Genomic DNA, 53,732 nt, shown 5'->3' on the forward strand with positions numbered 1-53,732 from the left:
CAAGGCCGCGGCTCCCGCGGCTGCGCCGACTCCCGCTGCGGCGCCCGCAGCTCCGCCGGCCGCCAAGGCCCCGCCGTCCGATGCGCCGCAGGCGCCGTCGGTGCGCCGGCTGTCCGCCGAGAGCGGCGTCGATGCCTCGACCGTGCCGGGCTCCGGCAAGGACGGCCGCGTCACCAAGGGCGACATGCTGGCGGCGATCGAGAAGGCCGCCTCCGCCCCGACCCCGGTCAATCAGCCCGCCGCCGCCGTGCAGGTTCGCGCCCCGTCGCCGGCCGACGACGCGGCCCGTGAAGAGCGCGTCAAGATGACCCGTCTGCGCCAGACCATCGCGCGCCGGCTCAAGGAAGTTCAGAATACTGCCGCGATGCTGACGACCTTCAACGAGGTCGACATGACCAACGTCATGGCGCTGCGTTCGCAGTACAAGGACGTGTTCGAGAAGAAGCACGGCGCCAAGCTCGGCTTCATGGGCTTCTTCACCAAGGCCTGCGTGCAGGCGCTGAAGGACATTCCGGCCGTCAACGCCGAGATCGACGGCACCGACCTGATCTACAAGAACTACTATCACGTCGGCGTCGCGGTCGGCACCGACAAGGGTCTCGTTGTCCCGGTGGTGCGCGACTGTGATACCAAGTCGATCGCCGACATCGAGAAGAGCATCGTCGACTACGGCAAGCGCGCGCGTGACGGCCAGCTCAAGATCGAGGAGATGCAGGGCGGCACCTTCACGATCACCAATGGCGGCATCTACGGCTCGCTGATGTCGACCCCGATCCTGAACGCGCCGCAGTCCGGCATCCTCGGCATGCACAAGATCCAGGAGCGTCCGGTGGTGGTCGGCGGCAAGATCGAGATCCGCCCGATGATGTATCTGGCGCTGAGCTACGATCACCGCGTGATCGACGGCAAGGAAGCGGTGACGTTCCTGGTCCGCGTCAAGGAGAGCCTGGAAGATCCGGCGCGGCTGGTGCTGGATCTGTAAGACCGGAGTAAGTGCCGGCGGCGCGGCGCCGCGCCGCCGCTGACCTTGGGGGAAACGATGCCGCCGATGCCGACCGAGATCACGGTGCTGGGCTGGAGCGTGGTGCTGCTGATCGTGCAGATGTTCCTCGCCTCGATCCCGACCACGATGGAGCTCGGCGGCGATTACCAGGCCGGCCCGCGCGACGAGCCGCGCACGCCGAAGGGGCGTTTCGCCGGCCGCGCGTCGCGCGCTTTCCGCAATCTGCTGGAAACCTACCCGGCTTTTGTGGGTCTCGCTTTGGCGCTGGTTGTCACCGGCAAGACCGGAGGCTACGCGGCGACGGCCTCGGTGGTCTGGCTGGTTGCCCGTGCCCTGTACGCACCGCTCTATCTCGTCCAGATCCCGTTCGCCCGCAGCATCGTCTGGTTCGTGGCGTTGCTGGCGCTGATTGCCATGTTGATCCGGTTGCTGAGCTGATGAGGTGCGCATGACCGATCGCGTCGTCATCATCACCGGCGGCAGCCGCGGCATCGGCCGCGCCACCGCGCTCGGCTGCGCGCAGCGCGGCTTCAAGGTCGTCATCGGCTACGCCAGCAACGAAGCAGCGGCGCGCGAGGTCGTGACGGAGATCGAAGCCAGCAACGGCAAGGCCATCGCGGTGAAATGCGACGTCGGCCACGAGACCGACATCCTGGCGCTGTTCGCGGCGGCCGATCAGTTCGGCCCGCTCGGTGCGCTGGTCAACAATGCCGGCATCGTCGGTCCGACCGCGCGCGTCGACGAGATGTCGGCCGAGCGCATCCAGCGCATCATGGCGGTGAACGTCACCGGCAGCATCCTGTGCGCCCGCGAGGCGGTGAAGCGGATGTCGACTCGTCACGGCGGAAAGGGCGGCGTCATCGTCAATCTGTCGTCGGTCGCCGCCAAACTCGGCTCGCCGAACACCTATGTGGACTACGCCGCGTCGAAAGGCGCGGTCGATTCCTTCACGGTCGGGCTTGGCCACGAAGTCGCCGGCGAAGGCATCCGGGTCGCCGCGATCCGGCCCGGCCTGATCGACACCGAAATCCACGCCTCCGGCGGAGATCCGGAACGCGCGCATCGGCTCAGCGTCAACGTGCCGATGAAGCGCGTCGGCCGCGCCGACGAAATCGCCAACGCCGTCGTCTGGCTGCTGTCGGACGAGGCCTCCTACGTCACCAGCGCCATCTTGGATGTTTCCGGCGGCCGCTAGCCGCCCTCGCACCAACTACTTGCGCCAACTACAGGATTACTCAATGGCCTCCTACGATCTCGTCGTCATCGGCACCGGCCCCGGCGGTTACGTCTGCGCCATCCGCGCCGCTCAGCTCGGCCTCAAGGTCGCGGTGGTCGAGAAGAACGCCACGCTCGGCGGCACCTGCCTGAACGTCGGCTGCATGCCGTCGAAGGCCCTGCTGCACGCCTCGGAGCTGTTCGAAGAGGCCGGGCACTCGTTTGCCAAGATGGGCATCTCGGTGCCGGCGCCGAAGCTCGATCTGCCGGCGATGATGAACTTCAAGCAGCAGGGCATCGACGGCAACGTCAAAGGCGTCGAGTACCTGATGAAGAAGAACAAGATCGACGTGCTGGCCGGCAAGGGCAAGATCGTCGGCACCGGCAAGCTCGAAGTCACCGGCCAGGACGGCAAGACCCAAACCGTCGAAGCCAAGTCGATCGTCATCGCCACCGGCTCGGATATCGCGCGCCTCAAGGGCATCGACATTGATGAAAAGCGCGTGGTGTCATCGACCGGCGCGCTGTCGCTCGACAAGGTGCCGGGCAAGATGATCGTCGTTGGCGCGGGCGTCATCGGCCTCGAACTCGGCTCGGTCTGGCGCCGGCTCGGCGCCCAGGTCACCGTGGTCGAATTCCTCGATCGCATCCTGCCCGGGATGGACGGCGAGATCTGCAAGCAGTTCCAGCGTATCCTCGAGAAGCAGGGCTTCGTCTTCAAGCTCGGCGCCAAGGTCACCGGCGTCGACAGCTCGGGCAAGCAGCTCAAGGTCAGCGTCGAGGCGGCGGCAGGCGGCAATCCCGAAACGCTCGAAGCCGATGTCGTGCTGGTGGCGATCGGCCGCGTGCCCTACACCGAGGGTCTCGGCCTGAAGGAAGCCGGCGTGGCGCTCGACGAACGTGGCCGCGTGGTGATCGACGATCACTTCGCCACCACGGTGAAGGGCGTCTACGCGATCGGCGACGTGGTGCGCGGTCCGATGCTGGCCCACAAGGCCGAAGACGAAGGCGTTGCGGTCGCCGAACTGATCGCCGGTAAGGCCGGCCATGTGAACTACGAGGTGATCCCGGGCGTGGTGTACACCACGCCGGAAGTCTCCTCGGTCGGCCGGACCGAGGAAGACCTCAAGCAGGCCGGCATCGCCTACAGCGTCGGCAAGTTCCCGTTCACCGCCAACGGCCGCTCCAAGGTCAACCAGACCACCGACGGCTTCGTGAAGATCCTGGCCGATACCAAGACCGACCGCGTGCTCGGCGTCCACATCATCGGCCGCGAGGCCGGCGAGATGATTCACGAAGCGGCGGTGTTGATGGAGTTCGGCGGCTCGGCCGAAGACCTCGCCCGCACCTGCCACGCCCATCCGACCCGCTCGGAGGCCGTCAAGGAGGCCGCGCTTGCGGTCGGCAAGCGCGCCATCCACATGTGACTCTCGTCAGTCACAGCCCGGCCTCAAGGTCGGGCTAGCGTGAGAGTCATGAAGCGTCGTCTGCTCCAGCCACTCTGGTTCATCCTCGCCGTCCTCTTCCTGGTCGAGGCGTGGCTGTGGGACCACCTCGAGCCGTGGGTGGCGCGGATCGTCGCCGCCATCCCGCTGCGCGCCATCAAGCAGTGGACGGCCGAGCGGGTGGCGCATCTGTCGCCGCCGATGGCGCTGATCGTATTCGTGGTGCCGTTGATCCCGCTGTACCCGTTCAAGCTGTTTGCGCTGTGGCTGATCGCCACTGAACATTTCATCGCCGGCATCGCGGCTTTCGCGCTGGCGCAGTTCGTCGGCCTCGGCCTGATTGCCTTCATCTTCGACGTCACCAAGCCGAAGCTGATGCAGATGCCGTGGTTCGTGCGGGTCTATGCGTTCGTGCTGCGGGTGAAGGCCAAGGCGCATGAGGTGGTGGCGCCGGTGATGGCGCGCATCCGCGCCCAACTGCGCGCATTCGTCGGTGAGGGCGACGGGCCGTTCAAGCGCCTGCTGCGTAAGGCGATGCAATTCCGCAAGCGGATCCGGGCAACGCGCTGAGCGGCGCGCCGCCCCGTTCGATCAGAACAGATGCACCGCATGCGGTGCGAACAGGCCGATCGCCGTGAAGGCGAGGCCGCCGACTGCCAGCAGGCCCGACAGCCACGCCAGCACCATCATGCCGGTGATGATCGTCGCCGATGCCAGCACGATGCCGATCTGGAAGGCGGCCGACGCCAACTCGTAGTGATGATAGCGCGCCTGGGCGAGATCCCGGTCATGCTCGGCATGTTTGGCGCGCTCGGCGAGCTGCTCGGAGCCTTCGCCGGTGTCCGGCTCGGAGCGGTAGCGCTGCGCGGTCTTCTGCCATTCCTCGATCTGCTTCTGCAGCGCGGCTTTGGCGGCTTCGTCGCCGACCGTGCTCATGCTCAGCCGCGCCTGTTCGGATACCGCCTGCACCACCGTCCGGCGAATGCTCTTGGCCTGGAAGAAAGCCCACAGATTGGATGCCTCGACGTTCTTGGCGAGCGATTCGGTCTGTGCAGCTTTGCCGAGCGTTTCGGAGAAGGCGAGGAACAGCGCGATCACCGAGATCAGCAGCGCGATGTTCTTGTTCGAGCCGGATGCATGCTCCGCGTGTTCGGCATGCTCCATGCTCTCGTGCGCGCCCATGCGTGTCTCCTGTCATCGATTCGTCATGCCCCGATGCGGGGCTGGTGATCATCAGATCAGGAACTTGTCAGTTGGAAGGCAAAGCGGGTCAAGCCCGGCGATCGGCTGCTAACAACTTCGCCCGCTTATTTCACCCGGCTGCGCTCTAGGCGCGGGGGTGGGCACTGGCATAGACGTCGAGCAGCCGCTCGGTATCGATGCCGGTATAGACCTGCGTGGTCGACAGCGAAGCGTGGCCGAGCAATTCCTGAATGGCGCGCAGGTCGCCGCCCCGCGTGAGCAGATGCGTTGCGAACGAGTGGCGCAGCGCATGCGGAGTGGCGCTGTCGGGCAGGCCGAGCGCGCCACGCAGCCGCTCCATCGCCAGTTGAATGATACGCGGACTGAGCGGCCCGCCGCGGACGCCGAGAAACATCGGGCCGTCGGGCGGCAGCGGGTGCGGGCACGCCGCCGCGTAGTCGGCGATCTGTGCCAACACGCCCGGCAGCACCGGCACCATCCGGGTCTTGTTGCCCTTGCCGAGCACGATCAGCGTATCGCCCTTGCCGGGCGCCGGCACGTCGCGGCGCTTCAGCCCGAGCGCTTCGGAGATGCGCAGGCCGGAGCCGTACAGCAGCGCCATCACGGCGGCATCGCGGATCAGCACCCAGGTTTCGCGGTCCTCGCCCGCGCGTTCATCGGCGTCGGCCAGCCGCTTGGCGGCGGCGATCTGGATCGGCTTGGGCAGGCTCTTCTTGATCTTCGGTGCGCGGACGCCGGCGAGCGCACCGACCCGGCCCTTACCCTCGCGTTCGAGAAATCGGCCGAACGAGCGCAGCCCCGCCAGCGCCCGCATCAGCGAGCGGCCGGCGATCGAATCGGCCCGTCGCGCCGCCATGAAGGCGCGAACATCGGTCGCTTCCAGCCGGGCGAAGCGGCCGAGTGTGACCTCGCCGCCCCAATGCCCCGCGAGAAATACCAGGAACTGCCGCAGGTCGCGCGCATAGGCCTCCAGCGTCTTGCCGGACAACCGCCGCTCCGCGCGCAAATGCGCCAGCCAGCGAGCGAACTCGGCGGTGAGGTCGGCTGCGGCGCAGTCGAGTTCAAGCGGGGGAGGCGTAGGCTGGGGTTTGGGCATTTATTTCTGCTGACCGGTACGGGCCTCTCCGTCATTGCGAGCGCAGCGAAGCAATCCATGCGGCGAGCACCGAACTGGATTGCTTCGTCGGCTTCGCCTCCTCGCAATGACGGGGATAGCGTCGTGTGATCATAGCCGATTTCCTTTCCCATTGATGAAAGCCGGCTTTGGCGGCACACCGGGGCGATGAACGACTCCCGAACCAGCCCGGCCTCGCCTTCGGCGATGCGCGTCGTCGACGTGCAGGTGCCGGTGGCGGTCGATCAGGCCTATTCGTACCGGGTGCCGCGCGGGCTCGTCCTGAAGCCCGGCGACGTCGTCGGCGTGCCGCTCGGCCCGCGCGAGGTGCTGGGCGTGGTGTGGGCCGAGAACCCCAATCCCGACCCGCGGCTGCACAACCGTCTCAAGGATGTCTCCGAGAAGCTCGACGTGCCGCCGCTGCGCGAGGAATTGCGCCGGATGGTCGATTGGGTCGCGACCTACACATTGTCGCCGCGTGGCCAGGTGCTGCGGATGACGCTGCGGATGGGCGAGCATCTCGGCCCCGAGCGTCAGCGTATGGGCGTGCGGTTGGTGGGGCCGCAGCCGCAACGCATGACGCCGGCACGGCGGCGGCTGATCGAGATTCTGTCGGACGGGCTGCTGCACGGTAAGTCCGACGTCGCCAAGGAGGCCGGCGTCAGTCCGGGCGTGATCGACGGGCTGGTCGACGAAGGCACGTTGAGCGTCGAGGCGATGCCGCGCGAGCCGGCGGCGCCGATTCCCGATCCGGACTTCGCGCCAGCGGACTTTTCGCCCGACCAGGCGAAGGCGGCCGAGACGATGCGAGAGCTGGTGCAGCCGGGCGGTGGCTTCCGCGCGGCATTGCTCGACGGCGTGACCGGCTCCGGCAAGACCGAAGTTTACTTCGAAGCCGTCGCAGAGGTGATCCGGCAGGGCCGGCAGACGCTGATCCTGATGCCGGAGATTGCGCTGACCGGGCAATTTCTCGATCGTTTCGCGCGTCGCTTCGGCGTTCGACCCCTCGAATGGCACTCCGAGCTGACGCCGCGCACCCGCGCGCGCAACTGGGCGGCGATTGCGGCCGGCGAGGCGCGCGTCGTGGTCGGCGCGCGCTCGGCGCTGTTTCTGCCGTATGCGGATCTCGGCCTGATCATCGTCGATGAGGAGCACGACCAAGCCTACAAGCAGGAGGACGGCGCGCATTATCACGCGCGCGACATGGCGGTGGTGCGGGCGAGCATTGCCAAAATTCCGATCGTGCTCGCCTCGGCGACGCCGTCGGTCGAGACCGAGGTCAACGCCCGCAAGGGGCGCTATCAGCGCATCCCGCTGCCGTCGCGATTCGGCGGCCAGCACATGCCGCAGATCGAGGCGATCGATCTACGCCGCGCGCCGCCGATGCGCGGGCGTTTCATTTCCCCGGTGCTGGCCGAGCAGATCGGCCACGCGATCGAGAAGCGCGAACAGGCCCTGCTGTTTCTCAACCGCCGCGGCTATGCGCCGCTGACGCTATGCCGCGCCTGCGGCCATCGCTTCGCCTGCACGATCTGTGACGCCTGGCTGGTCGATCATCGCTTCCGGCAACGCCTGGTGTGCCATCACTGCGGCTTCTCGATGCCGCGGCCGCACCAGTGCCCGCATTGCGGAGCAGAGGAAACGCTGGTGGCGGTCGGCCCCGGGGTCGAGCGGCTGCAGGAAGAAGCGGCGAGCCTGTTTCCTGACGCCCGCACCATGGTGCTGTCGAGCGACCTGATCACTTCGATCGAAACCATGCGATCGGAGCTCAACGAAATCGCCGAAGGCCGGGTCGATATCATCATCGGCACCCAGCTCGTGGCCAAGGGCCACAATTTCCCGCGGCTCAATCTCGTCGGCGTGGTCGATGCCGATCTGGGCCTCAGCAATGGCGATCCGCGCGCCGCCGAGCGCACTTTTCAATTGCTCAATCAGGTGATCGGTCGCGCCGGCCGCGAGCAGGGCCGCGGCGTCGGCTTCCTGCAGACGCATCAGCCGGAGCATCCGGTGATGAAGGCGCTGGTGGCGTGCGATCGCGAGGCCTTCTACGCCAGCGAAATCGATATCCGCGAGCGCACGCTGTATCCGCCGTTCGGCCGGCTCGCCAGCCTGATCATCTCGGCCGGCGATCGGCCGACTGCCGAAGGCTTCGCCAGAAAGCTGGCCGGCTGCGCGCCGGTCGACGAGCGCGTCCAGGTGCTCGGTCCCGCCGAGGCGCCGCTCGCGGTGATCAAGGGGCGCTATCGTTTCCGGCTGCTGGTGAAGTCGGTGCGGTCGTTCGATCTATCGAACTACTTGCGCTCGTGGCTCGCACACGGACCGAAGACCAAAGGTAACCTCAAGCTCGAAGTCGACGTCGATCCGCAAAGCTTCCTGTAGTCTTCTTCAACTTCGTTCGTCGCGACGTTCGCGAGCCGCCGCGGCAAAAAGAAAGCCTGCCGTCATCGCTGACGGCAGGCCGCAGATCGGGCGCGCGAGAGATCGCGGCCATTCGAACTCGATATGTGTTTCTTGAAAGTGGGGAAGCGAACCGCTTCTGCGGTTACATCACTTCCGCAACCACACGGCCGACTCCGCGGCTCGTGAGACCGATCGCGCGCGCGGCGCCGGTCGACAGATCGAGCACTCGGCCGCGAATGAACGGCCCACGATCATTGATGGTGACGACGACACTGCGACCGCCATGGGTGACGCGCAGCTTGGTGCCGAACGGGAGGCTGCGATGGGCTGCGGTCATCGCGCCGGCATTGAAGCGCTGCCCCGACGCGGTGCGGCTACCGGATTCGCTGCCGTAATAAGACGCCATGCCGGAGAAGGTGCGGCCGCCGGTCGAGCCGAGCGAAGCGTTGGCATCACGCCAATCGTTCTGCGCGTGGTGGCGATGGTGATGGCTGTGGCTGTGATGATGATGGCGCTTCGATCGCGCCGAAGCTTCGGTGGTGGCGGCCCCACTGAGAATAACAGTCGCGGCGATCAATGCCACCGCTGCACGCGGCCGGGTTGCCATCCCCGGCGGAGACTTTTTCGTATCAGTCATTAATGTAAGCCCTCAGTATTGCCACAAGCGCGGCAAGTGGAACCCCCGTCCCGTTTACGATGGTGGAGCGTTCGCTGCGTAATGAGGCAAGAAATTGACGAACGGTCGAATCATTCTCGCTTGAAATAACTTTTGAAGCGATGCGACGGATCAAAAAGTCCAGGATTGCGTTACGCGGAAAATCGACCTACGACTTTCTATACATTGGAATACTAAAGACGTAAGTCTTTGTTAGCGCTACCATCACGCGCAACAAGTGAAGGCGAAGATTTCGCGGGGCGAGTTGGCAGGTTTTCGTTTGCCCGCGCAGAGCGGCCGATCTTGCGTGCAGGTCGCGCCGGCTCTCCGGAACCACCGAGCGGAATTCCGCCCGGCGACGCACTTGCGCAGAAGAAATGCGACAGACCGTCCGGACTTGGTGCGTCATGTTGCGCGCGTCCGCGCGCTATGTTAGCAAAGCCGCGATTTTAAAGGCCGCCGGCTACGATCGTACCGGTCCAAAATCCAAGTCCAGCTTGAATTCCAAGGGCTTAAATCGGGGGCGCCGCGACGTGGCGACGGTTTTTTCCTTGGCGATTTGACAGCACAAAAGAGCGCGTCTGTGGCATCTGAAGATCCATCGGTTTCCGGAGTCTCTGGTCGTTACGCGACCGCCCTGTTTGAACTGGCCCGCGATGAGAAAGTCGTCGACGCGGTCAAGGCCGATCTGGACAAGTTCAGCGCCCTGCTGAAGGACAGCCCGGATCTGATCCGCCTGGTGCGCAGCCCGGTGTTCGGTGCCGAGGTCCAGACCAAGGCGCTCGGCGCGGTGCTCGACAAGGCCGGCATCACCGGCATCAGCGCCAACTTCCTGAAGCTGCTCGCCGCCAACCGCCGGCTGTTCGCTGTGGCGGACGTGATCCGCGCCTATCGGACGCTGGTGGCGAAGTTCAAGGGCGAAGCGACGGCCGATGTCACCGTCGCCGAAAATCTCAGCGACAAGAATCTCGAGGCGCTGAAGACCGCGCTGAAGTCGGTGACCGGCAAGGATGTCACCCTCAATATCAACGTCGATCCGGCGATCATCGGCGGGCTTGTGGTCAAGCTCGGCAGCCGCATGGTCGACAGTTCGATTCGCACCAAACTCAATTCGATCAAGCACGCGATGAAAGAGGCAGGCTGATGGACATCCGCGCCGCGGAAATTTCCGCGATCCTCAAGGACCAGATCAAGAATTTCGGACAGGAAGCCGAAGTCACCGAAGTCGGGCAGGTCCTGTCCGTCGGTGACGGCATTGCCCGTGTCTATGGTCTGGACAACGTCCTCGCCGGCGAAATGGTCGAGTTCGAGAACGGCACGCGCGGCATGGCGCTGAACCTCGAAACCGACAACGTCGGCATCGTGATCTTCGGCGCCGACCGCGAAATCAAGGAAGGCCAGACCGTCAAGCGCACCCGTTCGATCGTGGACGCGCCGGTCGGCAAGGGCCTGCTCGGCCGCGTCGTCGACGCGCTGGGTAACCCGATCGACGGCAAGGGTCCGATCCAGGCGACCGAACGCAAGCGCGTCGACGTCAAGGCGCCCGGCATCATTCCGCGTAAGTCGGTGAACGAGCCGATGGCGACCGGCCTCAAGGCGATCGACGCCCTGATCCCGGTCGGCCGTGGTCAGCGCGAGCTGATCATCGGCGACCGTCAGACCGGCAAGACCGCGATCGCGCTCGATACCATCCTGAACCAGAAGCCGCTGAACGTCGAAGGCGCGCCGGAAAGCCAGAAGCTGTACTGCGTCTACGTCGCGGTCGGCCAGAAGCGCTCCACCGTCGCCCAGTTCGTCAAGGTGCTGGAAGAGCAGGGCGCGCTGGAATACTCGATCGTCGTCGCCGCCACCGCGTCGGACCCGGCACCGATGCAGTACATCGCGCCGTTCACCGGCTGCACGATGGGCGAATACTTCCGCGACAACGGCATGCACGCCGTGATCATCTATGACGATCTGTCCAAGCAGGCCGTCGCCTACCGCCAGATGTCGCTGCTGCTGCGCCGTCCGCCGGGCCGCGAAGCCTATCCGGGCGACGTGTTCTACCTGCACTCCCGCCTGCTCGAGCGCGCCGCCAAGCTCAACGACGACCACGGCGCCGGTTCGCTGACCGCTCTGCCGGTCATCGAAACCCAGGCCAACGACGTGTCGGCCTACATCCCGACCAACGTGATTTCGATCACCGACGGCCAGATCTTCCTGGAAACCGACCTGTTCTTCCAGGGCATCCGTCCGGCCGTGAACGTCGGTCTGTCGGTGTCGCGCGTCGGTTCGTCGGCGCAGACCAAGGCGATGAAGAAGGTCGCCGGCAAGATCAAGGGCGAGCTGGCGCAGTACCGCGAAATGGCGGCGTTCGCGCAGTTCGGCTCGGACCTCGACGCCTCGACCCAGCGCCTCTTGAACCGCGGCTCGCGCCTCACCGAACTCCTGAAGCAGCCGCAGTTCTCGCCGCTGAAGATGGAAGAGCAGGTGGTGGTGATCTGGGCCGGCACCAACGGCTATCTCGACGCGTTGCCGCTGAACAAGGTGCGGGCGTTCGAAGACGGTCTGCTGTCGCTGCTGCGCGGCAAGGAGTCGGCGATCCTGGAGTCGATCCGGACCAGCCGCGACCTGTCGGACGACACCGCTGGCAAGCTCAAGGCGGTGGTCGAGAGCTACGCCAAGACCTTCGCCTAAGGGCGTGATGGCCGGCCTCGCGCCGGCCATTCGCACCTGTTGCGAGAGTTCAGAATCGTGAATGCCCGGGACGAGCCCGGGCATGACGAGTGTGAGGTTTGCGGTCGGATTGTCGATCTGATCGTCGGGGTGGACTGAGAATGGCTTCACTTAAGGACATGCGCGTCCGCATCGCCTCGACCAAGGCGACGCAGAAGATCACCAAGGCGATGCAGATGGTCGCAGCGTCGAAGCTGCGCCGCGCCCAGACCGCGGCCGAAGCCGCGCGGCCCTACGCCGAGAAGATGGATGCGGTGATCTCGAACATCGCCGGCGCCGCGGCGGGCTCGCCCGGCGCGCCGGTGCTGCTCGCCGGCACCGGCAAGGATCAGGTCCATTTGCTGCTGGTGTGCACCGGCGAGCGCGGCCTGTCGGGCGCGTTCAACTCCTCGATCGTCCGCCTGGCGCGCGAGCGCGCGCTGGCGCTGATGAACCAGGGCAAGGAAGTCAAATTCTTCTGCGTCGGCCGCAAGGGTTACGAGCAGTTGCGCCGCACCTTCGACAAGCAGATCATCGAGAACATCGAGCTGCGCTCGGTGCGCCAGCTCGGCTTCGTCAACGCCGAGGAGATCGCCAACAAGGTGATCGCCCGTTTCAACGCCGGCGAATTCGACGTCTGCACGCTGTTCTATTCGCGCTTCAAGTCGGTGATCGCCCAGATCCCGACCGCCCAGCAGCTGATCCCGCTCGAGGTCGCGGCGCCCGCCGCCGGCGCCGTGGCGACCAACTACGAATACGAGCCGGAGGAGGACGAGATCCTCTCCAGCCTGCTGCCGCGCAACCTCGCGGTGCAGATCTTCCGCGCGCTGCTGGAAAACAACGCGTCGTTCTACGGCGCCCAGATGAGCGCGATGGACAACGCCACCCGCAACGCCGGCGACATGATCCGCAAGCAGACGCTGGTCTATAACCGCACCCGGCAGGCGATGATCACCAAGGAACTGATCGAGATCATCTCGGGCGCCGAGGCGATCTGACGACACTTCTTCTTCAGGCTTACATCCGGTCGACGACCGCGATTTCGAATTCGGACTTCAGGGAGAGAGTTTAATGGCTACACCCGCCAATCAGACCGGTCGCATCACCCAGGTCATCGGCGCCGTCGTCGACGTGCAGTTCGAAGGTCATCTGCCGGCCATTCTGAACGCGCTCGAGACCAAGAACGGCGACAACCGCCTGGTGCTCGAAGTCGCCCAGCATCTCGGCGAATCGACCGTCCGCACCATCGCGATGGACACGACCGAAGGTCTGGTGCGCGGCCAGGAAGTCACCGACACCGCCGCCCCGATCCGCGTTCCGGTCGGCGTCGGCACGCTCGGCCGCATCATGAACGTGATCGGCGAGCCGGTCGACGAGCAGGGCCCGGTCGCCAACGAGGGCCTGCGCCCGATCCACGCCGAAGCGCCGAGCTACACCGATCAGTCGACCGAGGCTGAAATTCTCGTCACCGGCATCAAGGTCGTCGACCTGCTGGCGCCCTACGCCAAGGGCGGCAAGATCGGCCTGTTCGGCGGCGCCGGCGTCGGCAAGACCGTGCTGATTCAGGAACTGATAAACAACGTCGCCAAGGCCCACGGTGGCTACTCGGTGTTCGCCGGCGTCGGCGAGCGCACCCGCGAAGGCAACGACCTCTATCACGAGTTCATCGAATCCGGCGTCAACAAGAAGGGCGGCGGCGAAGGCTCCAAGTGCGCCCTCGTTTACGGCCAGATGAACGAGCCGCCCGGCGCCCGCGCCCGCGTCGCGCTGTCGGGTCTGACCGTCGCCGAGCACTTCCGCGATCAGGGCCAGGACGTGCTGTTCTTCGTCGACAACATCTTCCGCTTCACCCAGGCGGGTTCGGAAGTGTCGGCGCTGCTCGGCCGCATTCCGTCGGCGGTGGGTTATCAGCCGACGCTCGCCACCGACATGGGCGCGCTGCAGGAGCGCATTACCACCACCAACAAGGGCTCGATCACCTCGGTGCAGGCGATCTACGTGCCGGCCGACGACTTGACCGACCCGGCGCCCGCCACCTCCTTCGCCCACTTGGACGCCACCACCGTGCTCAACCGCGCGATCTCGGAAAAGGGCATCTACCCGGCGGTGGACCCGCTCGACTCGACCTCGCGCATGCTGTCGCCGCTGATCGTCGGCGAGGAGCACTACCAGACCGCTCGTATGGTTCAGCAGGTGCTGCAGAAGTACAAGTCGCTGCAGGACATCATCGCCATTCTGGGCATGGACGAACTGTCCGAAGAGGACAAGCTGACGGTGGCCCGCGCCCGCAAGATCGAGCGCTTCCTGTCGCAGCCGTTCTTCGTCGCCGAAATCTTCACCGGCTCGCCGGGCAAGTTCGTCGAACTCGCCGACACCATCAAGGGCTTCCGCGCGATCTGCGAAGGCAAGTACGACCACCTGCCGGAAGCGGCGTTCTACATGGTCGGTGCCATCGAAGAAGCGGTCGAGAAGGGCAAGAAGCTGGCTGCGGAAGCGGCCTAAGTATCTCGTCATTGCCGGGCAAGAGCGCGAAGCGCGTCTTCACGAACATGCCCCGGCAATCCATCTCGAAAAAGAGTCATTGATTGATGGACCCGCGGGTCGAGCCCGCGGGTGACAGCCGAGAGAGTAGCGAGCATGGCCACCTTCCACTTCGATCTGGTTTCGCCCGAACAAGTCGCCTTCTCCGGCGAGGTCGATCAGGTCGACATCCCGGGCGCCGAGGGTGATTTCGGCGTGCTCGCCGGCCACGCGCCGGTGGTGGCTGCGATCCGGCCCGGCATTCTGACGGTCACGGCCGGCGGCAGCCAGCGGAAGATCGTGGTGCTCGGCGGCATCGCCGAAGTCTCCGAGAAGGGCCTGACGGTTCTGGCCGACGTCGCCACCGCCGCCACCGACATCGACCTGCAGAGCTTCGCCGAAACCATCACCACCATGGAGCAGCAGCTCCCCGGCAAGGTCGGCGACGAACTCGACAGCGCGATCGCGCGGCTGGATCACTACAAGAGCATCCAGCACCAGCTCAACACCACCGCGATGCACTAAGCACTTCGCGCTGAGGTTCTCGCGGCGCGTCGTCATTTGCCGAGCTAACTCACTCCCCGCGTCGCCCCCACCCCAACCCTCCCCCGCAAGCGGGAGAGGGAGCGCGTCGTGCTCGGGGTGAGGCAGTGGCCTGTCGCGAAATTGTAGTACTTCTCGTTGAAACACCGCGCTTCCTCGCCGGCAGCGCGCCCCCTCTCCCGCTTGCGGGAGAGGGCTGGGGTGAGGGTGCGCCGACCGCTGCGCCAGCGTCAGCTAACCAGATACGAACCGCGCAAAGCTCCGCGCGACCTCGCGATACACTTCGCGCCGGAACGGCACCACGAGGTCGGCGACGCGGTCGAGTCGCTCCCAGCGCCAGGCGTCGAACTCCGGCGGCATGCCGTTGCGCACGCCGAGCGGATCGATGTCGCTGTCCTGGCCGGTGAAGCGCAGCGCGAACCACTTCTGGCGCTGGCCGCGAAACACCGCGAGGCGATGTGCCGGGCCGTCATAGGGTGGGAAGTCGTAGGTGACCCAATCGGTCGCGCCGAGGATTTCGGCGTCCGTGACGCCGGTTTCCTCCCACAGCTCGCGCATCACCGCGACCTCGGGCGCCTCGTCGGCATCGATCCCGCCCTGCGGCATCTGCCATTCGAGCCCGGGCAGGATGATCTCCGGTCCATCGTCGCGGAAGCGGCGGCCGATCAGGACGCGGCCGTCCGCGTTGAACAGCGCGATTCCGACATTGCGCCGGTAGGGCAGCGCGGCCATGTCGCGAGGCTGGGTCACGCAGCCAGCAGCGAGCGGAAGTAGCCGATGGTTTCCTTCAGTCCGTCGGCGAGCGCGACCTTCGGCTCCCAGCCGAGCGCGCTGCGCGCCAGCGTGATATCGGGTTGGCGCTGCCTCGGATCATCCGCCGGCAGCGGCAGATAGATCAGCTTGGATTTCGAATCCGTCATCGCGATCACCATTTCGGCGAGTTCGCGCATGCTGAATTCGACCGGATTCCCGAGATTGACCGGGCCGATGAAATCGTCGCCGGTGTCCATCAGCCGTGCGAAGCCGTCCAGCAAGTCGGTGACGTAGCAGAACGACCGCGTCTGGCTGCCGTCGCCATAGATGGTGATGTCGTTGCCGGACAGCGCCTGCACGATGAAGTTCGACACCACGCGACCGTCGCTCGGATGCATCCGCGGGCCATAGGTGTTGAAGATCCGCGCCACCTTGATCTTCACCTTGTGCTGGCGATGATAATCGAAGAACAGCGTCTCGGCAGCGCGCTTGCCCTCGTCGTAGCAGGCCCGGATGCCGAGCGGGTTGACGTGGCCCCAATAGCTTTCCGGCTGCGGGTGCACCGTCGGATCGCCGTAGACCTCGCTGGTCGACGCCTGGAAGATCTTCGCGCGGGTCCGCTTGGCAAGCCCCAGCATGTTGATCGCGCCGTGCACGCTTGTCTTCAGCGTCTGCACCGGATCGTGCTGGTAATGCACCGGCGACGCCGGGCAGGCGAGGTTGTAGATGTCGTCGACCTCGACATAGAGCGGAAAGGTGACGTCGTGGCGCATCACCTCGAAGCGCGGGGTATTGACCAGATGCTCGATATTGCGCCGCCAGCCGGTGAAGTAGTTGTCGACGCAGAGCACCTCGTGGCCTTCGGCCAGCAGCTTCTCGCACAGGTGTGAACCAATGAAGCCGGCGCCGCCGCTCACGAGAATTCGTCGAGACAATCGCATCGCAGAGTCCTGGCCTAACGAGTCCTGGGCTTAGCCCGCCCCGAAGTCGCGACGGCCGTTTTCCGCCACATTGAATGGCAAGAAACCCCATGCTAGGCAAGCGCCGAAACCGGCCCCGAGGGCGCCCGCGGCGCGTCCCGGCCGCAGCTTCCCGGATCGCACCGACGCGAGTTCAGGCCCCGACATTCCAGGCCCGGCGGGCCTGCAGGCGATCTCACCCATGAGCGATGATCGAGCGCGGGCCGAGCCCGTCGATATCTCCAAGGTCCGGATCCTCGAGATCGGCGGCGGCTATTTCAAGCTGCAATATCCCGAACGCACCACCTGCCTATGGACCTGGACCAAGCTCACCGACGATTTCGGCCCGCTCGATGGCTTCTCGACGCCGGACCGGATGTGGCGTGAGCTGCGCGCGGCTCGCGACGGCAAATACGACGTCGTGGTGGTCAACAGCCTGCGCTATTCACCCTGGCATCCGCGTTATTGGGCGCGCGGCATTTTCTACACGCCGACCAACCCGTGGGCGGGGCTGACGCGGCAGTTCGGGCCCAGCATGCTGCGCTGGCTCGACGTGCCGGTGCCGCTGGTCGCCGTCGAGATGGACGACCACTTCGCGATCGCGAAGAGCAGCGTGTTCCTGCTCGACAAGGCCAAGGCCTTCTTCAAGCGTGAGCTGCCGGCCGACAATTGGCAGGCGCTGGCCGGCACCGTGCATCCGCATTTGCCGACGCTGCGCTACCGGCGCAACGAAAAATGGCAACGCCGGATCGGCAAGCTTCGCCCCATCTCACTGCCGCAATTCCGCTTCGATGACCGCTGGCGCGACGCGCCATTTCCCGAGAAGACGCACGACCTGTTCTTCTCGGGCGGCATCGCCGGCAATTCGACCGTGCGGGCCGCGGGACTCGCCGAGCTGGAGCGCCTGAAGGCCGCCGGGGTGCGGATCGACCAGCCGACCGAGCGGCTGCCCTACGACGCTTTCATGGAGCGGATGTCGCATTCCTGGCTGGCGTGGTCCCCGGAGGGCATGGGCTGGGACTGCTACCGGCACTACGAGGCGCCGATTGTGCAGGCGGTGCCGGTGATGAACAATCCGACGATCATGCGCTATGCGCCGCTGCAGTCCGGCGTGCACGGCGTGTACTACGATATCGAGCCGGGCGGACTCGAGCGCGCCGTCACCGCCGCACTCGCCGACAAGGACAAGCTTCGCACCATGGCGCTGGCCGCCCGCGACCACGTCCTCACCCACCACACCGTCAAGGCGCATTGCGACCACATCCTGCAGGTGGCGCTGGGCGGGGAGTGAGCGGCTCAGGCGTCCGGCTGGTGCGTACCGGATGTCAGAGACTGAGCACGACCTCTCCCGGTCATTGCGAGGAGCGGAGCGACGAAGCAATCCAGCGTAGTGCACGGCGCTGGATTGCTTCGCTGCGCTCGCAATGACGGTTGACAGGACGGCTATCGAACCGGGACAGCACTGATCCCGGCGTGGCGCTCAGACCGGCACGGCGAGCTGCGAGAATTCCTTCACCACGCGTTCGTAGACCGGGCGTTTGAACGGGACGATCAGATCCGGCAGGTTCTGCATCGGCTCCCAGCGCCAGCTGGTGAACTCGGATTTGTGGCCGGGCGGAGCGATAATGTCGATCTCCGAGTCCGGACCGGTGAAGCGGATCGCGAACCATTTCTGGCGCTGCCCACGATAGCGGCCCTTCCAGGCGCGGCCCGCAACCGTGCGGGGAATGTCGTAGATCAGCCAGTCGGGCACTTCGCCGATCTTTTCGACCGAGCGCACGTTGGTTTCCTCGTAGAGTTCGCGCTTGGCGGCTTCCCAGGTATCTTCGCCGGGATCGACCCCGCCCTGCGGCATCTGCCAGACATGGGTTTCGTCGACATGTTCGATGCCACCGGCACGACGCCCGATGAAGACGAGACCCTCCCGGTTGATCAGCATCATGCCGACGCATGTTCGATAGGGCAGGTCCTCGTAGCGCGCCATTCGATCAATGCCTTATCCGTCCGCGACCGGCGGACTGTAAACGTTTCGCGGCAAGCCGCGGATGCCTCCGCTTCGGGAGAGCGCGTCAAACCATCATCGGAGACTATCGGTCATGATTCCATCAGAACCGAGGCCCTAGGTTGATTTTGATTTCAGCATCGCCGTTGTCAATGGCACCAGCACGATGCCGCGACTCTCCAAGCTCTTGCTCCAGCTAACAATTCGTTCAATCGAGACGGGCAGTGCGGAAGCGATGCCGACGGCGTTGCCGCGCTCTTTGGCGAGCCCTTCGAGGCGCGCCAGAGCCTTGTCGATGTCGGCCGCGGTCGGCACCGTGTCGATGGTCAGATCGGCGCGCGCGAACGGCATCGCCAGCGATTTGGCAAGGCTCGGCGCGACGCTGCGCGGCGCCGAACCGTCGTCCAGATAGCCGAGCCCGCGCTTGGCGGCCTCGCGGATGATCGGCTGCATCGCCGGCTCGGTCGCGACGAAACGTGCGCCCATGAAGTTCGACAGCCCGACATAGCCCTGGAACCGGCTGAGGTGCCAGTTCAGGCGGTCGAGATTTTGCTCCGGCGCCGCCGAGGACAGCAGCGTCTGCGGACCGGGATCGTTGTCCGGGTAGTCGAACGGCTCCATCGGAAGCTGCAGCAGCACCTCGTGCTGTTTGGAGCGGGCCTCCTCGACCAGTTTGCCGGGGTCGGAACCGTATGGCGTGAACGCCAGCGCCACCTCACGCGGCAGCTTCATCACTGCGTCGTTGGTGCGCGCTGCGCCGATGCCCAGTCCGGTGACAACGATCGCGACGGTCGGCATTTTGTCGGCCTTGGCGCGATCCGCATCGGTCGCCATGGCGTAGGCCGAGAACGGCTTCAGGCCACCGGCCGCAATCGGGATCATGCCGTAGCGCGATTGCTCCAGCAGGCGGGGATTGATGCCGCTGGCGCCGGCGGGCGACGATACGGGGGTGTCGCCCTTGTCGTCACCGCTCGAGACGACGACGTCCTGACGGGTGCCCTTGGAGCCGTCGATGATCGTGATGGTCTTCTGGCCGGGCCCGGCCGCTGCCTTGGCATCCGCTTGTTCGGTCTTCTTCGCAGCTTTGTCGGGCTGCGCCTTGTCGCCGTGCCCGGCGTCGGCCTGAGCCTTGTCGGCGGGCGCGGCGGCGTCCTTCGGATCGGCGGGCGGCTTGAGCGTGATCTGTGCGATCGGCTCGCCACCCAGCGGGTCGTTGTTGAACAGCGCGAAGCCGAGAAAGGCGAGCAGGAACAGCCCCAGTACGGTGGCGATCGCTTGGGTCGCGGTGAACGGCAGCCGGAAACGGCGCAGCCGCCCGCGCTTCTGACCCAGCGGTGTGCTCAGTTCGTCCGCCGACACAGCCAACCGTCTCCCCGAATCACCCGTCGCGACGATACCACGTCGCGCCGCGCCGGCGGCAGCCGAGGCTTTTCAACCCGTTGCAACCAAGCCGGTCATCCGCCAGCAAAAAGGGCGACCCGAAGGCCGCCCTTTGCAGAGAAGAGAGAGATCGATCGAGGAGCCGATCAGTTCGCCGCCTTGTTGCCGGCCGGCTTGTCGATCGCGGCCTTCTCGCCGGTCGCAGGCGCCGCCGGCGTCGTGACGCTGGCCTTGATGCCATGCAGCAGATCGTCGGCGGTCTTCAGCGCCTTGTCGTCCTTGGCGTCCGGCGGCACGTAGGACTGCGAGCCGGTCTTCTCGTCGCCGTCCGAGCCCTTCAGATGACCGCGCAGCGAGGCCTCGCCCTTGGTGTCGGTCCGCGCCTTCAGATCGTCCGGCACGTCCTGCAGCACCTCGATGTCCGGGGTGATACCCTTGGCCTGAATCGATTTGCCGGACGGCGTGTAGTAGCGCGCCGTGGTCAGGCGCAGCGCGCCGTTGCCCGAGCCGAGCGGGATGATGGTCTGCACCGAGCCCTTGCCGAACGAGCGGGTGCCGACCAGCGTCGCGCGCTTGTGGTCCTGCAGCGCACCGGCGACGATTTCCGAGGCCGAGGCCGAGCCGCCGTTGATCAGCACGATCAGCGGCTTGCCCTTGGTCAGATCGCCCGCATGGGCAGAGCGGCGCTGGGTCTCTTCGGCGTTGCGGCCGCGGGTCGAGACGATCTCGCCGCGATCCAGGAAGGTGTCGGAGACGGTGACGGCTTCCTCGAGCAGGCCGCCCGGGTTGTTGCGCAGATCGAGGATGAAGCCCTTCAGCTTGTCGGCGCCGATCTGGTTGGTGAGATTGGCGATCTCCTTCTTCAAGCCTTCGGTGGTCTGCTCGTTGAAGGTGGTGATGCGGATGTAGCCGATGTCGTCGGCCTCGACGCGCGCGCGGACCGAGCGGACCCGGATGTTGTCGCGCACCAGCGTGACCTCGATCGGGTTGTCCTGGCCCTTGCGCATGATCTTGAGCTTGATCTTGGTATTGACCGGGCCGCGCATCTTCTCGACCGCCTGATTCAGGGTCAGGCCCTGCACCGCTTCGTCGTCGAGATTGGTGATGATGTCGTTGGCCATGATGCCGGCCTTCGAGGCCGGAGTATCGTCGATCGGCGACACCACCTTGATCAGGCCGTCTTCCATGGTGACTTCGATGCCGAGGCCGCCGAACTCACCACGCGTCTGCACCTGCATGTCGCGGAAGCTCTTGGCGTCCATATAGCTCGAATGCGGATCGAGCCCGGTCAGCATGCCGCTGATGGCGGATTCGATCAGCTTGCTGTCGTCCGGCTTCTCGACATAGTCGCTGCGCACGCGCTCGAACACGTCGCCGAACAGATTGAGCTGACGATACGTATCGGAAGTCGCGGCGCGCGCCGTCGAGCCCATCAGAATCGACCGCGGCTGGGTGACGAAAAGTGTCAGCGCAGCGCCGGTGACGGCGCTGAGGAGGATTACCGAAGTCTTGCGCATCATCCGCGAACCTTTTCGCCTTCGTTTGCGGCCCACCATGGGCCTGGATCAATGGGAGTGCCGTCCTTACGGAACTCGATATAGAGAATGGGCTGAGTGGCGCTGGCCGCCAGAATCGACGCGACCTGCGACGTCGACCCCATGGTCGCCACCGGCTCCCCCGTGAGCACGAACTGGCCGATGTTGACCGAAATGCGCTCCATCCCGGCGATCAGAACATGATATCCGCCACCGGCATTGAGGATCAAGAGTTGTCCATAGGAGCGAAACGGCCCCGCATAGACAACCCAGCCGTCACACGGGGTTGTGACCTGAGCGCCTGGTCGGGTGGCCAGTGAGATCCCGCGCTCGACCCCGCCGACGCCGTCGGGGCGTCCGAAATCCCTGATCTTGGTGCCGTTGACCGGGAAGCCGAGCATGCCCTTGGCGGACGCAAAGGCGATCGCCGGGCTGAGCCGGTCGGGATCCTTCAGCGCCGCGAGGTTGGCCATCGGGGCGCCCTTCTGGCCGGCGGCCGCGGCCGCCTTGGCGGCGCTCTTGAGGTCCTGCTCCATCTTGGCGATCAGGCCGGTCAGGCTGTCGACCTGACGCGAGAGCGTCAGGGCGCGGGAGCGCTCGGTCTCGATGTCTTTCTCGACCGCGCTCTGCTTGCGCTGCCGCTCGTCGACCAGCGCGGCGAGGCGGGTCTGGTCGGTGGTCATGGCAGTGCGGTCGGCGGCGAGCTGATCGCGCTCGGCCGCGATAGTCTTGCGAACGGCAATCAGTTCGCCGAGGTCCGTCGCGAGGCGTTCGGCACGCTCGCGCAGATCCGGCACCACGGCGCCGAGCAGAATGGCGGTCCGCAGCGATTGTAGCGCGTCCTCGGGCCGGACCAGCAGCGCCGGCGGGGCGCGGCGTCCGGCGCGCTGCAAGGCTGCAAGCACCTCGCCGATCTCGCCGCGTCGCTGATCGAGCGAGGTGCGGATCTGAGCCTCGCGGGCGTCGAGCGGGACCAGCCGCGCTTCCGCGTCGCCGATCTTGGTCTCGACCGCGCGTACCTTGGCGGCGATGTCGATCAGTTGCTGGTTGAGCTTGGTGCGGTCCTCGCCGATCGCCGCCAGGTCGGCTTTGAGCTTGTCCTGCAGTTCGGCGGCGCGCTTCTGGGCTTCGCGGGCGGCTTCCAGTTCCTGCGCGCGTTGCTTGAGCAGATCGGCCGTCGCGGCTGCGGAAGCCGCCGCCGGCGTTGGGGAGGGCGCTGTCTGCGCCTGAGCGCGCGTTACCAGGGCACCGGAAATCAGACTTGCCGCCACCAATGCGACCGAGGGCCAGAAGCTGCCGGAGGTGCTGTCCCTCGCAGACATCGCGATCTGGTGTTGCCCGAAGTCGTGGTGCATCTGGTGGCTGCGGCGCTCGCTAGGCACGATGGTATGGATGTCCCGCCAAAATCGTCGCTGCCCGGTAGATCTGCTCCAGCAGCATCACACGGACCATCTGGTGCGGCCAAGTCGCGGCACCGAACGACAGGCAGAGCTTTGCCTTGCGCCGCAATTCAGGCAAAAGTCCGTCCGCTCCCCCGATCACGAAAATAGTACCGGGCACCGAGGCATCCCGCCAACGGCCGAGTTGTGCCGCAAAGGCGGCGCTGCCCAGGCTCTGGCCCCGCTCGTCCAGCGTCACCAAGATGCTTCCCTCGGCCATCAGCGCCGTAATCGCCGAGGCTTCTTCGGCCATGCGGGCTGCGGCATCACGGGCGCGGCTTTCACCGAGTTCATGGATGTCGAGCCCGCGGAAACCGAGTTTGCGGCCGATGTCGTCGAAGCGGCTCTTGTAGCGGTCGGCGAGGTCGCGCTCAGGACCCTGCTTGAATTTGCCGACGGCAATCACGGTCAGGCGCATAGGGTCAGACGCAAAGTGTCGCTCGATCCGGTGAAACCGTTTTATAGCGGCGCCAGGCGAAAAGCGCGACGCAGGACGCGCGCGCCATCGCGCGCGCGTTCGGGAGGGAAACTGCTACAGCGTCTTCGCGGGCTGCGGGCCCTGGGTCCACAAGCGCTCGAGATTGTAGAACTCGCGCACCTCCGGCCGGAACACGTGCACAACCACGTCGCCGCAATCCATCAGCACCCAATCGCAATTGGTCAGGCCCTCGACATGGATCTTGGCGACGCCCGCTTCCTTCAGCGCTTTGACGACGTTCTCGGCGATCGCACCGACATGGCGGTTGGCGCGCCCGCTGGTCACGACGACGTAATCGAACATCGCTGATTTGCCGCGGATATCGATGGCGATCGTTTCTTCCGCCTTCATGTCGTCGAGGCGGGAGAGGATCAGATTCAGCGTCTCCTCGGCCGCAAGCGGCGCTTTGGAGATCGCGCCGGACACCGGCGTTTCCGTCGTCCCGGCAGCGGGCGAAGTAACCGCCTTAGCTGCAGCGGCCTTCGATTTTTGCGGCTTGGCCGCAGCGGCCGTCGGCGCAGCCGACTTGGACAATACAGATGTGGTCAGGGACCTTTCCTTTCACTGTATCGTGCGCACCGAATCCCGGCGCCTGATCACCATACTAGGCATGTGGGGATGACGGTTTCAACAATCCAGAGACCGAGGTCGCTTCATTTCTTCCAACTTCCGTCGGGGTTCCGGAGCGCCGTCGAGGACACCGGCGATTTGAGCCCCGTGAGGAAGATCCATGACGGGGGCCGCTGATCAGCCAGCGTCGCGGCGGCAGCATTTGGCAGTCGGTACTGTCGTAGAGCCTGCGCAGCCGGAGCTGCCAGCGCGCGGAAGGTGGCGGGCGGCCGGTCGACGACGGCGATCGGCAGCGCATCCGCAATCGAGCGCCAACGCTGCCAGCGGTGGAACTGCGCCAGGTTGTCGGCTCCCATGACCCAGACGAACCGCGCGCCCGGGCAATGGCGACCCAAATAGGCCACCGTGTCGGCGGTGTAGCGGGTGCCGATCGCCGCCTCGAGGCAGCTCACCTGGATGCGCGGATCGTCGGCGACCGCCTCCGCGGCCGCCACGCGAGCGTCGAGTTCGCGTAGCGCCGACACATCCTTCAGGGGATTGCCGGGCGACACCAGCCACCAGATCCGGTCGAGCTTCAGCCGCGTCAGCGCGAAACGGCTGATCGCCCGGTGCGCCTCATGCGGCGGATTGAACGAGCCGCCGAGCAGGCCAATCCGCATGCCCCGGCTATACGCCGGAACAGCGCGCCGGGCCGCAACAGGGGCCGGCGTCAAACTACTCTCCACTCAGGGTGAGGCAGGATCTCACGGCCGGGTTTGCCCGGTGCCGTGCACCCGATACTTGAAGGTGGTGAGCTGCTCGGCGCCGACCGGACCCCGGGCATGGAATTTTCCGGTGGCGATGCCGATTTCCGCGCCGAAGCCGAATTCGCCGCCGTCGGCGAACTGGGTCGAAGCGTTGTGCAGCACGATCGCCGAATCCACCTCGGCGAGAAACTTGGCGGCGGCCTGTGCATCGTCGGCGACGATCGCGTCGGTGTGGTGCGAGCCATGCTGATGAATATGGGCGATCGCCGCGTCGACGCCGTCGACCAGCTTGGCGGCGATCACCGCATCGAGATACTCGGCGTCCCAATCCTGCTCGGCGGCCGGCGCGACGCGCGCGTCGACGCGCTGCACGGCCTCGTCGCCACGCACTTCGCAGCCGGAATCGATCAGCATGGTGATCAGCGGCGCCAGATGCGTCGCAGCCGCAGCGCGATCGACCAGCAGCGTCTCGGCGGCGCCGCAGACGCCGGTGCGGCGCATCTTGGCGTTGAGCACGATCGACTTCGCCATATCGAGATCGGCGCTGCGATCGACATAGACGTGATTGACGCCTTCGAGATGTGCGAACACCGGTACCCGCGCTTCGCTCTCGACCCGCGCCACCAGGCTCTTGCCGCCGCGCGGCACGATGACGTCGACGTTGCCTTCGAGCCCGGCGAGCAGCAGGCCGACGGCGGCGCGGTCGCGGGTTGGCACCAGCGTGATCGCCGCCTCGGGTAGTCCCGCTTCGCTCAGCCCCTGCACCAGGCAGTCATGGATCGCGCGACCGGAGCGGAAGCTCTCCGAGCCGCCGCGCAGGATGACGGCATTGCCGGATTTCAGGCACAGCACGCCAGCGTCGGCGGTGACGTTGGGGCGGCTCTCGTAGATCACCGCGACCACGCCGAGCGGCACCCGGACGCGCTCGATGGTCATGCCGTTCGGCCGCTGCCAGCTCTCCGTGACGATGCCGATCGGATCGGGAATGCCGCGCACCACCGCGATGCCTTCGGCCATCGCCTCGACCCGCGCCGGCGTCAACGTCAGCCGGTCGAGGAACGCCGAATTGGCGCCGGACGCCTTGGCGTCGGCGACATCCTCGGCATTGGCGGCGAGGATCTTGTCCGCGTGGGCGCGGATCGCCCGCTCCATCGCTTCCAGCGCGCGGTTCTTCTGCTCAGGCGGCGCCAGCGCCAGCACTCGTGCGGCAGCGCGGGCGCTGCGTCCGAGGTCGAGCATCAGCGTCGACAATTCGGCGCTGCCGTCGATGGCTTTGAGCGAGGCGGTCATGACAGGAACCTGAGAAATCTGTTGTGCGTCATGTAAATAGGCGGAAATTGCCGGTACGCCAAGCTGGTTGCAGGCAAACCGGGCGCTGACTATCGTTTGTGTGTTGTCAGGAGGCGCAGATGGCCGACACCTTCAAGCTGGACGAGCACTCCGCGGCGTTTGTCGAGAGCTTGGTCGAAAGCGGCCGCTACGAGAGCGCCGACGACGTCGTGCGCGACAGCCTGCGCCAGATGCAGGCGCGCGAAGCCAAGCTCGAGGCGCTGCGGGCGGAGATCCAGAAGGGGCTGGACAGCGGGCCGATGGAAGATGTCGGCGATATGTTCGAGCGCATCAAAGCTGAAGGCCGCAAGCGGCTGGCAGCGGAACGTGGCCAATAGAGCGCAGAAGAGTCCTCAGGCCGAGCGCGACATCGCCGCGATCTGGCGTTTCGTCGCTGGCGATAACGTCAAAGCTGCGGACCGGCTTCCCGATCACATCGAGAAGGTGTTCGACGTCCTGGCGCAATCACCGTTGCTCGGACGATCGCGGCCGGAGCTGTCGCCGGAACTGCGCAGCTTTCCATCTGGAAGTTACGTACTGTACTACGTTCCGTTAAAAGATGGAGTGGCTGTCGTCCGCGTCCTGCACGGACGGCAAGACGTTTCCGCCGAAGATTTTAAGTGAGCATCACGCCGGCGCCGTGCCGACCACCAGATCATCGCGGTGGATCATCTCGGCGCGACCGGTGATGCCGAGGATCATCATCACGTCGGACGACGAGCGGCCCTTGATCTTGTCGGCATCGTCGGCGTCGTAGGCGACCAGGCCGCGGCCAATTTCATGCGTATCCGGGCCGCGCACGATCACGGCGTCGCCGCGGGCGAACTGGCCGTCGATCCGGATTACGCCGGCCGGCAGCAGGCTCTTGCCGGCGCGAAGAGCCACGACGGCGCCTGCGTCGATCGTCAGCGTCCCCTTCGGCTCCAGCGAACCAGCAATCCAGCGCTTTCGCGCGGTGACCGGATTGGCCGGCGTCAGGAACCAGGTGCACGGGCCGCCCTCGGCGATCGCCTTCAGCGGATGATCGATCTTGCCCGACGCGATCAGCATGTGGGTGCCGGCGCTGGTGGCGATCTTGCCGGCCTCGATCTTGGTTTGCATCCCGCCGCGCGAAAGCTCTGAGCCTGCGGCGCCGGCCATGCCTTCGATTTCGGCGGTGATCGATTCGACCACCGGGATCAGCGTCGCATCGGGATTGCTGCCGGGCGGCGCGGTGTAGAGACCGTCGATGTCGGACAGCAGGATCAGCAGGTCGGCGCTCGCCATGGTGGCGACGCGGGCGGCGAGGCGGTCATTGTCGCCGTAGCGGATCTCGGTGGTGGCGACGGTGTCGTTCTCGTTGATCACCGGCACCGCGCGCCATTCCAGCAGCTTGCCGATGGTCGAACGGGCGTTGAGATAGCGGCGGCGCTCCTCGGTGTCCTGGAAGGTGACCAGAATCTGTCCGGCGCCGATATCGTGGGCGCCGAGCACTTCGGACCAGGTGCGTGCCAGAGCAATCTGGCCGACCGCAGCGGCGGCCTGGCTCTCTTCGAGCTTGAGCGGCCCGCGCGGTAGCTTCAGCCGGCTGCGGCCCAGCGCGATCGAGCCCGAGGAGACGATCATGACGTCGCGGCCGCCGCGATGCAGTTCGGCGATGTCGGCGGCGAGTGCGGCAAGCCACCCGGCCCGGACCTCCCCGGCGTTCGAGTCGATCAGCAGCGAGGAGCCGACCTTGACGACGATACGGCGGAAATCGTGAAGCTTCGGGCTGGCCATTGGGACTATCGAACGGGATGAAGGACGGAACGCATCGGCGGCGTGCCGTCGACAAGCGAGCCCGTTTTGCAGCAGCAACTCCGCCGGTGCAAGCGCGCCGGCTTAGTCTTACGCGAAAGGCGCAGAGTGCCGAGTTCAGGCGTCCTGCGGCACCCACGGCTTGGCGTCCGCCGGATTGTCCGCGGTGCCGATCGCCTTGTCGGACACCGGCGCTTCGCTGACCACGATAGCAAGCGCGCGCAGCGCCTCCGCCACGCCGGTGCCAGAGATGCCCGAGATCAGCAGCGGTGTCTTCTTGGCGGCGCGCTTGAGCCGATCCTTCTGCTTCTTCAGCTCGTCCGGCTCGACCGCGTCGATCTTGTTGAGCGCCACGATCTCGATCTTGTCCGCCAGCGTTTCCGCATAGGCTTCGAGCTCGCCCCGCACCGTCTTGTAAGCCTTGCCGGCGTGCTCGCAGGTGGCATCGACCAGATGCAGCAACACCCGGCAGCGTTCGACATGGCCGAGGAAGCGGTCGCCGAGGCCCGCGCCTTCATGCGCGCCCTCGATCAGGCCGGGAATGTCCGCGAGCACGAACTCACGGCCGTCGCTGTTCACGACGCCGAGCTGCGGGTGCAGCGTCGTGAACGGATAATCGGCGATCTTCGGCTTGGCGGCGCTGACCTTGGACAGGAAGGTCGATTTGCCGGCGTTCGGCAGACCGACCAGGCCGGCGTCGGCGATCAGCTTCAACCGCAGCCAGATCCAGCGCTCCTCGCCCGGCAGGCCCGGATTAGCGTGGCGCGGCGCGCGGTTGGTCGAGGATTTGAAGTGCGCGTTGCCGAAGCCGCCATTGCCGCCCTCGGCCAGCACGAAGCGCTCGCCGACCTTGGTGAAGTCGTGGATCAGCGTCTCTTTGTCTTCGTCGAAGATCTGGGTGCCGACCGGGACCTTCAGCACCACGTCCTTGCCATTGGCGCCGTGGCGGTCGCTGCCCATGCCGTTGACGCCCTTCTGGGCCTTGAAGTGCTGCTGATAGCGATAGTCGATCAGCGTATTGAGCCCATCGGCCGCCTCGACGATGACGTCGCCGCCGCGGCCGCCATTGCCGCCGTTGGGGCCGCCGAACTCGATGAACTTCTCGCGGCGGAACGCCACGCAGCCGTTCCCGCCGTCACCGGAGCGGATGTAAACCTTGGCTTCATCGAGAAATTTCATGGGCTATCCGTATCCCAGGGGCAGGGTGCGCGGCAACAGCCGCGATCGGGCGGGAGCGCGCTGTTCGGTCCCGTCTTCGAGCCTTGCGCCGCCTCGATCCGCTGGCGATAAGCGCCTGCCGCCGCGTTCCTTCGCCGGCTCCGCAAAGGTACCCGAGCGATATGGGGTTGCTTCGAAAATTGTCCACCGGCCCCGGCGATCATGGCGCGCACGGCGCCGGCATCGCCCTGATGCTGCTGGCGATGCTGGCATTTTCGTTCGGCGACGCGCTCGGCAAGAAGGTGGTGGCGACCTATCCGGTCGGCGAGTTGCTGCTGCTGCGCGCGATCGCCGGGCTGATCGTGCTGGCGCCGCTGATCTGGCGGCAACGGGCGGCGTTCCGCTCCCTCGAACGGCCGGGCCTGCAACTGTTGCGGACCCTGATCGCAGCCTGCGAGGTCGCGGCGTTCTTCATCGCGACCATCTATCTGCCGCTCGCCGACGTCATTACCTTCTATCTGGCGTCCGCGTTGTTCGTATCGGTCGGCGCCGCGCTGTTTCTCGGTGAGCGAATCGACCGGACGCGGGCGGTGGTGATCGTCGTCGGCTTCGGCGGCGTGCTGATCGCGCTGCAGCCATCGCCGCAGACAATGACTTGGCCGGCGCTGATCGCAATTCTCGCGAGCGTGCTGTTCGCCGCGCTGCTGCTGATCACCCGATTCCTGCGCCAGACGCCCGCGATGGTGCTGGCGTCGCAGCAATTCATCGGCACCGCGCTGCTCGGCGCGGTGCTGATGGCGCCGTCCGGCTGGATGACGCCGGCGCCGGTCGATTGGCTGTGGTTCGGGCTGGCGGGTATCGTCTCGGCGGTGGCGCTGCTGTGCGTCAATCGCTCGCTCGGCCTCGCGCCGGCGAGCGTGGTGGTGCCGTATCAGTACACGATGATCATCTTCGCGGCGGCCTTCGGCTGGCTGGTGTTCGGCGATGTACCGACACTGCCGACCGTGATCGGCGGCGCGGTCATTATCGGTGCAGGCCTGTTCCTGGCGCTGCGCGATCGCAGCACGAGATCCGAGGAACCGAAAGCCTGATTAAGCTACGCGAGCGTCAGCTTGAGGCTCGCGAAGCGCTCGGCGAGCTGGCGGGCGCGCTCGCGGCGCTCCTCCGAAAGCAGCTGGCGTTCGAGGGTTTCGAAGGCGTCGAGATCGCGGCGAAATTCTTCGGGCACCGGGTGAGCGGCGGCGGTCTGTTCGATCGAATCGGACATATCAACCTCCTGCTGGACAGGTCTTCCAACTACACCGAATGCCTTAAGGCCGGGTGTGTCCGGGGGAGCGGAAGAAGAGAAGATGGCGTCTGGTTAAGCCTCTGCGAACGCAGCCTGGGCGGAGCACGAGGCTCCGCCGGCGCTCCTTCAGATGCCGAAGCGGCGGTCGAGATCGACGAAGCGGAAGCTGAGCTGTTCGGTGCGCTCGCGATGCTGCTCTGCGCGCGCGGCGCGTTCGGAGATTTCGGCGGCCGTGATCTCGGGGGCACTGTCGGCCGGCTTGATATCATCGGCGAGGTCGCGGGCAAGAACGGCTTGGATGTAGCGGTGGGTCAGCATGTCGAACTCCCTGTGTGGACGTCCGTGCTAAGCGACCGCGACCAGCCTGCGTACTCGGGAGGGCCCGAGTGTGCGGTGGCCTGGTTAAGCATTGCTAGCCAGGAGAGGGCGACTTGCAGCAGTCGAATTAAAACGGCCGGGCGACCCCGGCCGTGCATGTCTTCCGGAAGCTGTACGGTGCGATATGCGTTAGCGGCTGCGCCGGGTCCTGCCCCAGCTCTTCAGCGACGACCACACGCCGCGGGTCAGGCGGAAGCAGTCGACCGGCGTCGACGAGCCGATCGCTTCCATCCGGTGCAGTTCGACCCCGGTCCATTGGAAGCCGCACTTCTCGAGCACGTTGCGCGACGCCGGGTTGATCACCCGCGCGGCCGAGATCATCTGCTTGACCGGATATTCCTCGAAGGTGAGGTCGATCACCGCGCGCGCCGCTTCGGTGGCGTAGCCGTTGCCCCAATGCTCGGTGCCGAGCCAATAGCCGAGCTCCGGCGCCTCGCAGTTGCGCCAGTCGACGCCGACCATGCCGACCGGTTCGTCATCGGCCTCGATCAGGAAGACTGTTTCGTGGTCCTGGCCCAGCGAGGTGACGAAGCGGGCCGCGTCGTCGCGCGTGTAGGGATGTGGCAGCCGGCGGGTCATCTCGGCGACCCGGCGATCATTGGCGAGGCGAGCAATCGCCTTGACGTCCGCGAGAGCCGGCTTGCGCAGCGTCAGCCGCTCGGTCTCGAGGACGCAAGGTCTCGCCTCGCGCAACGAGGGTGTTGGTGTCGGGATTTCCTGCAACATCGCGGGCTCCTGATGCATCAAACAAATTGGACGCAAACGAAAGGGGAGGTCGGTTGTCCCGCCTCCCCTGGAGCCCTTGGTGCTCCGCCGGTTTGTCAGGACCCGGCGGACACTTGTTTGTCCACCGTCTATTCGGCCGCCTGCGCAATCGGAAGAACCGATACGAAGGTGCGGCCGTTGGCTTTGGCGCGGAATTCGACGCGGCCTTCCACCTTGGCGAACAAGGTGTGATCCGTGCCCATGCCGACGTTGAGGCCGGGGTGCCAGGTGGTGCCGCGCTGACGCGCGATGATGTTGCCGGGAATCACGTGTTCGCCGCCGTAAGCCTTGATCCCGAGGCGCTTGCCCGCAGAATCACGCCCGTTACGCGATGAACCGCCTGCCTTTTTGTGAGCCATGGCTCGTCTCCAAAATCCAAATTCTACCTAGACGATTTCCGTGACGGAATCATCCACTGATTTGACACAGCTGCCGCGCGTCGCCGCTTATTCGGCGGCTTCGGCTGCCGGAGCGGTTTCGGCCTTGGCGCGCTTCGGCCGCGGACCGACCGTGGGCTTCTTGCCGTCGGCCAGGATCTCGGTGATGCGGAGCACCGTGATCTCGTCGCGATAGCCGCGCTTGCGCTTCGAATTCTTGCGGCGGCGCTTCTTGAAGGCGATCACCTTCGGGCCGCGCTTGTGGTCCAGCACCTCGGCCGCGACGGTCGCGCCGGCCACGGTGGGGGCGCCGAGCACCGGGGTATCACCGCCCAGCACCAGCACTTCGCCGAGCTGCACGATGGTGCCGACTTCGCCTTCGATCTTGCCTACTTCGAGCACATCTTCCGGAACGACGCGGTACTGCCGGCCGCCGGTTTTGATGACTGCGAACATCGTTTTCATCCTTCGTGTTCGATCCCAGCCTCGGACGAACCGGGCCGGCTTTTTGGTCAGTCGTTGTGGGTAGCGACCGCAAGGGCCGCCGGTCTATGCGAAAGGCCTCGCCCTCTTTTGGGGCTTCGGCACGGGCGCACAAAGCAATTCGGCGCGGGACCTGCCCACGCCGGGTGCTCGACTTATAGCGGCGGGCCGCCACCCGTCAAGGCCAAAACAGCAAAAACCCGAATCGCCTCAAGCACAAGCCAGTGCCGCGATGTCTCGGGGGGGGGTGCAACCAACCGGTTCCGTCGCCGTTGTCAGGCGGCTTCATACGGGGAAACAGAATGGCTGAGGATATCTTGACAACGACGACCGCCGGCATTGCCGCCCACGGCTCCGCCCGGCTGCCGTCGGTCGACGTCGACACCTATAATATCGAACTCAAGGACGACGACGGCTTTCTCGGCGACCGCGCCTCGAAGGGCGCATTTCAGCGCATCCTGGACGCTTCGCGCAAGCCGCTGAAAAAGAATGGCGACGATCCGCTCGGCAAGAAAGACACCAAGGAAATCAGCAAGAGCACGCTCGACGAGCTGCTGGTGGGCGACGACGTCGCGGCCGCCGCGCTGGTGCACGGCGCGATCGAGGAATTCGCCCAGGAGCTGGCTTACGTCACGCGGCGGTTCCTCAAGAGCAAGGCCTGGACCGACACCGAATGCATCGTGGTCGGCGGCGGCTTCCGCCAGAGCCGAGTGGGCGAACTGGCGATCGCCCGCACCGACATTCTGCTCAAGGCTGAAGGCTTCAAGATCGATCTGGTGCCGATTCGCCATCATCCCGACGAAGCCGGCCTGATCGGCTGCCTGCATCTGGCGCCGTCCTGGATCTTTGAAGGCCACGACAGCATCCTGGCGGTCGATATCGGCGGCTCCAACATCCGCTGCGGCGTGGTCGAGACCAGCTGGAAGAAGGCCAAGGACCTGTCCAAGGCCTCGGTCTGGAAGTCCGACCTGTGGCGCCACGCCGACGACGAGCCGACCCGCGAGGGTGCCGTCAAGCGGCTGACCAAGATGCTGAAAGACCTGATCGCCGACGCCGAGAAGGAGGGCTTCAAGCTGGCTCCGTTCATCGGCATCTCATGTCCTGGCGTCATTAACGACGACGGCACCATCGAGAAGGGCGCCCAGAACCTGCCGGGCAACTGGGAGAGCAGCAAATTCCACCTACCGCGCAGCCTGGTCGAAGGCATCCCGACGATCGGAGACCATGATACCGCGATCCTGATGCACAATGACGGCGTGGCGCAGGGCCTCAGCGAAGTGCCGTTCATGCAGGAGTTCACCCGCTGGGGTGTTCTGACGATCGGCACCGGCCTCGGCAACGCCCGCTTCACCAATCGCAAGCCGAAGGAAAAGGCCAAGAAAGACAAGGACAAAGACAAGGGGAAGGAAAAGGACCGCAAGGAGAAGGAGGACTGACCAGGGGCTGGGCTGACGCGATTGCACGGGGGCACAGCGCCGCCTCCTCGGCTTGGAGGCCGAGGCTGCAACGGCCGGCGCAGGCCGACAGTTTTATGGCGAAGCCCCATTGCCCCGCTTGTGAATCCGGCGCGGCTCCCTTAAGAACAGCGCCGACCACAACGGGCCGCAAGGCCCGGTATCGGCGCCGCGGAGAGGTGGCAGAGTGGTTGATTGTACCGCACTCGAAATGCGGCATAGGTGCAAGCCTATCGGGGGTTCGAATCCCCCCCTCTCCGCCAGTTTCTGTTTCCTATCCGCCAGTTTGAGATCGCGGAACGGCAGTTATCGCTGCTGGAAAAGAATTCTGAGAAAGCAATCCATCCCGCTCCAGTTGTAGCGCGCAAAATCGAATGGCAGCGCGCGCAAGATCAAGTGGCAACGGTTTGAGGCGGTTCATCGGCGGATGAAGACGCCGTTAAGCCCTCTTCAAGGGCCGCCTCGATCATCGCATTGAAGGCACTGGACAGGCCGCACCACACCCTCGGTGCCGGCCCGGCCTCGTAGGCATCCGCCGCAGCGTAGGCAGCATCAACCATGGCCTTCGTCGGCCCCAGCAGGGCACGGATGGCAGCGCGGGCGGCCTTCAGCCGCTTCGTCTGCGCAATGTGCTCGTAGGCGTCGTCGGTATTGTCGAATTCAAGCCGCGTCCCATCGGAATAGACCAGCTCATAGGTCTCCACCCCATCGACCAGGCGCGTCAGCCTCATCTTCCAGCTGATCTCGGCGCTCTCAATCGCGTTCACGACCTGCTCAAGTTTCGAGCCGTCCATGCCCATCCCTCCAACCGCCGCCAGGCGTTACGTGAAATTCCAGAAGCCTTGCGCCCCCGCGGCCGGGATCGGCGACGGGAAGGCCTGTACGTCCGTCAGCGGCCAAGCGTACATGTGCTCGTCGATCCGCGTGCTGTCTGCCACCGTGTCGACGAAAAGGTCGATGCAGCGCCGCGGCTGGCCCAGCACGGCGGTGCCCAGGGCGACGCCGAGCGGCGCCGGTCCGGTCTCCTTGCGGCGGCGCGCCGCCAGCAGCTCCTCAACGAACGGCCGCGCGATCGCCGCATCGAGCGCGCTTTCGCCTTCCTCGATCCGATCCAGGATGTCGGTCAGCTCGGCGGGACGAACCGGTCGGGCGCCGCCGTGGATGACGATGCGCTGTCCGATCAGCTTGGCGAGGTGTGGCCGGTCGGCGAAGCTCCAGCGCCGAAACTCGTGGGGCTTCGCCCCGATCATCACCAGCGACGCCCAGGGCTGCCAGATCGTCAAAGCCTTCATTCCTGGCGGCAGATCGAGCGCAGTTCGGCCGGCTTCCATAGCCTCGACGACCCGCACCGCCTCGCGGTGGTTCTCACTGAGGCGGCCGGTCGTCTCAAAGGACTCGTAGACCGCCGCCTGCAACGGCCTCGGCACCATCCGCCAGTGGCTGGCGCACATGAACACCTGTTGCGGCACGGCTGCCGAGCAGCCCGCGATCGGGCAGCAGTGCGTCATGACGGGCCTCCCGCCACCTCGCACGCCACCCGCCCGACGCCGACCTTACGGGTGATGCCGATCGCCCGCGCGGCGCCTTCGGAGAGGTCGAGGACACGGCCGCGGATGAACGGGCCGCGGTCGTTGACGGTCACAGTCACTCTGCGGCCGTTGTGGGTCACCCGCAGCCGCGTCCGGAACGGCAGACAGCGGTGCGCGGCGGTCATGGCCTCGGGATTGAAGCGCTCGCCGGAAGCAGTCTGCGTGCCCGACTCGCTGCCGTAGAACGACGCCAAGCCATCGCAGCGGCGATCACAGGCAGCGGCTGTCGCCGGCTTGACCAGCAGCCAGAGCGCAGCCCCCAGCAGCAGCAGCGCAATCAGCCAGCATGCGGTTACGATGCCACCTAAAGGCCGTCCCATCTCCATCGGGAGATGCAAGATCGCACGAAGAGAGCCGTCGAAGTTGCGCCACGGCCGCCCCATTACAGCGGCGCCTTCATATCGGCCGGCCGCACCGCCTGATCGTGCAGCACGCGAAGGCCGGCGCAGATCTGCTGAAGCACGGCTTCACCGATGGTGAGGTCGATCACAACGCCGCCGGTCATGCCGGTGCGGCGATCGGACATCTCGGCCTGGTGCTCGATCGCCCGAGCGATCTCCGCGAAGGTCGGGCCAGCGTGGCTTGTACTCATCAACTCTCTCCCTCGGCGCCTTTCCCTTCGGCCGGCGCCTTGACCGTGATGGTGGACAGGACGGGCTGACCTTTTGCCCAAGTGGTCGCGATCGACTCCGACAGCCAAGTGCCGTCGATGCCATCGCGAAATCCGGTTGCGATCACCTTGGCGCCGGCCGACCAAGTCGGGTTGTAGGCCCAGACGAAATGACCGCCGCCGGTCAGCATGTTGAGGGCGCGGCCGTGCGCCTCGGCGGCGCGCTTGGCTTCGTCCTCACTCGCGCGCGGATGCAGCAGCGTGTGAGTTGGTCCATCCGCGCCGGTCGAGTAGCGGATCGACTTGCGCTTGCCGCTCTTCGGATCGTGCCAACTCGCCTCGATCTTGCCGTACCGCGGCCGCGGCTCACCCTTGATGCGCCAGCCCGAGCATCCGGCCCGGGTGATGTTGATCGCCGGCAGTTCGCCACCGTCCGCGCCTTTGCCAGAGCCGCGCTTGGTCACCGCCAGTTTCTGGCCGCCGGGCTTCACGATGCCGCCGGCTTCGAAGGCGATGCGCTGCGCGAAGTCGATCGGGCTGTTCTCCCAGCGCAGCACGTAAGGCAGCTTGACCTTCGCCAGCTCCGGGTCGATCGCGAGCGACAACTTCGCCGCCTTCGCTGTGTCTTCCAGCACTTGGCCGAGCGTGGAATCGTGCCAGTGCTTCATGCCCCCGGCCTTGAACTCGCCCGACATGGTGGCGGCGCGGGCCGTCATCTTCATCGTTTCGGCGCCGTTCTCGCAGCCCGAATCCCAGCCGTTGACCTTGAAGGCGCCGATCATCGGCGCGATCGTCTCCTTGTAGCCGGCGAACACGATCAGCAGATCGTCTTCCTGCGGCAACGGGATTTGGCCGTAATTGTCGTCGACCTCGATCTCGAACTCGTCGTCCTCGCCTCCGGCGTTGTCGGTGAAGGTGGCGCTGACGAACACCTTCGCCATGCCCAGCATCAAGTCGACGTCGCCCTTCATCACCTTCAGGATCGGCGTCATGCGTCACCCCAGATGCGCTTGATGGTGGGCCGCTTTGGGCCGCTGCTCGGCCGCGCCGGCAGCTTGATCCGGGTGCCTAGTGGCAGTAGCCAACCGAGCGCCGCAAGGCCGGGGTTGAGCGACAGGATGCTCTCGACCGCGCCGTCGCGTTCGCTGCCAAGCTCGGATTTCGCGATCCGGTCAAGCCGTTCGCCGTCACGCCGGACGATGTAAAGCCTGTCGAAGGTGCTCATCCGTAGTAGCCCTTCAAATCGACCGTAAACGCCACCTTCTTGCCGCCGTAGGACTCGACATCCGAAAGCCGCTCGATCGTCACCGCGCCCAGCACAGCAGCCGAGAAGCTCCGCCCCATGCGGATCAAAGGCAGCGGTCGCAGTGCGAACTGCGCGGCGCGTAGCCCCTCGTAATCCGGCAGCCCGCCGAGCTGATCTGGATAAAGCACCCCGCGGATCGACATCTCGGGCCGCTTCATGCCGTGCATCTGCGCGCCATCCATCAGACCAAAGCGAGGGACCTCGGCCACGATGGCTTCGCTGCTCGTGTCGATCTCCTGGTGGTTGAGCCCGATTACCTGGAAGACGTGCGGTCCGATCGCCATCAGCGCCATGGCTACACCGTCGCCGTATCGAAAAGAGCGGAGGAGCTGTCGCCAAGCTTGGCGAGCTGGCGGGCGATATCCTGGCCGATGCGGTTGCCGTCACGGCCGGCGCCGTTGACGATGATCGAGCCCACCTGGATGCCTCGGCCGCCCAGCGACGCGCGCTTGCCGCTCGGCGCAGCAGGCGCTGGCGTTGCAGGTGCCGGCGTGGCACCGCTGGACGGTGCTGCGCCCGCTGGGCCCGAGAAGCGCGGCGAGATCTGCGGCGACACTTGGAAATTCCACATGGCGCGGATCTGCTCGGCCGCCGACTTCGACTCTGCGACAGCCTTGGCGCTCTCGCTGGCCACAGCGCGGCTGATCCGCTGCATCGTGCCTTCGGCTTCGCTAGCCGCAGCCGGCGGCACCGGCGTAAAGTTGCGCGAATCCGAGGGCGTCCCGCCACGGCGGCCGAACTTCGGCGGTGTGAAGCTCGGTACAGGTGAATAGTTGCGAGGCTCCGGAACCGCGTTAGCGGCACCGCGCTCCGTCCGGTAGGCCCTCTGCTCGCGTTCCCACTGCGCGAGCGCCTTTGCATAGTTTTGCGATTGGAAGCGGCCCGAGAAGTCCGACATCTTCGGCTTGGCCGCAGTGAGCGCTGCGCGCGTTGCTTTCGCATGCTCGTAGCTCTGCATACGCCCCGCGTACTTGGATTTCGCGCCGGCCGGCTCGTCCGCGCGGGGCTTCTCAGGCTCTGCCGGCTTGCCGTCCTTCCCAAGGCCGAGCATCTTCTCGAACCGCTGCAACAACGCCTCGGTGATCGAATTAAAGGCACCGGTCGCGCCGGTGGCGCGGTTGATCTGGTTGGCGGCTTCGCTTGCCGCCGTCTTAATCCGTTCCCAGTGGTTGGCTGTCGTCGAAAGCTGAATGTCCAGGTTCGATTGCAGCGAGCCTTTCCAGTTCGCGGGATTGCGGACGAACTCGACTTGCTTCTTGATCTCCTCGATCGCCTGCGCGGCCCGCGCCGTCTCATCCTGCCAGCCCTGGCCGAAGATCGCGGACAGCACTTCGATCTTCTTGGTTTGCTCGAGCTTATTGATCGCCTCGAACACCTTCATGATGGTGCCCGTGGCGTCCGTCTTCATTCCGCTGGCGAGCGCCTTTGGATCGAACCCGAGCCGCTTCCATGCCTCTTTAACCTTGTCACCTTTGGCATTGGCGCCGGCCATGTCGAACACGAAGGAATTGAACCAACGCGAGGCGACTTCTTCCTGCATGCCCGTCGAGCGGATCGCCGTCAGGATCGCCAGGGTGTCGTCGTACTGCACACCGGCGGCCTTCGCCGCGGCACCCGAGCGATGAAACATCTCGACGATGTCGCGCTCCTTGGCAGCCGAGTTATCGCCCAGCGCATTGATCTTGTTCGCCAGATCATCGATCTGCGGCAGCGTCATCTCGGTGGCCGCGCGGATCTCCGCAATGCGTTGCGCAGTTTCGCGCGCGGTGGTGTCCCAACCCACCGAGGCCCGCGTCGTCAGCTCGACGAATTTGACAAGGTCGGACTTATCGATACCGGCTGCGCCGGCTTCCGCCGCCTGTTCGAACACCTCCGAGATCGAAAGACCGTAGCGGCGCGCGGTCGCGCGCAATTGCTTGTCCAGCTTACCGAGATCCTCGGGTGTCGCGTTGTTGACCTTCTTTCGAACCTCCGCCCAGGCCTTGTCCTGATCGACCACGGTCCGAACCGAATTGGCAGCGGTCCGATACGCCAGATAGCCGGCGCCGAGCACTCCGGTTGCGCGTGCGCCCATGCCGATGATGGCCGGCATCGCGCCGCCTTCGGCACGTCGTTGCGTCGACCGCGGCAGCACACCGCCTCCAGAGCCGCCTTGCGAAGCCGCGCGGCTCTCGTCGCGGACACGACGCATACTTCGGGCCAACCGCTCGGACTGAGCCGTCGCGTTGCGCAAGCCGCGAACGAGCCGATCGACGTGTCCGCCGTCGAGCTGACGAAGCTGAGTGTTGAACTGCGCCAGCGCCTTCATGCCGGCAGTGGCTTCGGTCCGCGCGCGGGCGAGATCGCGCCCGAGCCGATCCGCCTTGGCGGCTTCGAGCTTACGAGCGCCTGCCGCCGTCTTCTGCAGGGCCGCGTCGGCGCCCTTGGCCTCTGTCTTCGTCTTCGCGAGATCGGCCGCGAGCTTGCCGGCCTTGGCGCCGTCGAGCTTCTTGGCAGCTGCGCCGACGTTCTCCAGCTCCCGCTTGGCCTCCTTGGCGGGGCCGCCGAGCTGATTGACCAGGCGTAGCCGGAGCGAGACGTCGAGATTGCTCATGATCCCCTCAGGTGGCCCCAGGTCTCGCGGTCGATATCAGCTGCCTCGCTCCACCACAGCAGCACCTCATCCCAACTCATCGCCATCACGGCGGGCAGCGGAGTAGACAGCACCGCGGCCACGCGAGCCGCGAAGCTGCGCCAGTGCTTCAGTCCGAGGTAAAGCCGAACGCCGTCCGCAGTGACCGGGGCAAAAAATCGGCACCGGCCTCCATCATGGCCTCGCCATCGTCAGCATCCATGCCGCGCAACACCGCCGCCGGCAGCCCGGTCATCTCGGCGTAGATCTCGTAGAGATCGCCGTGCCGCTTCTCGCTGACCAGCTTGTCGACATCGACCATCGCCAAGCGGCGAACGGTGATCTCGGAGACGCTGGCGCCGTTCCAATCGAACGGCTGTGTCAGCGGAAACACCTTGCGGCGTTCGCCAGCGAAGTCGAGGATTGCCACGGGCGGCGGCACGGCGGCCGGCTTGTCCGCAGCGGCTTGCGTAGCACCTGACGGCTGCGAAGTCTCGCCGACCTTGCGCTGATAGTCCGGTGATCCCGGCGGCGGCGTAACCGGCTTCAGCGCCGGTTCGCCATCGACCGGCGGCGGCAGATCCTCGCGCATTGAACGCTCCTTTAAAGGCACGCAAACTGGTTGCCGGTACTCTCCCGGCTGTCACGCCCACGGTGTCGCGCTGTTGCTCGCGGATGGTATTGCCGCTCACGCTGGGACAGGACGTTTGCCCGCTGCCTCGTCACCCCGTGATCCGCAGGATGCGGTTTTCGAGGTCGGAGTTCGCGCTCGCCAGATAGCCGCGCCGCATGTTGGTTTTGAACCGGTACGCCGCGATGATGCCGTAGCCTTCGATCACGTCCTCGTAGTCGGTGATCGAGCCGATGTGGTAGGCGTAGCCGTTGACGCCGCGGCCCTTCATCTCGTCCGGATCGGACTCCTGGAAAAGCCCGCGCATCGTGATGATCCGCTCGCGCCGGGTGCCGTCCATCTCGTCGACCATCAGCTCGTAGACCGTGTAGAGCTTGCTTTCGCCGAGCGAGAGGCCGAACTGACCGAGCACCGAAGGCGGCGCGCCCTTCAGATTGAACTGCAGCTTGAGCTGCTCGATCGCCCCGATCGGCACGTCCAGCTTCATGATGCCGCCACCGGGCAGATGATCTTCGGTGATGGCCTTGGGCTGCGGCAGCTTGTAGCTGGCGAGCGAGAGCCAGGTGTTGATGCCCTCGGCGTACAGGTTGCCGGCTTTGCGGACGAATTCCATGGCGGGGCTCCCTTAGGCCGCGAGCGCTTCGTAGCCACCCAGCGCGCGCTGGATGTCGGAGGCGAGGATGTCGAAAGCGCTGATGTAGGGCCGCATGCCGAACACCATGTCCGAGATGATCGGCGTGTTCTCGTGCGGCAGCTCGATCCGCAGGATGCCTTGGCGCATGTTGGCGTTGGGGTTGAGCGCACGGTCGAAATAGCGCGTGTACCCCAGCACGGCGCCGAGACCGACCAGCTCGTCGAGGAAGTACTCGACGGTCTTGACGATCTGCAGCGCATTGTGGGCGGTGAAATTCTCACCGCGCCACTTGCGGACAGCCTGCGGCAGCGAGGCACGGATCGCATTCTCGGTCCGCACCTTGTTGATGAAGCGCCAGTTGCTGTCGTTGGACAGCGTCTCGGAGCCGAACAGCTCCTTGCCCTCAATGAAGGTGTTGATGCCCTGATTGATCAGGAAGTTCGCCTCGTGATCCTGCTCGCCGTCGTAGTAGGAGATCGGCCGCGCGGTGCCGACGATCGCCGACGAGGTCTGATTTTCCGGCGACCAATACGGCCCGCCGCGCTCCCGATCGCGCTTGGCGAACAACGCCGCCACCGTGGTCGACGCCGGCCGGGTCAGGATGGTGTCGTCGGAGCCGTCGAGCACGGCGAAGCGCCGCACAGCTGGGTCGATCGCGTAGAGATAGCGGCCATTGTCACGCTTCAGCCGCTCGGCCCACAGCGCGGCTTCCGTTCGTGTCAGGTTGGGAGCGTCGATCGGACTGATGCCGAGCACGCGCTTGGCGACGGCCGAGTTCGCGAGCGCGACCGGGTTGGCGACCGGGCCGACCGAGACGGTGCCAGCCGCGCCGGTGCCGTCGCCCGTGATGGTCATCGTGCAGGTGTTCGGGATGCCGAAGCCGGCATCGTCGATCACGACGTCGACCTTGCCGCCCGTCACCACGCAATGCCCCTTCGGCACGACCACTGCACCGGCGGCCGTGAACGTCACTTCGGCGTGCGTGTAGTCCTGGCCTCGATTGGTCATCACTGCGACCGTTGCGCCGATCGGCGACTCGTTGCAGTAGCCCGGCGTGATGATGATGCCGGGCCGAACAGTGGTCTCGGCGCGCGCGTTCAGCAGCCCCCAGACGCCTGTCCGGTCGGACGGGTCGCCGATGATGGCGCCGAGCTGCTCGTTCCGCGCCGACTCCTTGGCCACCCGCCGGACGATGATGCTGGCGTTGATGCCTTCGGACAGGATGTCGTCGATCGCCATCGACAGCTCGCCGGCATCGCCCAGCGTGGCGATCTTGTCGGCCTCGTCGCCGTACAGATGAACGTTGGTTTCCAGCGGGAAGATCGACGGGTTGGCCTCGGCGGCCGGTGCCACAATGGCGATTGTCGAAAAGTCCGGGACCTGGACTGTGCGGGCGTCTTCGCCCGCGTCGACAAATCGGACGCCGTGGTTCTTCGTCAGCGCAGCCATTGCGTGGGGCCCCTTGACCTGAGATCGGATCGGGGTGACCCTATGGGCCGCAGACGTAATGAGGGCCGCTGACAGGTGTCAGCGGCCCTTTTGTATCAGCTGAAAGTGGCGTCCACCTGTGCGGTGGTGGTGATGATGCCGATGCCGATCTGGTCCTTAATCCATCGGGCCTTGAAGATCAGCTCTTGTTTTCGCGCAGCCTGCGCCTTGCCGAGCTCGATCACCGTAGGCGCATCCATCAGCACCTTGGAATTGTCCATCGCAATCCACTCGAAATCGGCGTTCGGATCGGACCAGCGATAGTTGCCCGGCTGCGCCCCGGCCGCCAGAGCCAGAGATGCCATCAGCGCCGCTCCGATGATGTTTTCCCGATCGGTCGGGCGCGTCTGATAGACCACCCCGTCGAAGGTCACGCCACCGTCGATCAGTTCGTCGCGGCGGGTCATGGCATGCGCCACGAGCTCAAGCGTCGCCCGAGCATCGGACGCTGCGGTGTCGATTGCGCATTGCGCCAGATCGTCGGCCGTTAGCGGGATCATCAGGCCGTCGACCAACTTCATCGTCCCAGCGTCGGGCATCACCTGACTCCGTAAAGCGAGAATTCGCCTGCTGCCACATTTCCGTCTGACGAGAAGTACGTCAGGCCGTCGCATCCTCCAGCCATCTGAAGGCCAAGCACACCTGGATAGACCGCCGCGTGCGGGTTCATTTGAGCCGTGAACAATCTTCCGCTTTTGTAAAGATTGCCGGTGTCAGCGAAAGCTGGAAATTCAGCCCGCAGGTTCATGTTTGAACCGGCTCCGGTATTGCTGCCGCTATCCATCAACGCCCATGACGTCTCGCTGTTGGTGCCCCAATCGAACGAGATCGCGGACGCGTTGATGAACGGAAATCCGTATTGATAGCCTGCGGTGATGTCGGCCCCACCCTGTCGAGCTCTCAGGCGCGGAGAGGTCCCGGGTTTAGAATGGGTGACACCACGAGCGGCGAAGATAATCTCGCGAAAATCCGTCGAGACTCCGGCTGTGAACGAAACCGCTGCAACCGGCGCCGAGACGATTTGGCGAGCGATCAAGACCTTGCCGGTTGCACGACCGAAGGTTCGAAGTCCTCCAGCTTCAGCAACGATGCGGCAGCCCTCGCCGGGGTAAAGTTTGATGCTCGGAGCGCCATCGATCGTCAATCCGCTCGGCACGCCATTGAGCGTCCAGATCCCGGTCAGCGCATTGTCATTGCGAACGAACAGTTCCCAGCCGACGCCCAGATTGGCGATCGTGTCGAAGCTGAGCGTAGCCGTCCCCTGCAGGATCAGCGACCTGCCGATATCGGCGGCGCTGGCAGCGTAGTTAGCCGACTTGATCGCGGGCGCAACCCGGATGTTCTTCCGCGTCTGCGCGACAGCCGGCGCGCTCAGCGCCTGATCAACGTCGGTCCGCAACCTGTTGGCCAGCGCTTCGAGAACCGCACTTCCGAAGTTCGCATCGTTGTTCAGCGCCGCGGCCAGCTCGTTGATCTGGTCCAGTGAGGGGCCGGCGCCATTGACCAGGTCGTTGCGCATCGCGAGCAGCGCCGCCATCGTGGCGATCTGGTTGGTGCTGGTCCCGAGCGCTGCGGTCGGCGCGGTCGGTACGCCGGTGAGATGCGGATTGGCCGACGGGGCTTTGGCTGTATCCAACGCAACGATCAGCGCGAGCAGCTTCGCCAGCGTGTCTCCGTCCGCTGCTACGCCGCCGCGCAGATCCGAGAGGATGGCAGCACGGCGCATCGGTGTCAGGAACTGGCGCCCGTCGGGTTCTTCTTCCACCGCGGACGCAGGGACGCCTTCGCGGTAATTCGTCAGAAGCGCCTCGATCTCGGCCGCACGAGGCGAGATCTCCTGTTCGATGACGCGAAGGACCCGCGCCACTAGCGTATCGGCACCGTTTCCGAGCGAGTCCAGTGCACGCTCAATGGCATCGAGCCGCATGTCGACATCCTGACGAAAGGCATTTTCTTTCTTCAGGATCTCGTCGACCTTGCCGACGCGGTATTTGGTCTCGAATTCGCGCGCCATTTAACGGCCCCTGCGGGTGGCTTCAAACCGGGGTGTAGCCGATGACCTTCGACGCATCGTCGGTCTCCAGCAGCTTCTTGAGCAGCGCACCGGTGACTTGCGTCTCCGACTGCTGGCCGAAGCCGACGCCGAGCGCCTTGAAGCGCGCCGACACCTGTACGGCGTAGTAGGCTTCGTCCGCGATCGCGGGGGCTTCGGTGATGCTCTTCTTGCTCGCCATGGTGGTTTACTCCGTCGTCTGGACGCGGCGTTCGACGTGATACGTCACGCGCGGGTTGTTGGTGGTGCCGAGGAAGTCGATCTTGCAGGTGCTGATGCCCGGCGCCGCGAAGCTGAAGGTCCAGATCTTCTCGACCGCATCGGCCCTCACCAAGCCGTCGGCGCCAATCACCGGCTTGGTCTCGACGGCATCATGAGTCTTGAGGGTCGCGTACCCGGCCCCATAGGCGAGCCGCGCCGCGAGGGCGTGGCGCGCGGCATCCCAGGCGCCGATCGTCGCCTTGACGTAGATCGTCTCGATCGAGCTGCCGAAGGCGAGCACCGAGGAGATGTGCCGCAGATCGTCGTCCGCTCGGAACAGTTCGACCTCGCTGGAGCCCATGTCCAGGATCGGCATGGCCCACTGATTGCCGTTCAACACCACGCGGAAATCGTAGTAAGGCGTGACGCCAGAGCCGAACAGCGTATCGTCCCCCTCGGGCGCCTCGATCGGCCGCCAAGCGCCGCCGACCTGGAGCTGGAAGGTGCGGCTGGAATTCTGCGGCACCACTTCGGCATTTCGGATGCGGATGTTGTGGATCCCGCCGTCGAGATTGACGCCCTGCAGCAGCACGGTCAGCGAGGTCAGGGAGAACTGGCAGAACTCGGTGACATGGCAGAGGTCGCGGGTGAGATCGCCGACGAAGAACGCACCGTCCGTCGTCTCGAAATAGTTGCCGGACAGGAATTTCTGCCCCTCCGCATAGGCGACGGTGACGTCCCCCGTGGTGGCGAACAAATAGGCGTAGCGCTTGCCCGATTCGAGAAACACGGGCGTCGCCCAGGGAATGCGCGTCTCCTCCGGAAAAACCTTGAACTGCGATGCGGCAAGCGTGGTCTTCTTCAGCATCCGGCCCGGCAGCGGCACTCCGGTCTCGGCGCACTCGACCAGCGCAACGGTGACCTCGGCGCCGGTCGACCAAGACTCGATCGCCAGCCGCATGCCGGGCGACCAGCGGTTCTGCGACTGCAGCCAGCTTTGCGACTTGAGCACGCCCTGGATGGTGTGCGCGACCGGCGCATAGACGTCGTACGGGACCTTGACCGTCGTGTTCCAGAATTTGCGGAGGCGAACGAACGTATGGTTCAGCGCGTTTCCGGCGTAGTCCGCGATCGTGTAGTCGCCGACCTCGTACGTCTCCTCGCCGATCCGGAAGACGCCCTTTGCGGGATCGTATTGACCGCTCGACCACCACGCGGAGTTCGAACAGACCTGGAAGTAGTCGCCATAAGCCGTCTCCTGCCGGCTCATCAGCATCTGCGTCAGTTCCATGGTCTGGTAGACCGTGCCGCCCAGCGGCGTCGATCCAGCGCGCTCCCACAGCCGGATGCCGTCGACCGCGGTGTAACGCGGGCAGATCAGGCCGGCGTTGGCATGCATCAGATTGCCGTCGTTGGCATTGTACAGAGCCAACGGCCCCTTCCATTGGTTGGCTGCTGGGAAGCGAATGCCTTCGAGCACCCGGGCCTTGTAGTCGACGTTGGCCGCATCGCTCTCGCGCTCGTCCAGGAAGTTGTCGGCGCTGTAGGGCGAACCTGTGTCGGGGATATCGAGCCGATCCTTGATGGCGGCGATGTCGCCCTGCATCGCCTGGACGGTGATGCGCGACACGCTCGATTTGAACAGCCGCGCCAGTGCCGCGAGATCGTTGCGCAAACCGGCCATCTCTTGGTCGACCAGGCCGAGTCGGACAGTGACCGCCGTGTAAGCGGCAGCCAGCGCATCCAGCTCGGGAGCCTCGTTGGCGGTCCGCATCGCGATGCTCTCGATGCCGCCGGTTCCGATCAGAATATCGGCGATCGCCACAGTGCCGAGCGGGATCGAGGGCTTGACCGGCGTCAGCGCCGGTGCGCCGGGATAAAGCGTCAGGATCGCATTGCGCACCTTGGCCCGGGCGCCGGTCTGGGGCACCTGCTGGATCGCGGTGCCGCCACCTGACTGTGGCACCTCACGTTCGTAGTTGCGGGCTTCGACGTATCCGTCGTCCTCGCGGCCCTGGCCGATCAGCGTGACGTAGACTTTCTGGCCGGCGGTGATCGGAACGAACTCGTCGACCGCCATCTCCAGCCCGGCTTCAAGCGCGAACATCGCGCCGCTATCGTAGATGCGGCCGGGAGCGACCTCGATCGCTGCAGCGCCCGAGGCAAGTGCAGTGAACCCCTTGTACATCCGGCCGGAGACGAGCAGGTCATCGGTGAGCTGCGTGATGCCCTGCTGGGGCCACTGGCCCATCCGCTCCAGATCTTCTTCGGTGCCTTCCTGATCGATGTCCCAGGTTGCGCGTTTGTACATGGTCGCTCCTTTCAGCGGCGAATGACGGCGCCGAACCGCACGTCGTCGGACAACCTCGCGAGGTCGCCGTACGTGATCGGCCGGACGGAGTTGATGTCGAGATAGACGGTGTCGCGCGCGGCCTGAGTGACGGCGAGCGCGTTGAGAACTTCCACGACGCGAGGCTCGGGCCCCGATCGCAGATAGCGGCCAAGCGGGAAGCCTGATTTCGGCGTGGTGCCGAGATGCGCCAGAACGGCCGCTGTGAAGCGTGCGCGCCGGATACGGGTGCGGCCGATGCGATTGCGCATTCGGCCGAGCGCAGCCGAAGTTCCATCGGCGAGACGGATCGACAAATAAGCTTGCTCGTCGGCCTGGTTCGGACGGATGCCGCGGCCTCTCAATCGACGGCCGACGAACCAGCCTCGGCCGCCGGGCTGCGGCTCCCACAGCTTGCGCGGCGTCGCATCGAGCGGTGTCAGGCCCGGTGACATCACGGCGGGGATGAACTGATCGCCGCCGGCCGTGAAGTTGAGCGCGATGACGCGCTGGCCTGCGAGTTTGCCGTCGGCGACAAACCGCCCGCGCAGGCCCTTGCCGACCTGGAACGTGCTTCGCCGCGGCCCCGGAATGATCAACCGCTCGGGATCGGACAACAGGCGGCCTGAGGCGTCGATCCGCACACCGGCGAATACCAGCCGCTGTACCGTGCCGCCCTTGCGCAGCTCCGGCCGCCAGCGGCCCAGCACGACAGCCGCGGCGGAGCGCGCGACAAAGCGGCGGCCGACATAGCGGCCCTTCAAGGTCCGTTGAACGATCGTTCCGCCGTCCGTCAGAAACGGCACCGGCAGGTAGCGTGTCAGCCTGTCTGCCACGTAGATGCGGATCTCGGGCAGACCAGCCAGCCAGCGATCATGCGATTCCTTGGTCGGGGCCGCACCGATGAAGAACGCGTGGCGCGGCAACCGGGCCCGCACGAACTCGGCATCGACATAGCCGAGCGCCATCCGATAGCCGAGGACCGTGGTCTTGGCCTCGTGATAAGCGGGCGACTCGGCGATCACCTGGCGCTTGCGGTGCTCGGGCCACTCGCTCTTCCAGAAATCCACCGACCACGCCCAGGCGAGCAGCGGCAACTGATCTGCCGGACACGTCCACGGGTCCCACAGCGTTCTTAGCTTTGCGGCCTCGGCGAACAGCACGGGCCAGCGCTCGGCGTTGACCAGACTGTGGCTGCGCTCGGCATCGCCGATGGTCGGCTGTATCGGGGTGAAATCGACGCTCATCCGTCGATCCCCCAGCTCACCGTAATCGAGGAAATGTACGGCGCGCCGTCAGCTCCGCCGCTGACGTCGCCGAGGGGCGCGAGCACGTCGACTTTCCGCACAGCGCCCGACTTGGCGACGGCGCCGATCGCCTGCGCATGCAGGGTCTCGCCGATCTTGTGTCGCTCGGCACCTAGCGCGGCAATCGCCGTGGTGGCGTAGGCAACGGCGGCGGCCGGATCGGGCCCGTTGGGCACCCACAGTTTGACTGCTGCCGGCGTCTCGATGATGCGCGCCGGCCGCACCGTGACGATGTCGGTCGACTGCGATCCGGCCTCGCCGTCGAAGGCGCCCTGGATATCGCCGATCAGCGTCTCCGCCGGCGTGCCGTCGCCGGCGCGCCCGAGGATGTACAGGTCCATCTGTCCGCCCGGCCGGCGGAGCGGCCGCACGTCCTTGACGCGGTCGCCATAGAGCTTGCGGATGCGCCAGACGTAGCCGCCGGGCGTGATCCCGTACAACGGTCGGGCCTCGTCCGAGAGCTGGGCCCGGAAGCGCAGTTCGTCGTCGCTTTCAAGCACCTCGGCCGTGCTGTCCGTCGCGGGTGAGATGATCAGCGGATCGGTCGCTTTGTAGGTGACCGCGAGGTGCCGCAGATCGGCTCCGACCGCGGTCGCCAGCCGCAGCGCGTTGGCGTGATCGTTGATCGTCTGCTCGATCATCGTCTCGCCGTGCGCAAACTCTTGCTCGAGCACGGCGTTGGTGTCGAACTGCGTCAGCGGATTGCCGTCGGCGTCGATCACATCAAACGCCGGCAGCGTCGGGTCTTTGACCCGCGCGGCGTCCCAGCGCGCCTTGAAGGCCAGCAGACGCCTCCGCAGCGTAGCCTCGTAGTCGATATCGACCAGCGTAGGCGCGCCGAGGCGCGAGAGATCGAGGGATGCCGCGGTGCTCATGTGCTCACCGCCGCGGAGCCGCGCGCCAGTGCCGTCACCGGCACACGCAGATCCGCGTCCTCTTCCACTGAGTAATCGCCGAGGTGTCCATAGGGATAGAACTTGCAGGCGAGCATGAAGCCGACCGCGCCGCCACGGCCGTCGATGATCCACGGCTGGAGGTTGCGGATACGGATGCCTGGCTCTTGGCTGTGCACCGCCGTCACCATCTCCGCATAGGCGCGCAGCAGGTTGACCGCCGTGAGGTTCTCGCCGCGCAGCGGGGCCAGATCTGCGCCGAGATCGAGCCGCATCACCCGCGTGCCGATGCGCGTGGCGAGTATCCGCCGCACGCAATGCTCGGCGTGCGCCCGGCCGCGCAATATGCGGCCGGTGCGTGCGTCGAGACCTGTTCGGGTGGTGCGTTCAGCCACGGGCGATTACTTCCGCTTCTTGCCGGTGGCCTCGGTGTCGGCGGCGGAGAGCCGGCGCTCGACGTCCTCGTCGATCGTGACCGTCGCCACGACCTTCGGCGCGGCATCGTCCTTCACTGGCTCGATGCCGCCCCAGCCGGCTTCGTTTTGATACTCGCGGTCGGTCAGTGCGACGATCTCGCCTTCCTTGCGCATGCGTCCACCGATCGGTCGCTTGGTGGTGATGCGGTAGCTTTTCTTCTCGTCCGGCATGGTGTGACTTACTCCGCCTTTGCCTTGACCAGCTTCGCCGGTCCGTCCTCGGTGGTGACCTTCGCGGTCGCCTTCTGGTTTTTGCTTTCGACGCCGATGTTCCAAGGCTTGGCGCCCGTCGCGACGATGTAGCCGTCGCCGTCGGCAACCAGGTTGACAGCTTCGCTGGTGAGTTCGAGCTCGTTGCCGCCGACCTTCAGGGAAATGAGCCCGTCCTTGACCACGAATTTCGACTTGCCGATTTCGAGCACGAGATCCTCGTCACCCTTCGGCGCGGGGTGGTCGTCGTCGAACGGTGCGCGGATCACCTGCGAACCGCCGCCGATGACGCCGGACGGCGACAGCAGCGTGAAGCTCTCACCCTCGGCCGGCTTGACCTTGATCTTGAGATTGCCAGCGGCGACCGGCTGCACGGTCACCCACGGCGATTCCACCGGCTTGTCATCCGCGTCGCGGCCGAGTTCGAGCTTCACCTGCCAGTCGTCGCCTTGCTTACGGATGCCGTCCTTGATCACCTTACCGCGCATCACCACGCGCGCGACGCGCTGGTCCACCTCGACGATCCGCCTTTCGAGACCGCGGAGATAGCGCTTGAGCGCGAGGACATCAGGATCGACGATGGTCATACCGGCGCTCCGTCGCTGGCATCGACCGGCTCGCCATCGAAATCGGTGATCTGCGGCGCGGGAATCGCCGGCTTGACCAGCGGGCTCTCGACGATGCCGGACAGCGTCTGCGACCAGGTCGCCACGTAGTAGGCGGACCCGCGCGCGTACACTTCGCTGGTGAACAGCGGCCTGGCCTCGACCTTCTGCGGCGAGCCGATGTTCGTGAGGCCGAACCGCTGCGCGTCGAGATCTCCGAGGATCGCCAGCACGCCTTGGGAGAGCGCGTGCGCGATCTCCTGGCGGCGCACCGCCCGGCCGCCGATCGCCATGTCCTCCGTCACGATGTAGACGGCCGGCTCGATTTCGAGCGCCCATGAGCCGTCGAGGTCGCCGTCGAGCTTCCAGCGTGTCGCCGCCACCGCCAGCATCGGCGGCGTGAAGATGTCCTTCTCGATGATGTCCGAGACGTCGATCCGCCCCGGATGCTGGCGGACCGTGATGTCCGGAAACAGCGTCTTCAACGACGCCTCAACGGCATCGAGATAACGCTTCAAAGGCGCGAGTTCGAGCAGTTGCGCGAGCGTCGCCGGCGCGATCATTGGCCGCCCCCGAGCTGCCGGGCCACGAAGGCGGTGGCGAGCTTGTCGATCTTCTCGGCGTCCTCGGCCGACACGCCGACAACCGGCCGCGCCGGGATGGTGACGGTCTTCTTGCTGACGTGACGGCCGCCGACCACGAAGGACAGGAGCGGCGCGTTCTTGGCGCTGATCACCGCGCCATCCTGATGGACGTGCGCGTACTCCCACGACAGGCCGGCTTCGGTTTCAGTGGCCGATGCCGTCCAGGCGACCGAACCGAGCATGTGCTGGCCGGTCCGCATCAGGATCGACGTGCCTTCGAGATTGGCCGGCCAGGCCGAACCGTCCGGAGCCGTCTTGGTCGTGGTGATGCGCTCACGCATCGAGAATTCGAACCGCGCGCCGATGTCTGACATCAGCGGCTCGGTGTTGACGTTGTCGAGCCCGCCCAGCCGCGCGAGCGCCGAGGTCAGGTCCGAAATATCGACTTCGATGCGAACGCCGGTGTCCATCATCACCACCCGCGCAGGCGATCGCGCGTCAGCACGCGCTCGGCCGAGATCACGATGGCTTCATTCGGCGACACGGTACCGGGCGGCTGCAGGCCGCCGCCGCTGCCGCCACCGCCGGGCCCGTCGAAGGTCAGCGCGGCGTTGCCTTTCGCGATGGCTTGCAGCCGTGCGATCGCGACGTCGTAGCGCTCCTTCACTCGTTCGTTCGAGCGGCCGAACGACAGCGCCACGCGGTACAGCGCGATGTCGGTGGTGTAGATGCGCAGGATGCCGCGGCTGTCGTCGTCGATCCGCTCCAGCTCGTCGCGGGTGTAGCGCGCCGCCAGGATCGCCCGAACCTCGGCCGTGCCGTCGACCAGCGCCGCCTCAATCCGGCTGTCGTCGCGCACGCGCGTCGTCTCGTCCGCCGCCAGCACAGTGGCCTCGGACGGATAGCGCGCCAGAACGTCGGCAAGGGTGGCGAAAGCGATCACGCGCGGACAGCCTTCTCAATGCCAGCTTCGATCGCCTGCATCAGCGAGAGCTTGGCCCCCTCGTCGAGGTGGCCTTTGATGTTGATGTTGAGCGTGAGATCGAGCGAGCGCGGCTTGGTGGCAGCGCGCAGAGTGGTTAGCAGCTCGTCGGCAAAGCCGAGCACAAAACTGAGAGCTTCGGCTTCGACCGCCGGATTGCTCAGGTCGCGCTTGGCGAAGGTTTCGAACAGATCGCGCAGGCTGGCGCCGTCGCAGGCCGCGCCGCGGCCGCACTGGTAGAAGCCCTCGATAAAACCGGGCTGAGACTGATCACTCGTCGCCATCGCCGCGCTCCGCTGTGAAGGGATGATGCCGAGGGCGCTTGCGCCCCCGGCGAGGCGGACGGTGTCCGCGGTGCGCGCCTGCGGCTGCGCGCACGAACCTCAGTCGCGCCAGTCGTCCTTGACGGCGCCGACAGCGAACAGCTGGGCGTGCTGCGCTTTGGTGAGCGAGACCTCGTCGCCGGCGTCGTAAAGATCGCCGTCGTGCATCACCTCGCGCGTGAGGACATGATCCTGCTGCGTCTTCTTGGCGGCGCGCTCCGCAGCCTTCTGTGCCTTAGCTTGCTCTTTGGCCTCGGCGTCCGCCTTGGCCTTCGCCTCGGCGGCTTCCTTGTCGGCCTTCGCCTTGGCAGCCTTGTCGGCCTTGGCCTTCTCGGCAGCCGCCTTCGCTTCGTCGGTCTCGTTCGCCATGACAGCCTCCGACTAAGCGACAGCGTTTTCGATGAAGTAGCCGGCGTCCTTGGCGACGATCAGCTCCTTGACCTTTTCGCCGACGCGCAGACGCTCGCCGCCTTCCAGGCCGATGTCGCCATCCTGCATCGTGCCGGCGATGCGGGTGCCACACTCGGCCGTGAAGCCGAAGGTGACGCCGCGCTGGTTGGTGGCGGCCGGGTCGATGTAGAGCGCCGCGATGTGCTTACCCCAGACGCGGCCGAGCGAAACGTCCTGGCCCTTATGGGCGGTGTTGACGAAGCTTTCGCCGACCAGCACCTGCTTGATCTCCAGCAGGGCCGCCAGCTCCTCGCGGGTGATGACGCCCTTGTTGGTGAGATTGCCGCGGACGGCGTTGACCAGGTGCGGATGGCTGCGCAGCTTGCTCCACACCGATTGGCCCATCACCAGCGTGTTGGCCCTGAACACCAGCGTGCCCTCGATCGCGGCGAGCAGCACGTCGATCGGCGTCGAATTGGTGTAGTCGGAGAGCTGCGAGTTGCCGGACAGCGTGACCTTCCGGCCGACCGCATAGTTGGCCGCGTTGTGGATCAGGCCGGCCACGCGAACTTCGCGGGCGAGCTGCACCAGGTTGGTGACGCCCTCGGTCGCCCGGGCCCGCGGATCGTAGTTCGACAGGCCGGCGGCGCGCTGACGCTCGGCTTCCTTGATGTCCGAGGTCGGGATCACGTCGTCGAGGCCGTAATCGTCGGTCGACGAGTCCTTCTCGGTCGCCGTGAATTCGACCCGGTTCGGCGACGACATGCGGCCGACCTTCGTGTCCGGGACCGAGAAACCCTCGGCCAGCGGATATTCCAGCCACTTGAACTTCTCGGCGCCGACCGGCA

Annotated in this window: 63 protein-coding genes and 1 tRNA gene (1 of these 64 running past the window's edge); 18 read left to right on the plus strand and 46 right to left on the minus strand. The window is 65.7% G+C overall.

The window, feature by feature from the left end; genetic code table 11:
- The 5 genes from odhB to IP86_RS10505 form a co-directional block, all read left to right on the plus strand.
- On the plus strand, positions 1-982 hold a 982-nt coding region (gene odhB, locus IP86_RS10485), incomplete at its 5' end, for a 2-oxoglutarate dehydrogenase complex dihydrolipoyllysine-residue succinyltransferase (protein WP_054162471.1).
- A 57-nt stretch (positions 983-1,039) separates the two neighbouring features.
- On the plus strand, positions 1,040-1,441 hold the full coding sequence (locus IP86_RS10490) for an MAPEG family protein (RefSeq protein WP_054162472.1): 402 nt from the start codon (positions 1,040-1,042) through the stop codon (positions 1,439-1,441).
- 10 nt (positions 1,442-1,451) lie between these two features.
- Positions 1,452-2,198, plus strand: a complete 747-nt coding sequence (locus IP86_RS10495) for an SDR family oxidoreductase (RefSeq protein WP_054162473.1) — start codon at positions 1,452-1,454, stop codon at positions 2,196-2,198.
- A gap of 43 nt (positions 2,199-2,241) precedes the next feature.
- Entirely contained in the window at positions 2,242-3,645 is a 1,404-nt protein-coding gene (gene lpdA / locus IP86_RS10500) for a dihydrolipoyl dehydrogenase (RefSeq protein WP_054162474.1), read from the plus strand.
- A gap of 48 nt (positions 3,646-3,693) precedes the next feature.
- Entirely contained in the window at positions 3,694-4,233 is a 540-nt protein-coding gene (locus IP86_RS10505) for a hypothetical protein (RefSeq protein WP_054162475.1), read from the plus strand.
- Positions 4,234-4,254: 21 nt separating this feature from the next.
- Here IP86_RS10505 and IP86_RS10510 read toward each other — a convergent pair whose 3' ends face one another.
- Positions 4,255-4,845, minus strand: a complete 591-nt coding sequence (locus IP86_RS10510) for a DUF4337 domain-containing protein (RefSeq protein WP_054162476.1) — start codon at positions 4,843-4,845, stop codon at positions 4,255-4,257.
- Between the two features lie 145 nt (positions 4,846-4,990).
- Positions 4,991-5,962: a tyrosine recombinase XerC gene (locus IP86_RS10515; protein WP_054162477.1), complete on the minus strand. Its 972-nt coding sequence runs from the start codon at positions 5,960-5,962 to the stop codon at positions 4,991-4,993.
- A 186-nt stretch (positions 5,963-6,148) separates the two neighbouring features.
- Between IP86_RS10515 and IP86_RS10520 the strand changes: the two genes are divergently transcribed.
- The gene (locus IP86_RS10520) at positions 6,149-8,359 is read left to right on the plus strand and encodes a primosomal protein N' (protein ID WP_054162478.1); all 2,211 of its coding nucleotides are present in this window, start codon (positions 6,149-6,151) and stop codon (positions 8,357-8,359) included.
- 163 nt (positions 8,360-8,522) lie between these two features.
- Here IP86_RS10520 and IP86_RS10525 read toward each other — a convergent pair whose 3' ends face one another.
- Positions 8,523-9,017, minus strand: coding sequence for a septal ring lytic transglycosylase RlpA family protein (locus IP86_RS10525; RefSeq protein ID WP_054162479.1), 495 nt, complete (start codon positions 9,015-9,017; stop codon positions 8,523-8,525).
- Between the two features lie 601 nt (positions 9,018-9,618).
- Here IP86_RS10525 and IP86_RS10530 point away from each other — a divergent pair.
- The 5 genes from IP86_RS10530 (at position 9,619) to IP86_RS10550 (ending at position 14,774) form a co-directional block, all read left to right on the plus strand.
- Positions 9,619-10,179: a F0F1 ATP synthase subunit delta gene (locus IP86_RS10530; protein WP_054162480.1), complete on the plus strand. Its 561-nt coding sequence runs from the start codon at positions 9,619-9,621 to the stop codon at positions 10,177-10,179.
- Entirely contained in the window at positions 10,179-11,711 is a 1,533-nt protein-coding gene (atpA, locus tag IP86_RS10535) for a F0F1 ATP synthase subunit alpha (protein WP_054162481.1), read from the plus strand. The genes IP86_RS10530 and atpA overlap by 1 nt, the downstream gene beginning before the upstream one ends.
- A 140-nt stretch (positions 11,712-11,851) precedes the next feature.
- On the plus strand, positions 11,852-12,727 hold the full coding sequence (locus tag IP86_RS10540; protein ID WP_054162482.1) for a F0F1 ATP synthase subunit gamma: 876 nt from the start codon (positions 11,852-11,854) through the stop codon (positions 12,725-12,727).
- A gap of 73 nt (positions 12,728-12,800) precedes the next feature.
- Positions 12,801-14,231 carry a F0F1 ATP synthase subunit beta gene (atpD, locus tag IP86_RS10545; protein WP_054162483.1) on the plus strand — a complete coding sequence of 477 codons (1,431 nt, stop codon included), beginning with the start codon at positions 12,801-12,803 and terminating at the stop codon, positions 14,229-14,231.
- 135 nt (positions 14,232-14,366) lie between these two features.
- Positions 14,367-14,774 (plus strand): F0F1 ATP synthase subunit epsilon, encoded by a 408-nt coding sequence (locus IP86_RS10550; RefSeq protein WP_054162484.1) that lies wholly within the window; start codon positions 14,367-14,369, stop codon positions 14,772-14,774.
- Between the two features lie 252 nt (positions 14,775-15,026).
- Here IP86_RS10550 and IP86_RS10555 read toward each other — a convergent pair whose 3' ends face one another.
- Positions 15,027-15,524 carry an RNA pyrophosphohydrolase gene (locus IP86_RS10555; protein WP_054162485.1) on the minus strand — a complete coding sequence of 166 codons (498 nt, stop codon included), beginning with the start codon at positions 15,522-15,524 and terminating at the stop codon, positions 15,027-15,029.
- A 14-nt stretch (positions 15,525-15,538) separates the two neighbouring features.
- Positions 15,539-16,486 (minus strand): UDP-glucuronic acid decarboxylase family protein, encoded by a 948-nt coding sequence (locus IP86_RS10560; RefSeq protein ID WP_054162486.1) that lies wholly within the window; start codon positions 16,484-16,486, stop codon positions 15,539-15,541.
- A 220-nt stretch (positions 16,487-16,706) separates the two neighbouring features.
- Here IP86_RS10560 and IP86_RS10565 point away from each other — a divergent pair, with 220 nt between their 5' ends.
- Positions 16,707-17,795 (plus strand): glycosyltransferase, encoded by a 1,089-nt coding sequence (locus IP86_RS10565; protein ID WP_054162487.1) that lies wholly within the window; start codon positions 16,707-16,709, stop codon positions 17,793-17,795.
- A gap of 189 nt (positions 17,796-17,984) precedes the next feature.
- Here the strand turns inward: IP86_RS10565 and IP86_RS10570 are convergent, their stop codons facing one another.
- From IP86_RS10570 to IP86_RS10610, 8 genes are all read right to left on the minus strand, one after another.
- A complete protein-coding gene (locus tag IP86_RS10570) occupies positions 17,985-18,488 on the minus strand; it encodes an RNA pyrophosphohydrolase (RefSeq protein WP_054162488.1) in 504 nt (167 codons plus the stop codon).
- A 135-nt stretch (positions 18,489-18,623) separates the two neighbouring features.
- On the minus strand, positions 18,624-19,865 hold the full coding sequence (locus tag IP86_RS10575; protein WP_054162582.1) for a divergent polysaccharide deacetylase family protein: 1,242 nt from the start codon (positions 19,863-19,865) through the stop codon (positions 18,624-18,626).
- A gap of 167 nt (positions 19,866-20,032) precedes the next feature.
- On the minus strand, positions 20,033-21,406 hold the full coding sequence (locus tag IP86_RS10580; protein WP_054162489.1) for a S41 family peptidase: 1,374 nt from the start codon (positions 21,404-21,406) through the stop codon (positions 20,033-20,035).
- Positions 21,403-22,743 (minus strand): murein hydrolase activator EnvC family protein, encoded by a 1,341-nt coding sequence (locus IP86_RS10585; RefSeq protein ID WP_054162583.1) that lies wholly within the window; start codon positions 22,741-22,743, stop codon positions 21,403-21,405. The genes IP86_RS10580 and IP86_RS10585 overlap by 4 nt, the downstream gene beginning before the upstream one ends.
- A gap of 52 nt (positions 22,744-22,795) precedes the next feature.
- Entirely contained in the window at positions 22,796-23,278 is a 483-nt protein-coding gene (rlmH, locus tag IP86_RS10590; RefSeq protein ID WP_054162490.1) for a 23S rRNA (pseudouridine(1915)-N(3))-methyltransferase RlmH, read from the minus strand.
- Positions 23,279-23,392: 114 nt separating this feature from the next.
- Positions 23,393-23,764, minus strand: a complete 372-nt coding sequence (gene rsfS, locus IP86_RS28030) for a ribosome silencing factor (RefSeq protein ID WP_156332463.1) — start codon at positions 23,762-23,764, stop codon at positions 23,393-23,395.
- Between the two features lie 227 nt (positions 23,765-23,991).
- Positions 23,992-24,621 (minus strand): nicotinate-nucleotide adenylyltransferase, encoded by a 630-nt coding sequence (locus IP86_RS10605; protein WP_054162492.1) that lies wholly within the window; start codon positions 24,619-24,621, stop codon positions 23,992-23,994.
- A gap of 30 nt (positions 24,622-24,651) precedes the next feature.
- Positions 24,652-25,944: a glutamate-5-semialdehyde dehydrogenase gene (locus IP86_RS10610; protein WP_054162493.1), complete on the minus strand. Its 1,293-nt coding sequence runs from the start codon at positions 25,942-25,944 to the stop codon at positions 24,652-24,654.
- Positions 25,945-26,063: 119 nt separating this feature from the next.
- On the opposite strand from IP86_RS10610, the gene IP86_RS10615 reads away from it, so the two are divergent.
- Together IP86_RS10615 and IP86_RS10620 are read left to right on the plus strand one after the other, a co-directional pair.
- Complete coding sequence (locus IP86_RS10615; RefSeq protein ID WP_054162494.1) at positions 26,064-26,321, plus strand: type II toxin-antitoxin system ParD family antitoxin; 258 nt, start codon at positions 26,064-26,066, stop codon at positions 26,319-26,321.
- Positions 26,311-26,607, plus strand: coding sequence for a type II toxin-antitoxin system RelE/ParE family toxin (locus tag IP86_RS10620; protein ID WP_054162495.1), 297 nt, complete (start codon positions 26,311-26,313; stop codon positions 26,605-26,607). The genes IP86_RS10615 and IP86_RS10620 overlap by 11 nt, the downstream gene beginning before the upstream one ends.
- A 3-nt stretch (positions 26,608-26,610) precedes the next feature.
- Here IP86_RS10620 and proB read toward each other — a convergent pair whose 3' ends face one another.
- Entirely contained in the window at positions 26,611-27,741 is a 1,131-nt protein-coding gene (gene proB, locus IP86_RS10625) for a glutamate 5-kinase (protein WP_054162496.1), read from the minus strand.
- Positions 27,742-27,876: 135 nt separating this feature from the next.
- The gene (obgE, locus tag IP86_RS10630) at positions 27,877-28,938 is read right to left on the minus strand and encodes a GTPase ObgE (RefSeq protein ID WP_054162497.1); all 1,062 of its coding nucleotides are present in this window, start codon (positions 28,936-28,938) and stop codon (positions 27,877-27,879) included.
- Positions 28,939-29,099: 161 nt separating this feature from the next.
- On the opposite strand from obgE, the gene IP86_RS10635 reads away from it, so the two are divergent.
- Complete coding sequence (locus tag IP86_RS10635) at positions 29,100-30,008, plus strand: DMT family transporter (RefSeq protein WP_054162498.1); 909 nt, start codon at positions 29,100-29,102, stop codon at positions 30,006-30,008.
- Between the two features lie 5 nt (positions 30,009-30,013).
- Here IP86_RS10635 and IP86_RS29070 read toward each other — a convergent pair whose 3' ends face one another.
- The 5 genes from IP86_RS29070 to rplU form a co-directional block, all read right to left on the minus strand.
- Positions 30,014-30,184, minus strand: a complete 171-nt coding sequence (locus IP86_RS29070; RefSeq protein WP_197279752.1) for a hypothetical protein — start codon at positions 30,182-30,184, stop codon at positions 30,014-30,016.
- Positions 30,185-30,331: 147 nt separating this feature from the next.
- The gene (locus tag IP86_RS10640) at positions 30,332-30,523 is read right to left on the minus strand and encodes a hypothetical protein (RefSeq protein ID WP_054162499.1); all 192 of its coding nucleotides are present in this window, start codon (positions 30,521-30,523) and stop codon (positions 30,332-30,334) included.
- Positions 30,524-30,712: 189 nt separating this feature from the next.
- Positions 30,713-31,309 carry a GNAT family N-acetyltransferase gene (locus tag IP86_RS10645; protein ID WP_054162585.1) on the minus strand — a complete coding sequence of 199 codons (597 nt, stop codon included), beginning with the start codon at positions 31,307-31,309 and terminating at the stop codon, positions 30,713-30,715.
- Positions 31,310-31,437: 128 nt separating this feature from the next.
- Positions 31,438-31,707 carry a 50S ribosomal protein L27 gene (rpmA, locus tag IP86_RS10650; protein ID WP_011439148.1) on the minus strand — a complete coding sequence of 90 codons (270 nt, stop codon included), beginning with the start codon at positions 31,705-31,707 and terminating at the stop codon, positions 31,438-31,440.
- Between the two features lie 87 nt (positions 31,708-31,794).
- Complete coding sequence (rplU, locus tag IP86_RS10655) at positions 31,795-32,181, minus strand: 50S ribosomal protein L21 (protein ID WP_054162586.1); 387 nt, start codon at positions 32,179-32,181, stop codon at positions 31,795-31,797.
- A 329-nt stretch (positions 32,182-32,510) separates the two neighbouring features.
- On the opposite strand from rplU, the gene IP86_RS10660 reads away from it, so the two are divergent.
- Complete coding sequence (locus IP86_RS10660; protein ID WP_054162500.1) at positions 32,511-33,644, plus strand: ROK family protein; 1,134 nt, start codon at positions 32,511-32,513, stop codon at positions 33,642-33,644.
- A gap of 191 nt (positions 33,645-33,835) precedes the next feature.
- Positions 33,836-33,925: transfer RNA gene (locus IP86_RS10665), tRNA-Ser, on the plus strand.
- Between the two features lie 129 nt (positions 33,926-34,054).
- Here the strand turns inward: IP86_RS10665 and IP86_RS10670 are convergent.
- Genes IP86_RS10670 through IP86_RS10705 form a run of 8 tightly spaced genes read right to left on the minus strand, consistent with a single transcriptional unit; the run spans position 34,055 to position 39,259 of the window.
- On the minus strand, positions 34,055-34,456 hold the full coding sequence (locus tag IP86_RS10670) for a hypothetical protein (RefSeq protein ID WP_156332464.1): 402 nt from the start codon (positions 34,454-34,456) through the stop codon (positions 34,055-34,057).
- 27 nt (positions 34,457-34,483) lie between these two features.
- Positions 34,484-35,131, minus strand: a complete 648-nt coding sequence (locus tag IP86_RS10675; protein WP_245290593.1) for an ASCH domain-containing protein — start codon at positions 35,129-35,131, stop codon at positions 34,484-34,486.
- Positions 35,132-35,166: 35 nt separating this feature from the next.
- Positions 35,167-35,634 (minus strand): septal ring lytic transglycosylase RlpA family protein, encoded by a 468-nt coding sequence (locus IP86_RS10680; RefSeq protein WP_082363933.1) that lies wholly within the window; start codon positions 35,632-35,634, stop codon positions 35,167-35,169.
- Entirely contained in the window at positions 35,634-35,843 is a 210-nt protein-coding gene (locus tag IP86_RS10685) for a hypothetical protein (protein ID WP_054162504.1), read from the minus strand. The genes IP86_RS10680 and IP86_RS10685 overlap by 1 nt, the downstream gene beginning before the upstream one ends.
- A complete protein-coding gene (locus IP86_RS10690) occupies positions 35,843-36,853 on the minus strand; it encodes a phage late control D family protein (RefSeq protein WP_054162505.1) in 1,011 nt (336 codons plus the stop codon). Before IP86_RS10690 ends, IP86_RS10685 begins: the two co-directional genes overlap by 1 nt.
- Positions 36,850-37,086, minus strand: coding sequence for a tail protein X (locus tag IP86_RS10695; RefSeq protein ID WP_054162506.1), 237 nt, complete (start codon positions 37,084-37,086; stop codon positions 36,850-36,852). Before IP86_RS10695 ends, IP86_RS10690 begins: the two co-directional genes overlap by 4 nt.
- Positions 37,083-37,460 carry a phage tail protein gene (locus IP86_RS10700; protein ID WP_054162507.1) on the minus strand — a complete coding sequence of 126 codons (378 nt, stop codon included), beginning with the start codon at positions 37,458-37,460 and terminating at the stop codon, positions 37,083-37,085. The genes IP86_RS10695 and IP86_RS10700 overlap by 4 nt, the downstream gene beginning before the upstream one ends.
- Before the next feature lie 2 nt (positions 37,461-37,462).
- Positions 37,463-39,259, minus strand: coding sequence for a phage tail tape measure protein (locus IP86_RS10705; protein ID WP_197279754.1), 1,797 nt, complete (start codon positions 39,257-39,259; stop codon positions 37,463-37,465).
- Between the two features lie 162 nt (positions 39,260-39,421).
- On the opposite strand from IP86_RS10705, the gene IP86_RS29075 reads away from it, so the two are divergent.
- Positions 39,422-39,733: a hypothetical protein gene (locus tag IP86_RS29075; RefSeq protein WP_197279756.1), complete on the plus strand. Its 312-nt coding sequence runs from the start codon at positions 39,422-39,424 to the stop codon at positions 39,731-39,733.
- Positions 39,734-39,908: 175 nt separating this feature from the next.
- On the opposite strand, the gene IP86_RS10710 is transcribed toward IP86_RS29075, so the two are convergent.
- The 18 genes from IP86_RS10710 to IP86_RS10795 form a co-directional block, all read right to left on the minus strand.
- Positions 39,909-40,370 carry a phage tail assembly protein gene (locus IP86_RS10710; protein WP_054162509.1) on the minus strand — a complete coding sequence of 154 codons (462 nt, stop codon included), beginning with the start codon at positions 40,368-40,370 and terminating at the stop codon, positions 39,909-39,911.
- Between the two features lie 130 nt (positions 40,371-40,500).
- Positions 40,501-41,022 carry a phage major tail tube protein gene (locus tag IP86_RS10715; RefSeq protein ID WP_054162510.1) on the minus strand — a complete coding sequence of 174 codons (522 nt, stop codon included), beginning with the start codon at positions 41,020-41,022 and terminating at the stop codon, positions 40,501-40,503.
- Between the two features lie 12 nt (positions 41,023-41,034).
- The gene (locus tag IP86_RS10720) at positions 41,035-42,492 is read right to left on the minus strand and encodes a phage tail sheath protein (protein ID WP_054162511.1); all 1,458 of its coding nucleotides are present in this window, start codon (positions 42,490-42,492) and stop codon (positions 41,035-41,037) included.
- Between the two features lie 95 nt (positions 42,493-42,587).
- On the minus strand, positions 42,588-43,052 hold the full coding sequence (locus tag IP86_RS10725) for a DUF4376 domain-containing protein (protein WP_054162512.1): 465 nt from the start codon (positions 43,050-43,052) through the stop codon (positions 42,588-42,590).
- Positions 43,053-43,069: 17 nt separating this feature from the next.
- Positions 43,070-44,545, minus strand: a complete 1,476-nt coding sequence (locus tag IP86_RS10730; RefSeq protein ID WP_054162513.1) for a hypothetical protein — start codon at positions 44,543-44,545, stop codon at positions 43,070-43,072.
- 22 nt (positions 44,546-44,567) lie between these two features.
- A complete protein-coding gene (locus tag IP86_RS10735; protein WP_054162514.1) occupies positions 44,568-44,765 on the minus strand; it encodes a hypothetical protein in 198 nt (65 codons plus the stop codon).
- Between the two features lie 6 nt (positions 44,766-44,771).
- Complete coding sequence (locus tag IP86_RS10740; protein ID WP_054162515.1) at positions 44,772-47,096, minus strand: hypothetical protein; 2,325 nt, start codon at positions 47,094-47,096, stop codon at positions 44,772-44,774.
- A gap of 11 nt (positions 47,097-47,107) precedes the next feature.
- Positions 47,108-48,361 (minus strand): phage tail protein I, encoded by a 1,254-nt coding sequence (locus tag IP86_RS10745; RefSeq protein ID WP_054162516.1) that lies wholly within the window; start codon positions 48,359-48,361, stop codon positions 47,108-47,110.
- A complete protein-coding gene (locus tag IP86_RS10750; RefSeq protein WP_054162517.1) occupies positions 48,358-49,296 on the minus strand; it encodes a baseplate J/gp47 family protein in 939 nt (312 codons plus the stop codon). Before IP86_RS10750 ends, IP86_RS10745 begins: the two co-directional genes overlap by 4 nt.
- Entirely contained in the window at positions 49,293-49,709 is a 417-nt protein-coding gene (locus IP86_RS10755) for an integrase (RefSeq protein ID WP_156332465.1), read from the minus strand. Before IP86_RS10755 ends, IP86_RS10750 begins: the two co-directional genes overlap by 4 nt.
- A 6-nt stretch (positions 49,710-49,715) precedes the next feature.
- On the minus strand, positions 49,716-49,961 hold the full coding sequence (locus tag IP86_RS10760) for a hypothetical protein (protein ID WP_054162519.1): 246 nt from the start codon (positions 49,959-49,961) through the stop codon (positions 49,716-49,718).
- Positions 49,962-49,969: 8 nt separating this feature from the next.
- On the minus strand, positions 49,970-50,587 hold the full coding sequence (locus IP86_RS10765; protein ID WP_054162520.1) for a hypothetical protein: 618 nt from the start codon (positions 50,585-50,587) through the stop codon (positions 49,970-49,972).
- A complete protein-coding gene (locus tag IP86_RS10770) occupies positions 50,584-51,168 on the minus strand; it encodes a hypothetical protein (protein ID WP_054162521.1) in 585 nt (194 codons plus the stop codon). The genes IP86_RS10765 and IP86_RS10770 overlap by 4 nt, the downstream gene beginning before the upstream one ends.
- Positions 51,165-51,659, minus strand: coding sequence for a phage virion morphogenesis family protein (locus IP86_RS10775; protein WP_054162522.1), 495 nt, complete (start codon positions 51,657-51,659; stop codon positions 51,165-51,167). The genes IP86_RS10770 and IP86_RS10775 overlap by 4 nt, the downstream gene beginning before the upstream one ends.
- Positions 51,660-51,661: 2 nt before the next feature.
- Entirely contained in the window at positions 51,662-52,132 is a 471-nt protein-coding gene (locus IP86_RS10780) for a phage protein Gp36 family protein (protein ID WP_054162523.1), read from the minus strand.
- A complete protein-coding gene (locus tag IP86_RS10785) occupies positions 52,129-52,455 on the minus strand; it encodes a hypothetical protein (RefSeq protein ID WP_054162524.1) in 327 nt (108 codons plus the stop codon). Before IP86_RS10785 ends, IP86_RS10780 begins: the two co-directional genes overlap by 4 nt.
- A gap of 99 nt (positions 52,456-52,554) precedes the next feature.
- A complete protein-coding gene (locus tag IP86_RS10790) occupies positions 52,555-52,863 on the minus strand; it encodes a hypothetical protein (protein WP_054162525.1) in 309 nt (102 codons plus the stop codon).
- 12 nt (positions 52,864-52,875) lie between these two features.
- Positions 52,876-53,732 carry the 3' portion of a hypothetical protein gene (locus IP86_RS10795; protein WP_054162587.1) on the minus strand. Its footprint extends 106 nt past the window's final position, so only the last 857 of its 963 coding nucleotides appear in the window; its start codon lies beyond the right edge, outside the window; the stop codon is at positions 52,876-52,878.

The sequence above is a fragment of the Rhodopseudomonas sp. AAP120 genome, assembly GCF_001295845.1.
In the GTDB taxonomy this organism is placed as follows: Bacteria; Pseudomonadota; Alphaproteobacteria; order Rhizobiales; family Xanthobacteraceae; genus Rhodopseudomonas.

Coding starts and splice junctions, on each gene's coding strand:
- IP86_RS10490 (WP_054162472.1), top strand. CDS start 1,040: ATGCCGCCGATGCCGACCGAGATCACGGTGCTGGGCTGGAGCGTGGTG.
- IP86_RS10495 (WP_054162473.1), top strand. CDS start 1,452: ATGACCGATCGCGTCGTCATCATCACCGGCGGCAGCCGCGGCATCGGC.
- lpdA (WP_054162474.1), top strand. CDS start 2,242: ATGGCCTCCTACGATCTCGTCGTCATCGGCACCGGCCCCGGCGGTTAC.
- IP86_RS10505 (WP_054162475.1), top strand. CDS start 3,694: ATGAAGCGTCGTCTGCTCCAGCCACTCTGGTTCATCCTCGCCGTCCTC.
- IP86_RS10510 (WP_054162476.1), bottom strand. CDS start 4,845: ATGGGCGCGCACGAGAGCATGGAGCATGCCGAACACGCGGAGCATGCA.
- IP86_RS10515 (WP_054162477.1), bottom strand. CDS start 5,962: ATGCCCAAACCCCAGCCTACGCCTCCCCCGCTTGAACTCGACTGCGCC.
- IP86_RS10520 (WP_054162478.1), top strand. CDS start 6,149: ATGAACGACTCCCGAACCAGCCCGGCCTCGCCTTCGGCGATGCGCGTC.
- IP86_RS10525 (WP_054162479.1), bottom strand. CDS start 9,017: ATGACTGATACGAAAAAGTCTCCGCCGGGGATGGCAACCCGGCCGCGT.
- atpA (WP_054162481.1), top strand. CDS start 10,179: ATGGACATCCGCGCCGCGGAAATTTCCGCGATCCTCAAGGACCAGATC.
- IP86_RS10540 (WP_054162482.1), top strand. CDS start 11,852: ATGGCTTCACTTAAGGACATGCGCGTCCGCATCGCCTCGACCAAGGCG.
- atpD (WP_054162483.1), top strand. CDS start 12,801: ATGGCTACACCCGCCAATCAGACCGGTCGCATCACCCAGGTCATCGGC.
- IP86_RS10550 (WP_054162484.1), top strand. CDS start 14,367: ATGGCCACCTTCCACTTCGATCTGGTTTCGCCCGAACAAGTCGCCTTC.
- IP86_RS10555 (WP_054162485.1), bottom strand. CDS start 15,524: ATGGCCGCGCTGCCCTACCGGCGCAATGTCGGAATCGCGCTGTTCAAC.
- IP86_RS10560 (WP_054162486.1), bottom strand. CDS start 16,486: ATGCGATTGTCTCGACGAATTCTCGTGAGCGGCGGCGCCGGCTTCATT.
- IP86_RS10565 (WP_054162487.1), top strand. CDS start 16,707: ATGAGCGATGATCGAGCGCGGGCCGAGCCCGTCGATATCTCCAAGGTC.
- IP86_RS10570 (WP_054162488.1), bottom strand. CDS start 18,488: ATGGCGCGCTACGAGGACCTGCCCTATCGAACATGCGTCGGCATGATG.
- IP86_RS10580 (WP_054162489.1), bottom strand. CDS start 21,406: ATGATGCGCAAGACTTCGGTAATCCTCCTCAGCGCCGTCACCGGCGCT.
- IP86_RS10585 (WP_054162583.1), bottom strand. CDS start 22,743: ATGTCTGCGAGGGACAGCACCTCCGGCAGCTTCTGGCCCTCGGTCGCA.
- rlmH (WP_054162490.1), bottom strand. CDS start 23,278: ATGCGCCTGACCGTGATTGCCGTCGGCAAATTCAAGCAGGGTCCTGAG.
- IP86_RS10610 (WP_054162493.1), bottom strand. CDS start 25,944: ATGACCGCCTCGCTCAAAGCCATCGACGGCAGCGCCGAATTGTCGACG.
- IP86_RS10615 (WP_054162494.1), top strand. CDS start 26,064: ATGGCCGACACCTTCAAGCTGGACGAGCACTCCGCGGCGTTTGTCGAG.
- proB (WP_054162496.1), bottom strand. CDS start 27,741: ATGGCCAGCCCGAAGCTTCACGATTTCCGCCGTATCGTCGTCAAGGTC.
- obgE (WP_054162497.1), bottom strand. CDS start 28,938: ATGAAATTTCTCGATGAAGCCAAGGTTTACATCCGCTCCGGTGACGGC.
- IP86_RS10635 (WP_054162498.1), top strand. CDS start 29,100: ATGGGGTTGCTTCGAAAATTGTCCACCGGCCCCGGCGATCATGGCGCG.
- IP86_RS29070 (WP_197279752.1), bottom strand. CDS start 30,184: ATGTCCGATTCGATCGAACAGACCGCCGCCGCTCACCCGGTGCCCGAA.
- IP86_RS10640 (WP_054162499.1), bottom strand. CDS start 30,523: ATGCTGACCCACCGCTACATCCAAGCCGTTCTTGCCCGCGACCTCGCC.
- IP86_RS10645 (WP_054162585.1), bottom strand. CDS start 31,309: ATGTTGCAGGAAATCCCGACACCAACACCCTCGTTGCGCGAGGCGAGA.
- rpmA (WP_011439148.1), bottom strand. CDS start 31,707: ATGGCTCACAAAAAGGCAGGCGGTTCATCGCGTAACGGGCGTGATTCT.
- rplU (WP_054162586.1), bottom strand. CDS start 32,181: ATGTTCGCAGTCATCAAAACCGGCGGCCGGCAGTACCGCGTCGTTCCG.
- IP86_RS10660 (WP_054162500.1), top strand. CDS start 32,511: ATGGCTGAGGATATCTTGACAACGACGACCGCCGGCATTGCCGCCCAC.
- IP86_RS10670 (WP_156332464.1), bottom strand. CDS start 34,456: ATGGACGGCTCGAAACTTGAGCAGGTCGTGAACGCGATTGAGAGCGCC.
- IP86_RS10680 (WP_082363933.1), bottom strand. CDS start 35,634: ATGGGGCGGCCGTGGCGCAACTTCGACGGCTCTCTTCGTGCGATCTTG.
- IP86_RS10685 (WP_054162504.1), bottom strand. CDS start 35,843: ATGAGTACAAGCCACGCTGGCCCGACCTTCGCGGAGATCGCTCGGGCG.
- IP86_RS10690 (WP_054162505.1), bottom strand. CDS start 36,853: ATGACGCCGATCCTGAAGGTGATGAAGGGCGACGTCGACTTGATGCTG.
- IP86_RS10695 (WP_054162506.1), bottom strand. CDS start 37,086: ATGAGCACCTTCGACAGGCTTTACATCGTCCGGCGTGACGGCGAACGG.
- IP86_RS10700 (WP_054162507.1), bottom strand. CDS start 37,460: ATGGCGCTGATGGCGATCGGACCGCACGTCTTCCAGGTAATCGGGCTC.
- IP86_RS10705 (WP_197279754.1), bottom strand. CDS start 39,259: ATGCCGGCCATCATCGGCATGGGCGCACGCGCAACCGGAGTGCTCGGC.
- IP86_RS10710 (WP_054162509.1), bottom strand. CDS start 40,370: ATGCGCGAGGATCTGCCGCCGCCGGTCGATGGCGAACCGGCGCTGAAG.
- IP86_RS10715 (WP_054162510.1), bottom strand. CDS start 41,022: ATGGAATTCGTCCGCAAAGCCGGCAACCTGTACGCCGAGGGCATCAAC.
- IP86_RS10720 (WP_054162511.1), bottom strand. CDS start 42,492: ATGGCTGCGCTGACGAAGAACCACGGCGTCCGATTTGTCGACGCGGGC.
- IP86_RS10725 (WP_054162512.1), bottom strand. CDS start 43,052: ATGAAGTTGGTCGACGGCCTGATGATCCCGCTAACGGCCGACGATCTG.
- IP86_RS10730 (WP_054162513.1), bottom strand. CDS start 44,545: ATGGCGCGCGAATTCGAGACCAAATACCGCGTCGGCAAGGTCGACGAG.
- IP86_RS10735 (WP_054162514.1), bottom strand. CDS start 44,765: ATGGCGAGCAAGAAGAGCATCACCGAAGCCCCCGCGATCGCGGACGAA.
- IP86_RS10740 (WP_054162515.1), bottom strand. CDS start 47,096: ATGTACAAACGCGCAACCTGGGACATCGATCAGGAAGGCACCGAAGAA.
- IP86_RS10745 (WP_054162516.1), bottom strand. CDS start 48,361: ATGAGCGTCGATTTCACCCCGATACAGCCGACCATCGGCGATGCCGAG.
- IP86_RS10750 (WP_054162517.1), bottom strand. CDS start 49,296: ATGAGCACCGCGGCATCCCTCGATCTCTCGCGCCTCGGCGCGCCTACG.
- IP86_RS10760 (WP_054162519.1), bottom strand. CDS start 49,961: ATGCCGGACGAGAAGAAAAGCTACCGCATCACCACCAAGCGACCGATC.
- IP86_RS10765 (WP_054162520.1), bottom strand. CDS start 50,587: ATGACCATCGTCGATCCTGATGTCCTCGCGCTCAAGCGCTATCTCCGC.
- IP86_RS10770 (WP_054162521.1), bottom strand. CDS start 51,168: ATGATCGCGCCGGCGACGCTCGCGCAACTGCTCGAACTCGCGCCTTTG.
- IP86_RS10775 (WP_054162522.1), bottom strand. CDS start 51,659: ATGGACACCGGCGTTCGCATCGAAGTCGATATTTCGGACCTGACCTCG.
- IP86_RS10785 (WP_054162524.1), bottom strand. CDS start 52,455: ATGGCGACGAGTGATCAGTCTCAGCCCGGTTTTATCGAGGGCTTCTAC.
- IP86_RS10790 (WP_054162525.1), bottom strand. CDS start 52,863: ATGGCGAACGAGACCGACGAAGCGAAGGCGGCTGCCGAGAAGGCCAAG.